The organism is Kitasatospora sp. NPDC048545, from assembly GCF_040651155.1.
Classification (GTDB): Bacteria; Actinomycetota; Actinomycetes; order Streptomycetales; family Streptomycetaceae; genus Kitasatospora.
Genome location: NZ_JBEZIQ010000050.1, coordinates 1 through 57,671 on the forward strand (window position 1 = coordinate 1; position 57,671 = coordinate 57,671).

Consider the following 57,671-nt stretch of genomic DNA (forward strand, 5'->3'; position numbering starts at 1 on the left):
GGACTGCCTTCCAGCAGGCCCTCCGGGCTTCGTTCTTTCGTGTTTCCAGCTTATCAGATGTTTTCCGCTCCGTTTCCGGGGCTTCGTTCATCCAATCGGCTTTTGCCTTTCGGCGCTCCCGAACTCTACCAGAGTTTCTCGGGCCGTTTTCCCCGGTTGTTCTCGAATTCAAATTCGAGGACGTTTCCGAGGGGCCGTCCCGTGGGGCAACCCGGAGAACATTACGCACCGGGCCGCCCCACGTCAAACCGGCCGCAGCCGGGGACGGACGAGCGTCAGAGCTCGAACGGTGGGCGTCAGAGCTCGACGACGACCGGCAGGATCATCGGCCGGCGGCGGTAGTTGTCCGCGACCCACTTGCCGATGGTGCGGCGGACGAGCTGCTGCACCTGACGGGGCTCCAGCACGCCGTCGCTCGCCGAGCGGTCCAGGGCCTCCTGGAGCTTGGCGACGACCGGGACGAACGCGTTGTCGTCGATGCCGGAACCGCGCGCCTGGATGGTCGGGCCACCGATGATCTTGCCGTTGGTCGAGTCGACCGCGACGAAGACCGAGATGAAGCCCTCCTCGCCGAGGATCTTGCGGTCCTTGAGCGAGGCCTCGGTGATGTCGCCGACCGAGGAGCCGTCCACGTAGACGTACCCGGCCTGCACCTTGCCGACGATCTTGGCGACGCCACGCTCCAGGTCGACGCAGACGCCGTCCTCGGCGATGACCACGCGGTTGCGCGGCACGCCGGTGGCGATGCCCAGCTCGGCGGCCGCGCGCAGGTGGCGCCACTCGCCGTGGACCGGCATCAGGTTGCGCGGCTTGCAGATGTTGAAGAAGTAGAGCAGCTCGCCGGCCGAGGCGTGGCCGGAGACGTGCACCTTGGCGTTGCCCTTGTGCACGACCTTGGCGCCCCAGCGGGTCAGGCCGTTGATCACCCGGTAGACGGCGTTCTCGTTGCCCGGGATCAGGGAGGACGCCAGGACGACGGTGTCGCCTTCGACGATGCGGATCTGGTGGTCGCGGTTGGCCATCCGGGACAGCGCGGCCATCGGCTCGCCCTGCGAACCGGTGCAGATCAGCACGACCTCCTTGTCCGGGAGGTCGTCCAGCTGCTTGACGTCCACGACCATGTTGCCGGGGACCTTCAGGTAGCCGAGGTCGCGGGCGATGCCCATGTTGCGGACCATCGAGCGGCCGACGAAGGCGACCTTGCGCTTGTACTCGTGCGCGGCGTCCAGGACCTGCTGGATGCGGTGCACGTGGCTGGCGAAGGAGGCGACGATGATGCGCTTGTCGGCGTTGGCGAAGACGTTTCGCAGCGCCGCCGAGATGTCCCGCTCGTGCGGGATGAAGCCGGGGACCTCGGCGTTGGTGGAGTCCACCAGCAGCAGGTCCATGCCCTCCTCGGCCAGCTTGGCGAAGGTCGGCAGGTCGGTGAGGCGGCCGTCGAGCGGCAGCTGGTCCATCTTGAAGTCACCGGTGGCCACGACCATGCCGGCGGGGGTGCGGACGGCCACGGCGAGGGCGTCCGGGATGGAGTGGTTGACCGCGATGAACTCGCAGTCGAAGGGGCCGATGCGCTCGCGCTCGCCCTCCTTGACCTCCAGCACGTACGGGCGGATCCGGTGCTCGGCGAGCTTGGCCTCGATCAGGGCGAGGGTCAGCTTCGAGCCGATCAGCGGGATGTCCGGGTTCTCCCGCAGGAGGAACGGGACGGCGCCGATGTGGTCCTCGTGCCCGTGGGTGAGGACGATGCCGTCGACCTTGTCGAGGCGGTCCCGGATGTAGCTGAAGTCCGGGAGGATCAGGTCCACGCCGGGCTGCTCGTCCTCGGGGAAGAGGACGCCGCAGTCGATGATCAGGATGCGGTCGCCGTACTCGAGGACCGTCATGTTGCGGCCGATCTCGCCGAGGCCGCCGAGCGGAGTGATGCGGAGGGCGCCCTCCTTCAGGGCCGGGGGCGCGCCGAGTTCGGGGTGCGGGTGGCTCAAAAGACTCTCCTCACGACGCACGCCATATGTCCGGGGTCCTCCCCCTGGAGACATATGGCGTGCGTACTCAGTGTCGTTTTCCTACTGGGTCTGTGCTCTCGCGCCTTCGGTCCGGTCCAGCGGCGGACCCTCGGGAGGTCCGGCGAGCCGGGGCGCGCACGTCTGTGTCTGCTACAGGTGTACCCCGCCGGCGGCGAGATCCTGCTTCAATTTTCCGATCTCCTCGGGCGTCGCACCGATCAGGGGCAACCGGAGCGGACCGGCCGGCAGGCCCTGGAGTTCCAGTGCCGCCTTGGCCAGAATGACGCCCTGCGTGCGGAACATACCGCTGAACACCGGCAGCAGGCGCTGGTGGACGCTGGTGGCCTTGACCACATCGCCCGCCAGGTACGCCTCGATCATCGCGCGCAGGTCGCCGGCCACGACGTGTCCGACGACGCTGACGACGCCGGCGGCTCCGACGGACAGCAGCGGCAGGTTCAGGATGTCGTCGCCGGAGTACCAGGCCAGACCGGAGCGGGCGATCGCCCAGGCCGCCGCGCCGAGGTCGCCCTTGGCGTCCTTGTTGGCGACGATCCGCGGGTGCTCGCCGAGGCGGACCAGCGTCTCGTGGCTCAGTGCCACCCCGCTGCGGCCCGGGATGTCGTACAGCATGACCGGCAGCTCGGTCGCGTCGGCGAGGGCGACGGTGTGCCGGTACAGGCCCTCCTGCGGGGGCTTGCTGTAGTACGGCGTGACGGCCAGCAGGCCGTGCGCTCCGGCGGCCTGCGCCTGCCGGGCCAGCTCGGTGCTGTGGTGGGTGTCGTTGGTGCCGACGCCGGCCACCACGTGGGCGCGATCCCCGACCGCCTCCACCACGGCGCGGACGAGCCGGGCCTTCTCGGCATCGCTGGTGGTCGGTGACTCACCGGTGGTGCCGTTGACGACGAGGCCGTCGTTCCCGGAGTCGACGAGGTGCGTGGCGAGGCGCTGGGCGCCGTCGAGGTCGAGTCCGCCGTCGGCGGTGAACGGGGTGACCATCGCGGTCAGGACCCGGCCGAACGGCGTCTGGGGGGTGGAGATCGGAGCCATGCGTCCAAAGCTACTCGTAGGCGGTGGGGCGGTATCCACACCGGTCCAGGGTTCGGACAGGGGGCGGCGGCGGTGAGCGGTGGAAACAGGCCGTGAGATGGGATCCCGGTGCTGCCCGCTCGGGGGTTCGGGCAGCACCGGGATCCGTGTTCACGAATGTAGGGAGCGGTTAGAAAAGCCGCAATCCAGACATGCCAGACACACTGCCCATATGCCCGTCGTCGCAGGTCAGGGGGCGACCCGGCCGTGCTTCTCGAAGGCCGCATGGGTGAGCGGCATGAGCTGCGCCCACTGCTCCTCCATCTGCTCGGCGACCATCTCGATCTCGCGCTGCGGGAAGGACGGCACCGCCGAGTTGTCCCGCTTGGTCCGCAGGGACAGGAAGTGCATCAGCGAGCGCGAGTTGCAGGTCGCGTACATCGAGGAGAAGAGGCCGACCGGCAGCACCGCGCGGGCCACCTCGCGGGCGACCCCGGCGGCGAGCATCTCCTGGTAGCGCGCGTAGGACTCGCGGTACGCGGCCTCCATCGCCCCGGTGGTGGTCTCGTGCTGCTCGGGCGTGCCGGGGGTGAACTCGTACTTGCCCGGGCGGCCCTGCTGGACCAGCTTGCGGTCCTCCGCCGGGACGTAGAACACCGGGTCCAGCTGGCGGTAGCGGCCGGACTCCTCGTTGTACGACCAGCCGCTGCGGTGCCGGTGGAACTCCCGGAACACGAAGATCGGCGCGCTGATGAAGAAGGTCATCGAGTTGTGCTCGAAGGGCGTGCCGTGACGGTCGCGCATCAGGAAGTTGATCAGGCCCTTGGACTTCTCCGGGTCCTGCGAGAGCGCCTCCAGGGACTGCTCCCCCGCGGTCGAGACCCGGGCCGCCCAGATGACGTCCGAGTCGGCGGCGGCGCTGCGGACCAGCTCCACCGTCACGTCGCTGCGGAAGCTGGGGGCCGTCGGTTCGTCGCTCACGCGTTGCTCCTTGCGGGTTCGGTGCTGTGCAGCTTGATGGCGTGGTGCATGGTCTTGCGGGCTCGCGGGGTGTCACCGGCGTCGGCGTAGGCCACGGCGAGGCGGAACCAGACCCGCCAGTCGCCCGGCGCGGCCTCCGCCTCGCCCTGGCGGCGGGCGAAGACCTCGTCGGCCGAGGCCCGGTCGATCCGCCCCCCGGTGGTGCGCTTCAGCTCGTCCACCGGAAGGCCGCCCTCGGCCTCCAGCTGCCGGGCGAGCAGCTCGCTGTCCCGTCCGAAGCGGACGGTCTGGCGCAGGAACCAGACGCCGATCACCGGGATGACGAAGGCGCACACGCCGATGCCGATGCCGAGCGGCTTTCCGGTGGCGATCAGCTGGACGCCCTCCCCCACGCAGATCAGGGCGACCAGCAGCAGCACGCCGGACAGGACGAAGAAACCGGTACGGGAGGTCATGCCGGGCTCACAGGTCCAGGAAGTGTTCGAGGCCGAGGGTCAGCCCCGGCGTCCCGACGACCTTGCGCACGCCCAGCAGGATGCCCGGCATGAAGCTGCTGTGGTGCAGCGAGTCGTGCCGGATGGTGAGCGTCTCGCCGGTGTCGCCGAACATCACCTGCTGGTGGGCCAGCAGGCCGCGCAGCCGCACGGCGTGCACCGGCACCCCGTCCACGTCGGCGCCGCGCGCCCCGGGCAGGCCGTGGGTGGTCGGGTCCTGCTGCGGCGGGCGGCCGGCCTCGGCGCGGGCGGCCGCGATCAGCTGGGCCGTCCGGGTGGCGGTTCCGCTGGGGGCGTCGGCCTTGCGGTCGTGGTGCAGCTCGACCACCTCGACCGACTCGAAGTACTTCGCCGCGACCTGGGAGAACTTCATGCCGAGGATCGCGCCGATGGAGAAGTTCGGGGCGACCAGCAGGCCGAGCCCGGGGGCCTGGTCCAGCCAGCCTCGGACGGTGGCGAGCCGCTCGTCCGTCCAGCCGGTGGTGCCGGTGACCACGTGGATGCCGTGGTGCAGGCAGTGGTCCAGGTTCCCCATCACCGAGTCCGGGTGGGTCAGCTCGACGACGACCTGCGCTCCGGCGTCGGTCAGCTCCTCCAGCTTCGACCCGCGGCCCAGGGCGGCCACCAGTTCCAGGTCCGGCGCGGCCTCGACGGCCTTGACCGCCTCGGAGCCGATCCGGCCCCGGGCGCCGATCACGGCGACACGCAGCGTCATAGCGAAATGTCCTCTCACACCAGCAGATCGGCGAGCTTGGCGGCCCGCTTGTCGTTGACCGGGCCGATCAGCGCCAGCGACGGCCGGTACGCGCCCAGCACATCACGGGCCACCGCGTGGACGTCCTCCAGGGTCACGGCGGCGATCCGGCCCAGCATGTCGTCCACCGACAGGTGGTGGCCGTAGCTGAGCTCGGCCTTGCCGATCCGGTTCATCAGCGAACCGGTGTCCTCCATGCCGAGCACGGTGGAGCCGGAGATCTGCCCGATCGCGCGCTGCAGCTCCTCCTCGGTGATGCCCTCGGCGACCACCTTGGCCAGCTCGGCGCGGCAGATCCGCAGCACCTCCTCGACCCGCTTGGGCTGGCAGCCGGCGTAGATGCCGAACAGGCCGCTGTCCGCGTAGGACGAGGAGTAGGAGTACACCGAGTACGCCAGGCCGCGCTTCTCGCGGACCTCCTGGAACAGCCGGGAGCTCATCCCGCCGCCGAGGGCCGCGTTGAGCACGCCCATCGCCCAGCGGCGCTCGTCGTGCCGCGGCACGCCCGGCACGCCCAGGACCAGGTGGGCCTGCTCGGTGGACCGGTTGAGCACCTCGACCTTCCCGGCCGTGCGCAGCGCCTTGACGCCGCGGCGGGCCTCGGCGGGCGCCGCGTCGGAGCGGGCCAGCATCGGCGCGAAGGCCTGCTCGACCTGCTTGACGACCTTGCGGTGGTCCAGGTTTCCGGCCGCCGAGACGACCAGGTTCTCGGGCCGGTAGCGGCGGTGGTAGAAGCCGGCGATCTGGTCCCGGGTGAGCGCCTTGATGGTCTCCTGGGTGCCGAGGATCGGGCGGCCGAGCGGGCCGGTGCCGTAGATCACCCGGGCGAACAGGTCGTGCACCACGTCGCCCGGGTCGTCCTCGGCCATCGCCATCTCCTCGAGGATGACGCCGCGCTCGGCGTCGACGTCCTCGGGACGGATCAGCGAGCCGGTGAGCATGTCGCAGACCACGTCGATGGCCAGCGGCAGGTCGGTGTCCAGGACCCGGGCGTAGTAGCAGGTGTTCTCCTTCGCGGTGAAGGCGTTCATCTCCCCGCCGACCGCGTCCAGGGCCGCCGAGATGTCCAGCGCGCTGCGCCGCTCGGTGCCCTTGAAGAGCAGGTGCTCCAGGTAGTGCGTGGCGCCGTTGAGCTGCGGGGTCTCGTCCCGCGAGCCGACGCCGACCCAGATGCCGAAGGTCGCGGACCGCACCGTCGGCAGGGTCTCGGTGACGACCCGCAGGCCGCCGGGGAGGACGGTGCGGCGCACCGTGCCGGCGCCGTCGACGCCCTTGAGCAGGGTCCGGGTGCTGCCGGGACGCTGCTTTACCGCCGGGGCCTGCGCCACGGGGGGTACCTCCAGAGGAAACGCACGCGAGGAAGGCACGTGCGGACGTAAGCGTGTGGACAACGGGGTGCGGCCCGCACGCCGGGAGGCGTACGGGCCGCAAGGGGTCAGCTAGCGGCGCTTCACTCGGAAGCGGCCTCGCCGGCCTCCTCGCCCTCGACGACCGGGATCAGGGAGAGCTTGCCGCGCGGGTCGATCTCAGCGATCTCGACCTGGACCTTGGCGCCGACGCCGAGGACGTCCTCGACGTTCTCGACGCGCTTGCCGCCGGCCAGCTTGCGGATCTGCGAGATGTGCAGCAGGCCGTCCTTGCCCGGCATCAGCGACACGAACGCGCCGAACGTCGTGGTCTTGACCACGGTGCCCAGGTAGCGCTCGCCGACCTCCGGCATGGTCGGGTTGGCGATCTGGTTGATCGTGGTGCGGGCGGCCTCGGCGGCCGGGCCGTCGGCGGCACCGATGTAGATGGTGCCGTCGTCCTCGATCGTGATCTCGGCGCCGGTGTCCTCCTGGATCTGGTTGATCATCTTGCCCTTGGGGCCGATGACCTCACCGATCTTGTCCACCGGGATCTTGATGGTGATGATGCGCGGCGCGTTCGGGGACATCTCGTCCGGGGAGTCGATGGCCTCGTTCATCACGTCGAGGATGTGCAGGCGGGCGTCCTTGGCCTGCTTCAGCGCGGCGGCGAGCACCGACGCCGGGATGCCGTTCAGCTTGGTGTCCAGCTGGAGGGCGGTGATGAAGTTGCGGGTACCGGCGACCTTGAAGTCCATGTCGCCGTACGCGTCCTCGGCGCCGAGGATGTCGGTCAGCGTGACGTAGTGGGTCTCGCCGTCGATCTCCTGGGAGATCAGGCCCATGGCGATGCCGGCCACGGCGGCCTTCAGCGGCACACCGGCGTTCAGCAGCGACATGGTCGAGGCGCAGACCGAGCCCATCGAGGTGGAGCCGTTGGAGCTGAGCGCCTCGGAGACCTGGCGGATGGCGTACGGGAAGTCCTCGCGCGAGGGCAGCACGGGCAGGATGGCCCGCTCGGCCAGCGCGCCGTGGCCGATCTCGCGGCGCTTGGGCGAGCCCACGCGGCCGGTCTCGCCGACGGAGTACGGCGGGAAGTTGTAGTTGTGCATGTAGCGGCGACGCGTCTCCGGGGAGAGCGTGTCCAGCTGCTGCTCCATGCGGAGCATGTTCAGCGTGGTGACACCCAGGATCTGGGTCTCGCCGCGCTCGAACAGGGCCGAGCCGTGCACCCGCGGGATGGCCTCGACCTCGGCGGCCAGGGTGCGGATGTCGGTGACGCCGCGGCCGTCGATGCGGATCTTGTCCGTGATGACGCGCTCGCGGACGATCTTCTTGGTCAGCGCGTTGTAGGCGGCGCTGATCTCCTTCTCACGGCCCTCGAACTCGGGGAGCAGCTTCTCGGCGGCCAGCGCCTTGACGCGGTCCAGCTCGGTGTTGCGCTCCTGCTTGCCCGGGATGGTCAGGGCCTGGGCCAGCTCGTCCTTGACGGCGGCGGTCAGCGCGGCGAGGACGTCGTCCTGGTAGTCCAGGAAGACCGGGAACTCGCCGGTCGGCTTGGCGGCCTGGGCGGCGAGCTGCGACTGCGCGGCGCAGAGGACCTTGATGAACGGCTTGGCGGCGTCGAGGCCGGAGGCAACGATCTCCTCGGTCGGCGCCTCGGCGCCGCCCTCGACCAGCTTGATGGTCTTGTCGGTGGCCTCGGCCTCGACCATCATGATCGCGACGTCGCCGTCCGGCAGGACGCGACCGGCGACGACCATGTCGAAGACGGCCGACTCCAGCTCGCTGTGGGTCGGGAAGGCGACCCACTGGCCGTTGATCAGCGCGACGCGGACGCCACCGATCGGGCCGGAGAACGGCAGGCCCGCCAGCTGGGTGGAGGCGGAGGCGGCGTTGATCGCGACCACGTCGTACAGGTGGTCGGGGTTGAGCGCCATCACGGTGACGACGACCTGGACCTCGTTGCGCAGGCCCTTGACGAAGGACGGGCGCAGCGGGCGGTCGATCAGGCGGCAGGTGAGGATCGCGTCCTCGGAGGGCCGGCCCTCGCGACGGAAGAACGAGCCGGGGATGCGGCCCGCGGCGTACATCCGCTCCTCGACGTCCACGGTCAGCGGGAAGAAGTCGAAGTGCTCCTTCGGCTGCTTGGACGCGCTGGTGGCCGACAGCACCATGGTGTCGTCGTCCAGGTAGGCCACGGCGGAGCCGGCGGCCTGACGGGCCAGGCGGCCGGTCTCGAAGCGGATGGTACGGGTGCCGAAGGAACCGTTGTCGATCACGGCCTCGGCGTAGAACACGTTCTCTTCCACCTGGAAGATCTCCTCTTTCGTACGTCTCCGGGAGAGCGTCCCCGCGCACTTCCTGCCGGTGGCCCTGGGTGCCCCCGTCAGGGAGGGCTGCAGTCGGGCCGGTCTTCGATCGAAGCCTCCGGAGTGCCCCGCTCGGTCTGCGGGGGTTCCGACGGCCACTACCGAGGACCGGCGCCTCACGACTGCCGGGCCGGGGCGGGCGTTCCGCGTCTGGACGCTCTCTCGGATGCGGGCGGCTTCCGTTTGAAGCCTTCGTCCCGCGGGGGGGTTCGGGTCTGTCTGCCCGGGTGGCGCGCTGGTGCGCCATCACCCGGCATGCCCACAACCCTACGGTGCAATCCTCGGCCACCTGGGGAGGTGCGCGCGAGTTGTTATGTCAGGGCGCCGCGGCCCGACGGCCGCGGCATACGCGCGAGGGGCGGCTCCCCGGTGTGGGGAGCCGCCCCGAGCGGCGGTCTTAGCGGGCGCCACCGGCGGCACCGCGACGGATGCCCAGGCGGTCGACGAGCGTACGGAAGCGCTCGATGTCCTTCTTGGCCAGGTACTGCAGCAGGCGGCGGCGCTGGCCGACCAGGATCAGCAGGCCACGACGCGAGTGGTGGTCGTGCTTGTGCAGCTTGAGGTGCTCGGTCAGGTCCGAGATGCGGCGGGAGAGCATGGCCACCTGGACCTCGGGGGAGCCGGTGTCGCCCTCCTTCTGGCCGAACTCGGCGATGATCTGCTTCTTGACGTCAGAGGCGAGAGCCACTGCAACTCCTTCGGGGTCTACCGAGCGGTCCTGGTCGACAGCACAGGACTCATCGAGAACTCGGTGTCGTGAGAGCGGCCGGCGCGCTGCAGCCCACGGAGGGGCGGCGGACACACGGCTGCGCTCGGAGGCCAAGCGTACCAGTGCCGCCCATCCGGTTGTCCGCCACCCCCGAGGGGGGTGGCGGAGCGTTCCCGGGAGGGGCGGCGGGCGGCACCGGCGCGGCGGGCGCGGGTCAGCCGGTGGCCCCGCGGACCAGCCGGTAGATGTCCAGGACGGCGAGCGCCAGCGGGACCAGCGAGATCAGCGTGAGGCTGTCGACCAGGTCCAGGATGCGCCCCCAGAACGGGGAGACGCCGAGCCGGGGCACCACCAGGGCGATCGCGACGAGCAGCGCGGCGCCGAACGCGATGGAGGTGGCCAGCCAGACCGTGCGCAGGTCGAGCTGGGTGGTGGAGCCCGCGACCCGCAGGAAGAACTGCGGGGTGTGAAGGGACAGCCCGACGATCAGCAGGGACAGCCCGAGCAGGCCGGCCACGGTGAGGCTGAGCACCTGTGCGGTGTAGCGGAACAGCCGGGCGCGCAGCATGGTGGCCAGACCCAGGGCGAGCGCGAGCAGCTCGGGGAAGGTCTCGTCGGTGAAGCCGAGGACCGCGCAGGCACCGACCACGACCGCGGCGCAGCCGCCGACCAGGCCGACCAGCACCTCGTGGCCGCGGCGGGCCTGGTGGGCGATCTTCTCGTACTGGACGGCCTCGGCGCGCTCGGCCTCCTCGTCGTAGTCACGGCTGCGGGTGCGGGTCTGGCCGGGGGCGCTGAAGCCGACGGGCAGCCGGGCGAAGCGGGCGGAGAGGCTGGGCAGGAAGCCGACGGCGGCGACGGCGGCGACGCCGGTGACGGCGGCGATGTGCCCGGCCGGGGTCTCCGGCATCAGGACCGCGGCGAAGGTGGCGAGCGCGCCGGCGGTGGCGACCAGGGCGGCGGCGACGAACACCGCGTCCTTCTCCGGCAGCAGGCCGGTCAGCAGCACGGCGACCACCAGGACGGTCACGCAGCCGGCCAGGAACTGGACCCGGCCGGGGCCGTCCCACGGGTGGGCGACCGCGATGAGGCCGCTGCCGCCGATCATGGCGTGCGGCAGCGCGCCGAGGCCGAGGGCGAGGGCGGCATGGGGGTCCTGGTAGACCCGGGCGCGCACGCCGGCCAGTGCGGTGAGCACCACGGCGATCACGCCGGCCAGGACGCCGGGCAGGCCGTGCATGTCGTGGCGCAGGTCGGAGAACCAGAGCGCGAAGCCGAGCAGGGTGAGCAGCACCCCGGCCCCGATCAGGCCGAAGCCGCGCATCAGCTCGGCGGTCCAGAACCGGCGGTCGGCCTCGACGGCGCTGGCGATCGCGTCGGCGACGTCGTCGTAGACCGCCGGCGGGAGGGACTCGGCGAACGGGCGCAGCGCGAGCAGGTCGCCGTCGCGGACCTGCTGGGCGGCCAGCGGCAGGCCGCTGTCGAGGACCGTGCCGTCGCGGCGGACCAGGTGGAAGCCGGTGGGGGTGCCGTCGGGCTGGCTCTGGTTGGCCAGGCGCAGCACCTCGGGGTAGACGTCCGCGAGCGGGACGTCCTCGGGCAGGGCGACGTCGATCCGGCGGTCCGGGGCGACGACCGTCACCCGGCAGTAACCGGTCGCGGCGGCACTGGTCATGCCCCCACCTCGTTCCTTCGACGCACGTGGCGCTCCCCCTTGTTGACGGTGCCGAGGCACGGCGGCGCTCGGTGTGGCTGCGGAACCGGCCCGACCGGGCCGCGAGTTGGCGCGGCGTTACCCTACCCGCTCGGTTGGTGACCGGGGCCTGGCGGGCGGTGCGGGGGCGACCGTTAGGATCGGCGCCTGCGCAAAGGTACGGGGGCCTGCGCTGTGTGGGGCGTCCTCAGCCGCCGGAATCCCGTACGGACCGTACGCAGTCGCGTGAGGGCTGATGCCGAAGTGATCGATCGACGCCACGGGGTGGATGACACATGGGTGTGATCACGGTCAAGCGACCGGCCAGGGCCTATCCGCCCACCGTGCCGGACGAGCCGGTGGAGCTGGTGAGCCCGCCCGAACTGCCCCGGCAGGGCAGCGAGGACTGGCTGATGAGCATCCTGCCGATGCTCGGTATGGGCGGGTCGGCGGTGTTCTTCTTCTCGCCCGGCGCGGCCGCTCCGATGAAGATCATGGGCGGCCTGATGATCGTCTCGACGGTCGGCATGGTGCTGGCCCAGATCGTGCGGGCCCGCAAGGGCGGCTCGACCGCGATGGCGGACGAACGGCGCGACTACCTCAAGTACCTGCAGCAGACCCGCCGTCAGGTGCGCCGCACGGCTGAGCGCCAGCGCGGTGCGCTGCTGTTCCTGAACCCGGCGCCGGACCAGCTGTGGTCGATCGTCGAGGACGGCCGTCGGCTGTGGGAGCGGCGCACCGGGGACGGCGACTTAGCGCAGATCCGGGTCGGCCTCGGACCGGTGCAGCTGTCCACGCCGCTGATGGCGCCGCAGACCGCGCCGATGGACGAGCTGGAGCCGCTGTCGGCGGCCGCCATGCACTCCTTCCTGAAGGCGCACGGCACCCTGCAGGACCTGCCGTTGGCGGTGTCGCTGCGGGCCTTCTACCACATCACGGTGTGCGGCGACCCGGACTCGGTGTACGGCAACGTGCGCGCGATGATCGCCCAGTTGACCACCCTGCACTCGCCGGACGACCTGATGGTGGCGGTCGCGGCGGCGCCCGGCGCGGCCGAGGAGTGGGAGTGGGCCAAGTGGCTCCCGCACAACCAGCACCGCAAGGACGCCGACGGCGCGGGCTCGCGCCGGCTGTTCGCCACCGACCTGGGCGATCTGGAGTACCTGCTGCAGGACGAGCTGGCCGGTCGCCAGCGCTTCGTCCGGGACGCGGCACCCGCCGCGGACCAGCCGCACCTGGTGGTCGTCATGGACGGCGCCGGGGTGCCGCACGACTCGCTGCTGGCGAGCCCCGAGGGCGTGCAGGGCGTGACGGTCATCGAGGTGGTCCCGGGTGAGGTCGACGAGCCGAGCGGGCACCTGATGGTGACGGTCAACGCCGAGGAACTGGTGCTGCGTTCGGCCTCCGGCGCGACGTACACCGGCAAGCCGGACCTGCTCTCGGTGTGGCAGTCCGAGGCGCTGGCCCGGCAGTTGGCCCCGTACCGGGTCTCGGCCGGCGGTGACGACGAACCGCTGCTGTCCAACCTGGACTTCACCGACATGATGAGTTCGGGCGACCCGGGTTCCTTCGACGTGAACCGCAGCTGGCGCCAGCGCGCCCAGCACGAGCGGATGCGGGTGCCGATCGGCGTCGGCGCCAACGGCGAGCACGTCTACCTGGACATCAAGGAGGCCGCGCTGGAGGGCATGGGCCCGCACGGCCTGTGCGTCGGCGCGACCGGTTCCGGCAAGTCGGAGCTGCTGCGCACCCTGGTGCTCGCGCTGGCGATGACGCACTCCTCGGAGATCCTGAACTTCGTCCTCGCCGACTTCAAGGGCGGTGCGACCTTCTCCGGCATGGCCGACATGCCGCACACCTCCGCGGTGATCACCAACCTGGAGGGCGAGCTCACCCTGGTCGACCGCATGCGCGACGCGATCGAGGGCGAGCTGCACCGCCGCCAGGAGCTGCTGCGCTCGGCGGGCAACTACGCCAACATCCACGAGTACGAGCGGGCCCGGGCGGCCGGCGCGGCGCTGGACCCGCTGCCCTCGCTGGTGCTGATCATCGACGAGTTCTCCGAGCTCCTCACCGCCAAGCCGGACTTCATCGAGATGTTCATCCAGATCGGCCGGATCGGCCGGTCGCTGGGCGTACACCTGCTGCTGGCCTCGCAGCGCCTGGAGGAGGGCAAGCTGCGCGGCCTGGACACCTACCTCTCCTACCGGATCGGTCTGCGCACCTTCTCGGCGGCCGAGTCGCGGGCGGCGATCGGCGTGCCGGACGCCTACCACCTGCCGCCGGTGCCGGGCGTCGGCTACCTGAAGTTCGGCGAGGACGTGATGGACCGGTTCAAGGCCGCGTACGTCTCGGGGCCGTACCGGGCGCCGGGGCAGCAGCGGTCGACCGGCGGGCGGCGGGTCGCCGCCCGCCCGGTGGAGTTCACCGCGGCCTTCGTGGACCTGCCGGACCCGGTGGAGGAGGAGGCGCCGCCGGCACCGGAGCAGGACGACGCGCTGGTGGACACCGTGCTGGACGTCTTCGTCCAGCGGATGGCCGGCCAGGGCCCGGCCGCGCACCAGGTGTGGCTGCCGCCGCTGGAGGAGGCGCCGAGCATGGACCACCTGCTGCCGCCTTTGCAGGTCGCGCCGGATCGCGGGCTGACCGCTCCCGGCTACCCGGCGGGGCGCCTGCGGGTGCCGATCGGCATCGTGGACCGGCCGCGCGAGCAGAAGACGGACATCCTGGAGGTCGACTACGCGGGGGCGGCCGGCCACGGCCTGGTCGTGGGCGGTCCGCGCTCGGGCAAGTCGACCGTGGTGCGCACCGAGGTCGCCTCGTTCGCCCTCACCCACACCCCGCTGGAGGTGCAGTTCTACCTGCTGGACTTCGGCGCCGGCAGCTTCCAGTCGCTGGCCGGGCTGCCGCACGTCGGCGGGGTGGCCGGGCGCCTGGACGTGGACAAGGTCCGCCGGATGGTCTCCGAGGTGCACGGGGTGATGAACCGGCGCGAGGAGCTGTTCCGGGCCACCGGGATCGACACCATCGGCACCTACCGGGCCCGCCGGGCGGCCGGGCAGCTACCGGACGAGGCCTTCGGCGACGTCTTCCTGGTGATCGACGGCTGGAACACCTTCAAGCAGGAGTTCGAGGGGCTGGAGCCGGTGATCGGCGACATCGCCCAGCGCGGCCTCGGCTACGGCGTCCACCTGATCATCACCGCGGCCCGCTACGCGGAGGTCCGCCCGGCCCTGAAGGACCTGCTGCAGAACCGCACCGAGTTGAAGCTCGGTGACCCGATGGAGTCCGAGGTGGACCGGCGGTCGGCGCAGAACGTGCCGCCGCAGGCCGGTCGCGGCATCACCCCGGAGCGGCTGCACTTCCTGTCCGGCCTGCCGCGTCTGGACGGCTCCTCCGGCATCGACGACCTGCAGGAGGGCGTGGCCGGGCTGGTCGGCGCGATCGACGGGGCCTGGAGCGGGCCGCGCGCGCCGCAGGTGCGGATGCTGCCGGCCGTGCTGGACGGGCACTCGCTGCCGAAGGGCTTCGAGCACCCGGAGCGCGGCGTGGCCTTCGGCGTGGACGAGGCGGAGCTGGCACCGGCCTTCGTCAACTTCGAGACCGACCCGCTGTTCATCGTCTTCGGCGACACCGAGTCGGGGAAGTCGGCGGTGCTGCGGATGCTGATCAAGCAGATCACCGAGCGTTACACGCCGGACCAGGCGGGCATCGTGGTCGGCGACTACCGGCGCGCGCTGCTGGGGACGGTGCCGCCGGAGTACCTGGTCGAGTACGCGGCGGCCCAGCCCGCCATGTCGGCCGTGGTGGACATGCTGCGCGGGGCCTGCTCCCGCCGTCTCCCCGGCCCGGACGTGACCGCCGACCAGCTGCGCAACCGCAGCTGGTACAGCGGCAAGGACATGTTCGTGGTCGTCGACGACTACGAACTGGTCGCGACGGGCTCGGGCAACCCGCTGGCGCCGCTGGCCGAGTTCCTGCCGTTCGCGCGGGACATCGGCCTGCGGGTGATCGTGGCCCGCAGCGCGGGTGGCGCCGGCCGCTCGCTGTACGAGCCGGTGCTGCAGCGGATGCGCGAGCTGGGCGGCCAGGGCGTGATCCTGTCCGGCAGCCGGGACGAGGGCGCGCTGCTGGGGACGGTCAAGCCGCAGGCGCTGCCGCCGGGCCGCGGGATCTACGTGTCGCGCCGCGTGACCGGCGGGCAGATGGTCCAGACGGGCTGGCTGCCGGTCGCGTAGCCGGGCCGTCCGTCACGGATGGTGATCGAAGGGGTCGGACTCCCGGGAGTCCGACCCCTTCGGCGTCCCAGGTGCTGAAACGTTACCTAGATCTTTCCCGGCGGGTGCTGCGGTTCCCGTACCCGGCCGGGGCGTCCCCGAGGCCTTCGGGGGCGCCTGGGCGTACCGTCGCCCATCCGGACCGAGACCTTCGAATGGCAGCCTTAAACCCTTTATTCACCTTCGATTCAATCGAGATCCAGTTGAGGTAACAAGTCAGACAAACCACACAATGGCCGAACGTGATCATCGGATCGCATGTTTATGCCGTTTGCCGCAACGGATTCCGAAGCAGTTCCGACGTTGACGCAATCAATACGCCCAAGGTTCCATGGCGGCCCGGGAGCGACTGGACCAGAACCCGAGCAACCAGCCCAGCGGAGGCGATACCGCTCCCACCCCAGGACCGCACAGAGCCGATCGGAAGCCACATGACCGACACGCTTCGCCCGCCACAGAACGTGGCCGCCCCGGCGGCCGAGGCGGCCGCACCCCAGCAGCTCAAGCGCTCGATCGGCGTGGTGGGCGGCACCCTGCTCACGCTGTCCTGCGTCACCCCGGCATCGACGCTCTTCGTGATCGTGCCCGAGCTGTTCTCCAGCATCGGCAGCGCCACCGCCCTGGCCATCGCCATCGGCACCGTGCTCTGCGTCGCGGTCGCGTTCTGCTACTCCGAACTCGGCACCCTGATCCCCAGCGCCGGCGGCGAGTACGCCATGGTCGGCACGCTGGCCGGACGGCTGATGGGCTGGCTGGTCTTCGTGCTCTCGCTGATCGTGGTGATGATCGTTCCCTCGGTCATCGCCCTCGGCACCGCCGACTACCTCGCACCCGTGCTGCACGTCGACAAGGCCATGACCGGCGCCGCCGTGATGCTCGCCGCCACCCTGGCCGGCCTGCTCGACCTGCGTGCCAACGCCTGGATCACCGGCATCTTCCTGGTCCTGGAGGTCATCGCGGCCGGCGTCGTCTCGGTGCTCGGCTTCGCCCACGCCAACGGCAACGCCCCCAGCCTGCTGCACGGCGTGGTCGCCGGGGACGGCGGTACCACCACCACGGTGAGCGTCGGCGCCATCGTCGGCGCACTCGGCATCGCCCTGTTCATCACCCAGGGCTTCTCCACCGCCGTCTACCTGTCCGAGGAGCTGGAGAACCCCCGCCGCAACGTCTCCCGCACCGTGCTGTGGACGCTCGGCATCTCCGCCGCCGTCATCCTGATCCCGGTCGTCGCCATCACCATGGGCGCCCCCGACCTGCAGACCCTGACCTCCGGCGACATCTCCGGCATGGTCACCGCTTGGAGCAACTCCGCGGTCGGCACCTTCATCAGCCTCTGCGTCGCGCTGGCCATCATCAACGCCGGCATCGTCATGGTCATCCAGAACTCCCGGGTGCTGTTCGCCTCCGCCCGCGACAAGGCCTGGCCCGAGCCGGTCAACAAGGCCTTCGCCACCCTCGGCCGCTTCGGCTCCCCCTGGATCGCCACCCTGGCCGTCGGCCTGCCCGGCGCCGCGCTCTGCTTCGTCAAGGGCGAACTGCTCAGCAACATCACCGGCGTCGCCGTCACCGGCATGTACCTGCTGGTCGCGATCGCCGCGCTGCTCTCCCGCCGCGCCCACCACAAGCACGCCGCCGCCTGGCGGATGCCGCTGTGGCCCGGCGTCCCGATCGCCCTGGTCGCCGTCCTGCTCTACGTGATGACCAAGCTGGACGCGGAGCCCCTGCTGTGGACCGGCGGCATCACCGCCGTCGCCACCCTGTACTGGCTGTTCTACCTGCGCCCCCGCCAGGAGACCCGCTGGGTGATCAGCCTCCCCGAGGACCAGCAGGGCTGACCCCCCGGTCCCCCACCTCCCCCACACAGCGGTGCCCCGGGCTCCTCCGAGCCCGGGGCACCGCCGCGTTCACACGGCCTTCCTCGCCCGGCCGCGTCCGCCCGGCCGCCGTCCGGACCGTCGCCGCCGGCCTCCGGCTACTTCCTGGCCTTCCACACCGGGCTGACGCCGATCGCCTTCAGCTGCTCCGGAGTGAGCAGCTCCTTGCCGGCCGGGCCCTGCGAGACCGCCACCTCCATGCCGTCCGGGTGCAGGACGTTCACCATCAGCGGCATCTTCTCCTTGGTGTCCGCACCGCCCTTGGTGAGCACCTTGGTCCCGTCGGGCCCGGCGACCGCGTCCTTGAACGCCCCCACCCACGAGTTGTCGTCGGACTTCGACCAGTTCTCCACCCGGAGCACCACCGAGCCGGTCTCCTGCCCCCGGGCCAGCTGGAAGGTGGCCAGCAGCGCGCTGCCGGTGCGGCCGGTCACGGTCACCCCCGGGGGCAGCAGCCCGGCCAGGGCGGCCTCCCGGTCCTCCAGCGACAGGCCCGGGTCGACCGCGTCGGTGTCGACGCCGTCGAACTTGACCGCCGCGACGACCCGGTCCCAGGACTTGTCGGTGACGACCGCCTTCAGCTGCTCCAGGGTGAGCGGCGGGTTGGGCCGGCTGTCGGGCGCGCCCTTCTCCCGGGCCGCGTTCCACTCGCTCACCGTGATCTCCCGGCCGTCCGGACCGGACAGCGTGGCGTCCCATTCCTTGGTGTCGGCCCGGTTGTCCGAGTACTCGTACCCCTGCTGGAGCTGGAGCCGGGAGCCGTCCGGCAGGGTGGTGACGGAGCAGGAGTCGATCCGGGCGAGCTTGAGGTCCGTCGGGCAGGTGCGCGGCTGCCCCTGCTTGGGCCGGTGCTTCTGGATGCCGATCTGGACCAGCGACTTGCCCTGGCCGTCGTCGAAGACCAGGTCCGCGCCGACGAAGGTGCCCTTCGACTGCTCGTCGTCGGTGCCGCGTCCCTTGGCCTCGGTGGTCTCGCCCTTGGGCAGCAGGGCCTGGAAGGTCGCCAGCACCTCGTCGCCGGTGACCACGGTCGGGGCCGAGGAGCGCACCGTGGTCGGGGTGGCCGCGGGGCTGCCGCTGCCGGCGGCCGTCGCCGGGCCGGAGGCCGCGCTCACCGTGCCCGTGTCCTTCGCCGCCGGGGATCCGGCCAGGTACACCGCACCGGTGCCCACCAGGGCCAGCGCGGCCGCGCCGCCCACCACGGCGGCGGTCGAACGGCGGCGCCAGCGGCTGCGGCCGCGCCGGTAGCCACCCGCTACCAGGTCGGCCTGCTCGGTGCGAAAGCCTTCACCCGTGCGGGTGAAGGCGTAGAGAAGATCGTCCTCGAACTTGTCCGGTTCGGACATGGGTGTTCACCGTCTCCTTGCGTCACGGGGTGTGGGACGTGCAGGTCGGTTCGGGAGCCGCCGCCGACCTCGGCCGCCGCCTCGGCTCGGCGTGCGGGACGGGCGGGACGGGCGACGTCGACGGGAGGCCTCAACGCGAGGCGAGCTCGCCCAGCGAGTCACCGAGCAGGGTGCGCAGCCGGGCCAGCGCCCGGGTGGTACGGGTCCGGACGGCACCGGAGGACACCCGCATCACCTCGGCCGTCTCCTCGACGCTGCGGTCCTCCCAGAAGCGCAGTACCAGCACGGCGCGGTCCTTGGGCGGCATCCGGCCGAGCGCGTCGAGCAGGGTCAGCCGCAGGCTGCTGTCGGCGTCCTGCCCCGCCGTCTCCGGGAGGTCGCCGGTCGGGCGCTCACCGCTGGAACGGCGGCGCTTCTGGGCGAGGAAGGTGCGCACCATGACGGTGTGGGTGTAGGCCGCCGGGTTGGCGATCCGCTCCCGTCCGCCGGTGAAGGCGCTGCGCCGCCAGAGCACGTACATCCGGCCGAGGGCCTCCTGCACGAGGTCCTCGGCGTAGTGGGTGTCGCCGCTGGTGAGCAGGCAGGCCGAGCGGTACAGGTGGCCGGTACGACCGGCGACGAGTTCCAGGAACTCGGCGTCCTTGGCCTCTCGGCCCGCCCCGATCCACCCCATGTGCGCTGCCCCCCGCGGTCCGTCCTCCCCGACACTTCATCGATGCGGTGGGCGGGCGGCGGTGTTACAGCCGTTGCGGAGCGATTTTTCGCAACGCCCGGATCGGTCGACGGCCGGGGCTCGACGGAACGGTCGGCGGCGGGGCTCGGCGGAACGGTCGGAGGACCGGCCGGAGCCGTCAGCGGACTTGTCGGCGGACCCGCCGGCGCACCGGCCGGCCGGTCACTCGGCGGACTTGCGCCGGTGGTCGCGCAGCACCACGCCGCCGCCGATCAGCAGGGCGACCAGCAGCGCGCCGACACCGAGGACGTACGTCGCGGTGCGGCCGTCGCGGTCGGCCTGGGTCTCGCCGAGGCCGACCGGCTGCGGCACGATCGGCGCAGAGGCGAGCTGCACCGGGGCGTCCGGGGTGGCGACCGTCGGCGCGACGTCGGGGGCCTTGGTGACGGCCTTGACCGGGTCCACCACGCCCCAGCCGACGAAGACGTCCGGGTCGCGCTGGGTGCGCTGGGCGGTCTGCTCGATCCAGGCCCGCACCTGGGCCGGCTTCCAGTTCGGGTGGGCGCCGACCAGCAGCGCGGCGAGCCCGGAGACGTACGGGGCGGCGAAGCTGGTGCCGTTGTCCACGCACTGGCCGCCCCCGGGCACGGTGGACAGCATGTCGACACCGGGCGCGGCGACCTTCACGAAGGAGCCGTACTGGGAGAACGGGGCGCGCTCGTTGTTGCGGTCGGAGGCGCCGACGGCGAGCACGGTCGGGAAGGCGCCCGGGTAGGTGTCGCCCTCCTTGCCGTCGTTCCCGGTGGAGGCGACCACCACGGCGCCGGCCTGCTCGGCGTCCTCGATCGCGGCCTTGAGTTCCAGGTAGCCGCCGAACCGGGCGTCCCCGGCACCGCGCACGTCCTGGGAGATGTTGATGACCCTGGCCTTGGCGGCGACCGCCTCGCGGATGGCCCTCACCAGCGTGGACACGTCGCCGTTGCCGTCGCTGTCGTTCTGCCGGATCGAGAGGATCTGGGCGTCGGGGGCCAGGCCGACGAAGCCGGTCCGGTCGCTCTTGCGGGCCGCGATGATGCCGGCCACCTTGGTGCCGTGGCCGACCGGGTCCTCGATGGACTTGCCCGGGATCGGTTCCTTGGTGTCCCGGTTGACCAGCAGGTTGGGACCCTCCTGGACCTTGTCGGCCGCCGTCGGGGGGTTCTTGTCGAACGCGGGGTCGGTGGCCGGGACCTGGCCGGCCAGCTGCTGGTTGGTCCGGTCGACCCCGGTGTCGATGACCGCGACCTTCACGCCCTTGCCCGTGGTCCGTCCGCCCTGCCACAGCTCGTCCAGCAGCAGGCGCTGCAGCGACCACGGCACGGTCTGCACGTCGGGCGCGTTCTTGGGGCAGTCGCCCGCGGCGGCCAGTCCGGGCCCCCCGTCGGCGTACGCCGGGGCGGCGAGCGGGCCGCCCAGCACCGCGAGCGCGGCCAGTGCCGCGGCCGTCTTCCGGTACCCGCGTCCGGACACCCTGCCACCCCTCATGTCGTCCACCCCTGCCGCGCGCCGAAGGGCGGGTGCCCGGAGTCCGGGTACCCGCCCCCTGTCGTTCCCGTTCGGGAACGCCCGGTCAGTGCTGCCAGAGCTTGGCGTTGCTGTCCTCGGTGGTCCGGTAGCTCTGCGCGGCGTTCTCCAGCGAGGCGGCGATCTGCATGCAGGCCGTGTGCAGGTCGTTGGCGGACGAGTCCCACTTGGCCTGCTGGATGTTGTAGCCCTCCTGGGCCTTGCCCTGCCAGCTCTGGGCGATGCGGGTGACGTCCGTCTTCAGATCGCTGAGCAGCTGCTCGATGCGGCCGGCCGAGGCCTTGACCTCCTCGGCGGCGTTGTGGACGGTCTCGAAGTTGACGAGGATGTGGTCGGACACGTTGTCTCCCTTGACGAGGGTGCGGAGCGGCCCGCGATCAGTGACGGGCACCCCGCCGAGCGGCGGTTCGGAACAGACCGGTGATCAGCGCGGGTGCGGCGATCAGCCCTGGGTGTCGGCGAACATCGCCTTCTGCTCTTCCTCGGTGCTCGCGTAGTGCTTGGTGGTCTGCTCGATCGCGTGCTTGATCGCGGCCAGCGCTTCCTTGAGCGACGCGATGTCCCCGTTGACCCGGTTCTGCAGGTTCGTGTAGGCGGTCGCCGCCTGCCCCTGCCAGCCGCCGACGATCCCCGTGACCGTGCCGTTCAGCTTGACCTTCTCCGCCTCGATCTTGCCGATGGCCTGCTCGATCTTGTTGGCGAAAGCCAGCATCTCCTGAGCCGTCATCGTGAACTGACCCTGAGCCATGCTCCACCGTCCCCCATGAGACAACATTACGTACACGGAGGGCCCCGGAGGACCCGCCCGCCACATCACCCATGTGATGCCCAGCAGCACTGTAGTCGGCACACGCAGCTCACCCAACACCGAGCACTGAGTAGTTACCAGACCATGACACTGCGGCCAATTCCGTTGCCGCGCTTGACCGATCAGGCGTTCTGCGGCTGCGCGGCGCTCTTCGCGGTCAGCGGCGGGCCGGCCGGGACCAGGTCCGACCACTCGTGCGGAACCGGCAGCGGCTGGATCCCCTGGTAGCCCAACCGCGCCTGGTTGCCGCCGGTTTCGTCCTGCTGCGGCCCCGGCTGCTGACCGGACTGCTGGTCCGGCGCCCCCGGGGTCGGGGTGCCCGGCTGCGGGGTCGGCACCTTCGGGGCGCCGCTCTGGCCGGGCTGCGCGCCCGGTGTCGCAGTGGCGCCGCGGCCGCCGTCGGCATTCGCCGGAACGGCGTAGCGCAGACCGGTCTCGGTGATCAGGAAATCGGTACCCGAGCCGCCGGTGGTGTTGTTCAGCGACCGGTAGAACAGGCCGTGACCCGGGGTCACGTAGGCCGCGCCGGCGCCGTTGTTGTACTGCGCGGGGTACGAAGTCCCGGCCCAGACGCTGCGCCTGGGCGTCCGCCCGTCCTCGGCGACGCCGTCGAAGGTGCTGCACACGACCAGGCGCGCGTCCTGCCGGTCCTGCCAGTTGTTCACCGGCGCGCCGGACTTCACCGGCCAGTCGGCCGCCGTGCCGGGCAGCGGGGTCTCGCTGCGCAGCGAGGAGTGGTCCAGCGGGGTCATCTCGTCGCTGCGCGGGTTCTTGTCCTGGTCGTACTTGTAGAGCATCTGGTTGGCCGGGTTCTGCCGGATCAACTCCGCCTGGAACGGGGTGACCAGGTAGAGCTGGTCCTTGCCGACCACGTAGTGGCGGTCCTGGTAGTGCACCAGCCGGCCGATCCGGCGGTCGGCCGCGTTCCCCAGCGCCACACTGGAGTTGGGGTTCGCGGTGTCGGCCGCCCCCTTGATCTCGGGGAAGGTGACCGGGGTGCCGTTCACCAGGGTGTCCAGCCAGTCGCGCTTCACCCGCTGCGGCACCGCGTTGGGCCCGAAGACCGCGGTGACCAGCGCCTTGCGCTCCTTGTCGTCCGACTGCGGCGAGCCGATCTCGTGCTTGCGGCCCTGCGCGTCGACCAGGTAGACCTTCGCGCCCGAGGCCGCCTGCTGACCCGGCGCCGGGGCTGCGGACACCTGCTGCTCGTCCGCCTGCTGCACCAGCATCAGCTGGTCCGGGCCGAGCATCCGGTCCTTGGCCGTCAGCGCCGCCGCGTCCTGGCCGGACGCCACGAACACCGCCTGGTTGACGGTCTCCTGCTTCTCGTCCGAGCCCGGCCGGTCGCAGACCGCCCACTTCATCGACTGGCTCGCGTTGTCCTTGGTCGGCAACTTGTCCGGCGCGTACGGGATGCCGATGGTCGGGCCGTGGTTGGGGTACCGGTCGAGCACCCCGTCGTCGACCACCACGACCTTGGCCTCGGCCGGCAGCACCAGCCGTGCCGAGGACATGTTGAGCACCTGGTGCAGCCGCTTGGTCTTGCCGTCCGGATCGGTCAGCACCACGTACCGGGTCGTCGACTGCTTGCCCTGGATGATGTTCTTGCCGTCGTCCCACTTCAGCGGGGCACTGGGCTTGAACACCCCCCAGAGCCCGAACCCGGCCACGGCCACCGCGCCGACCAGGATGCTCGGCAACACCGCCTTCACCGGACGCGGCGCGTCCTCGTCGCTCCCGCCGCCGGCGGGCAGCAGGAATGCGCCCACCGTTCGCTTGCGGGCGAAGGTGTACGCGTTCAGCTCGTCCCGGCGCGATGCCATCCTCGTCGTCCCCCTAGTCAGACGTTGTCGGACGTTGTCAGACCGACCTGCCCCGTGGTCCACCCGCCGGGCGCGAACCGGTGCGAACCCTCTACGATGCGGCAGCAGACGGTGAGTACGGTACGGGTACGGTCCGCGAACCAGCCAGCCGGGCCGTGACAACGGATCAGAGAGGGCCACCGGGGGATGCCAAGCCAGACCGCTCCAGGACGCCGCCGCACCGCGGGCGGCGGGAGACCGCGCCGGTCCGGCCGGGCGCAGCAGGGCGGCCCGGCCGCCGAGACGGGACCCGTCCGGTCGCAGCCGGGCCCGGGCGGCGGTGGTTCCGTCCAGGTCCGGGTCAATCCCCGACCGGGCCTGCTCGGCGGCCGGTTGAAGCTCCAGCAGCTCGTCCTGGTCGAGGTCGCGGCGGCGCTGGTCGCGGTCGGCTGGACGATCAGCCGCCCGGTCGCGGCCGGCTTCGGCGCGGTCGCGCTGGTGCTGCTCGTCCTCGCCGCCGTCCCGGTGCGCGGCCGGACCGTCCCGGAGCTGCTGCGGGTGCGATCCGCCCTCAAGTCCCGCCGCAGGCAGGCCCGTACGGTGCTGCCGCCGGCCGGCACCGACCCGGCGCTGGCGCCGGCACTGGAACTCGAACCGGGACTGCGCACCTGCACCCACGCCACCGAGGCCGAGTTCGGTGGCCGCCCGGTGCGCCGGGAGACCGGCATGGTCGGTGACGGCACCTTCCTCAGCTCGGTGCTGCTCGTCCAGGCCAAGGACCAGCCGCTGCGCCCGGTGCGCACCGCGCTGCCGCTGCCGCTGGACGTCGTCTGCTCGGCGCTCACGGTGGACGACATCACGCTGGAGTCGGTGCAACTGGTCCAGCACACCCAGCCCGCCCCGGCCCCGCACCTGCCCGAGCAGTCGCTGGCCGCCCGCGCCTACCGCGAGCTGCCGGACGGTACCTCCACCCCCGGGCTGCGGCTGACCTGGATCGCCCTCAAGCTCGACCCGGAACGCACCGCGACCGCCGTGCGCGCCCGCGGCGGCGGCGAGGAGGGGGCCCGCAAGGCACTGCAGCGGGTCACCGACCAGCTGGCCGGCCGGCTCAACAGCGCCGGCTTCAACGCGACCGTGCTGGACGAGCGGGAGCTGATCGCCGCCCTGTCCATCTCCGCCTGCGCCAACCCGATCGCGGTGGCCGGCCGCCAGGGCACCGGAAGCGGCGGCGGCACCACCCGCCGCACCCAGGAGGGCAACCGGTTCTGGCGGATCGACGACCGCTGGCACACCACCTACTGGATCTCCCGCTGGCCGCAGCTCAGCCGCCCCGGCGGCTCCCCCGGCCGGATCGCCGCGCCGGACCTGGTCAACCTGATCACCGGCTCCCCGGCCCTGGCCAGCACCTTCAGCCTGACCGCGGGTCACGGCACCGGCGGCTCGGTGACCGTCAGCGGACACCTGCGGGTGACCGGACGCAGCGAGAGCGAGGTCGGCCAGGTCGGCCGCCAGGTGGAGACCAGGGCGCAGAGCGCCAGCCTCGGCCTCGTCCGGCTCGACCTGGAGCAGGCCCCCGGCATGCTCGCCACCCTGCCGCTGGGAGGAGCGTCCTGATGGCGTACCAGAGCTACCCGGCCCTCGGCCAGCAGCCCGGCGCCGAGCAGCGCCGGGTCCGGCCGCGGATCCTGCCCGGCTTCGGGCTGCGCGGCCCACGCCGGGAGAAGCACGTGCTCGAACCGGCCGACCTCGGCGCGCTGGCCTTCCCGGTCGGCGACGACGGCGTGGTCATCGGCGTCGACCCGCAGGGGCTGCCCGCCGTGCTCGGCCTCTTCCGCCCCAGCGCGTACGACCTGGTGCTGGTCGGCGGCATGTGGACGGCGCAGGTCATCGCGCTGCGCGCGGCCGCGATCGGCGCCCGGGTCGTGGTGGAGACCGCCCGCGGACAGCTGTGGGGGCCGATGGCGCAGGCCGCCGGCGGCGGCCAGCCGTGCGTGACGGTCCACCAGGTCGGCCGGCTCGGCCCGCAGGGCGCCTCGGTGGCCTCGCCGGTGCTGGTGGTGCGCGACCTCGGTGCCCGTCCGCCGCGCAGCCGGCTCTCCGCCGCGCCCTGGCAGACCACCCTGACGCTGCTGCCGTACCTGGGCCCGAACGCCGCCCGGGTACTCAACGCGGCCGACCTGGTCGGTGTGCAGCGGATCTCCCCGCAGGAGGCGGAGCTGACCGGCCGGGTGCTGTCGCTCCCGCCGGAGGACGTGGCCACGCTGCCCACCCTCGGCGACGACCTCACCCTGTGGGCGACGCGGATGCGGCGTCAGTACGTGCGGGCCGTGGCCGGACAGGCCGAGCAGCAGGTGCTCGGGGGTCCGCGCCGGATGGACTGAGCGGCGGCTCGCCGCACCCGGCGGGCCACCGCGGAACCGAAGCCGCCTTCTACGGAGGTTGCCGTACGGCCTAGTCTTTGATGCGGCAACGGCACCGCTGAGCAAGCGGCGGCGAACACGAGGGAGCCAGAGTGAGCAGCGATCGGGACGGCGTCTACGTCGGCGACAACGCGGCGGAGGACGACGACGACTGGTCGGACGCGCCTGACTACACTCCCCCGTCCTGGTACGTGCAGACGGAGGCCCCGGCGGCTCCGACGGCCCCGGCCGCCGCTGCCCCGGCCGCCGTGCCCGCGCCCGGCCCGGGGACGACGGCGCACCCGACCGCCCCGGTGGCGGAACAGGCTCCGGCCGGGGCTCAGGCCCCGGTCCCTGTCCCGCACCAGGCCCAGGCACCGCTGGCCGCGCCGGCTCCGGCTCCGGCTCCGGCCCCCATGGTGGAGGCCCCGTCGGCCGTGCCGCCCGCCGCCGGGCCAGCCACCGCCCCGGCGCCCGCACCCGTCGCGCCGGTGCCCCCGGCGCCGCCCGTGCAGGCCGAGGCCCGGCACGTCCCGTTCCCGGCGGCCACCCCCGTCCCGGCCCCGGCCCCCGCGCCCGCCCCCGAGCAGCCGCAGGCCGCCGCCCCGGCCTGGCCGACGGCGGAGGCCCTGGCGCAGCAGCCCGCGCCCCAGCCGTACCCGGCACCGGTGGCCCCGGCGCCCGCCGCGACCGCGCAGCCCGTCCCGCCGCAGTCCTACCCGCAGCCCCCCGTGCAGCCGGCCCCGCCGCAGCACCCGCAGCCTCCGCTCGGCCCGCAGGACCAGCAGGCCGCCTGGGACCCGCAGGCCGCATGGGCGGCCCAGCAGGCGGCGGCCCCGGCCCAGCAGGCCCCGGCCGTCCAGCAGCAGCCGCTGCCCGCCCCGCAGCCCGGTCCGGTGGACCCGCGCCAGGGCGGCTGGCCGCAGCCCGCCGCGTACCCGCCGCCGGCCCAGTCGCAGGCGGCCCAGCCCCAGCCCGGTCAACCCCAGCCCGGTCAGCCCGTCCCGCCGCAGCAGGCCCAGCAGCCGGGCCCCGCGCAGCCCTGGCAGCAGCCGCAGGCCCCGCAGCCCGCCGCGTTCCAGCAGGCCGCCGCCCCGCAGCAGACCGCGCACGGCGCACCGCTCGGCTACACCGCCGCCGTCGAGCTGTCCTCGGACCGGCTGCTGCGCAGCCAGCCCAAGCAGCAGCGCCAGCAGCCCCGGTTCCAGTTCGGCGGCAAGGCCGCGGCGGCCGAGAAGTCCCGCAGGCTGGAGATCATCCGCACCCCGGTGATGAGCTGCTACCGGATCGCCGTGATCAGCCTCAAGGGCGGGGTCGGCAAGACCACGACCACCACCGCCCTCGGTGCGACCCTGGCCAGCGAGCGCCAGGACAAGGTGATCGCGATCGACGCCAACCCGGACGCCGGCACCCTGGGCCGCCGGGTGAAGCGCCAGACCGGTGCGACCATCCGCGACCTGGTGACGGCCATCCCGCACCTGCGCAGCTACATGGACATCCGTCAGTTCACCTCGCAGGACCTGAACTCGGGCCTGGAGATCCTGGCGAACGACGTCGACCCGGCGGTCTCCACCACCTTCAACGACTCGGACTACCGCCAGGTCATCGACGTGCTGGGCCGCCAGTACCCGATCATCCTGACCGACTCCGGCACCGGCCTGCTGTACAGCGCGATGCGCGGGGTGCTGGACCTCGCCGACCAGCTGATCATCGTCTCCACCCCCAGCGTGGACGGCGCCTCCAGCGCCTCGACCACCCTGGACTGGCTCTCCGCGCACGGCTACGCGGACCTGGTGCAGCGCAGCATCACGGTGGTCTCCGGGGTGCGCGAGACCAGCAAGATGATCAAGGTCGAGGACATCGTCGCGCACTTCCAGACCCGCTGCCGCGGCGTGGTCGTGGTGCCGTTCGACGAGAGCCTGGCGGCCGGCGCCGAGGTCAACCTCGACATGATGCGGCCCAAGGTCCGCGAGGCCTACTTCGAGCTGGCCACCCTGGTCGGCGAGGACATCGTGCGTGCCCAGCAGGCCGCCGCCCAGCAGTCCGCCTGGCAGCAGCCGCAGGCCCCGCAGCCGCAGCCCCACCAGGGCCAGGCCGCGCCGGCCCCGCAGCCCGCCCCCGGTGCGCCGTGGGCGCCGCAGCCCGGCCAGGCACCGCCGCCCCCGCCCGGGTACGGCTACCCGCAGCAGCCGCAGCCCTGGCCGCCGCAGCAGGGCGCGCCGCAGCCGGGCCCCGGCTACGGCTACCCGTCGGGCCAGCCGCCGGTGCCCGCCCCGCCCGCCGAGCCGGACGGCTACCGGCCCCCGCCGCCGGGCTACGGCTACCCGCCGCAGGCACCCCAGCAGTGACGACACGGGAAGGGCCCGCCGATACGGCGGGCCCTTCCGGCGTCCGTGGGGATCAGGCCCCGTCGGTGAGCTCGCGGGCGCGCTTGACGTCGTCGGCCATCCGGTCGAGCAGCGCCTCGATGGAGTCGAACTTCTCCATCCCGCGCAGGTAGGCCAGGAAGTCCACCGCGACGTGCAGCCCGTACAGGTCCAGGCCGACCCGGTCGATGGCGTACGCCTCGACGGTGCGGGCGGTGCCGTCGAAGGTCGGGTTGGTGCCGACCGAGATCGCCGCCGGCATCCGCTCGCCGTCGGCGGTCAGCCAGCCCGCGTACACGCCGTCGGCCGGGATCGCGCTGTGCGGCACGGTCTCGACGTTGGCGGTCGGGAAGCCCAGCTCGCGGCCGCGCTGCGCGCCGCGCACCACCTCGCCCTCGACCCGGTGCGGGCGGCCCAGCACCTCGCCCGCCCCCGCCATGTCCCCGGACTCGACCAGCCGGCGGGTCAGGCTGGACGAGAACGGCTCGCCGTCCCCGGCCGCGCCGCACACCTGCAGGTCGACCACCTCGACCTCGAAGTCGTCCGCCCCGCCCAGCTCGGTGAGCAGCGCGACGTCCCCGGCGGCCCGGTGCCCGAAGCGGAAGTTGGGGCCCTCGATGACGACCCGCGCGCGCAGCGCGTCCACCAGTACCTGCCGGACGAAGGTCTCCGGGGACTCCTTCGAGAACTCGGTGGTGAACGGCAGCACCAGTACCGCGTCCACGCCGAGCTCCGCGATCAGCTCGGCCCGCCGCGGGTGCGGCGCGAGCAGCGGCGGGTGGCTGCCCGGGCGGATCACCTCGCGCGGGTGCGGGTCGAAGGTCACCACGACCGCGGGGAGGCCGAGTTCGCGGGCGCGCTCGACCGCCTGCCCGATGATCAGCTGATGCCCGCGGTGCACCCCGTCGAACGAGCCGATGGTGACGACGCTGCGTCCCCAGTCACCGGGGATCTCCTCCAGGCCACGCCAGCGCTGCACCTGACCGCTCCTTGTTCCGTACGGCGCGTACCCTCTGTACGCTCAAACGCTCAAAACCCGAACCCCTATAGCGTGCCATGCGCCTGCCCCGGCTCAGGCACCGGAATGCGGGTTGAGCGCACCGGCGACCGCTCGGCCCGCTCGGACGCGGTCCGCTCGGCCTCGGCGGCGGCGTACTGCGGATCCCGCCCGGCCGCCGCCAGGGCCCGCATCCGGGCCAGCCGGGGACCGTCCGGCGCGGCCGGGGCGGCGTCCCGCGGCCACCGGACGAGCAGCCGGGCGAAGGCCGCGGAGCGTCCGGCGCAGCGCACCAGCAGGTCGTCGGCGCCCGGCAGCCCGGGCGTCGTCCTGGCCAGCACCGCGCGGGCCCGGGCGGGATTCTCGGCGGCGCAGTGCTCGGCCAGCCGCTCCACGACGGCGGTCAGCACCGCCGGATCGGCCTCGGTGGCGAGCAGGACGTCCAGCAGCTCGCAGCGCAGCGCGTCCGCCGCCGGGTCGGGCACCGGGACGGACAGCGCCTCGGCGAACGGCCGCCGCACCGCCGCCGTACGGGCGGCCAGCGCGGCCCCGAGCAGCCCCCGCAGCTCCAGCCGGTCGGCCGGGCCGGCGGCCGCGGCCCGCGCCAGGCGGCGGCCGAGGTAGTCGACCGCGACCGGACCGGCCGCCGCCGGGTGCGCCCGCAGCAGCCGGGCGGCCAGTTCGGCACCCCGCCGGACGGCCGCCGGGGCGGTGGCGTCGGCGAGCACCCGCAGCGTCTCGGCGGTGGCCGCCCCGGGCGCCGCCAGCCGGTCGGCGAGCGCGGCCAGGACGGGCTCCGGGTCGCTCTCCAGCGCCGGGGCGAGCGCACTCGGGCCGAGGAACGCGTCACCGCCGGCCCGGTACAGGGCGAGCGCGGCCGGGAGGTGCTCGGCCCGGGTCCGCGGGTCGGCGACCAGCAGGGCCAGCGCCGCGCCGTGCAGGCCGGGCTCGTCCTCGCGGGCGAGCAGGGTCAGCGCGGTGAAGCGCAGCAGGTCGACCCCGGCGCCGGTCGCGTACGGGGCGGTCCGCAGCGCGTGCACGGCGGCCGCGACGTGCCGCTCGGGCCGCCGGTCGTGGCTCCAGCGGTCCACCGCGCGGCAGAGCGCGGACGGCTCCTCGACGGCGAGCACCGTGAGCAGCGCGTCGGCCCTCGGGTGTGCGGCGTCGGCCAGCGCGTCCGCCAACTCGTCGAGGGCGAGCCACCGGTGGGCGCGCAGCAGGTCGTGCGCCAGGTCGGCGACGGTGCGGCAGCCGCCGGGGCCGGGGCGGCCGGGCAGGCCGTGCGGGTCGTCGAACCAGGCGCAGAGCAGCGGGAACACCGCGACCGGATCGCTGCGCAGCCGTTCGACCACCGCGGCGAGGAAGCGCCGGGCGGGGCCGTCGGCGGTCACCAGGCGGCGCAGCAGGGCGAGTTCGTCCTCGATCGGCAGTCCGAGGCCGGTCCAGAACGCCGGTCCGAAACGTTCGAGCCCGGTGCCCGGGAGCGCCGCCTCCCCGCCGGCCGCACCGCCCTCCGCCGCGGCCCGTTCGGCGATCCGACCGGCCAACTGGTGCAGCAGCGCCCGGTGTTCGACCGGGTCGGGGCTGGCCGCCAGCCCCGCGGTGAGCAGCCGGCCCGCCCACCAGGAGGGTTCGCTGCCGGGCGGACGCAGGTCCAGCGCGCGCCAGATCCGGTGCAGCCACGGGTCGAGGGCGGGCGCTCCCCAGGTCTCGGCCACCCGACGCAGCGCGGCGGCGACCGGGCCGATCCGGTGCCGGGGGACGGGTTTCGCCCCGCCGGAACGGCCGGGCCCGGCCGGTGCGTCCACGGGCCCGGGGGGCGTGTCCGCAGCCTCCCCGAGCAGCAGCCGCAGCGCCGCGTCCAGGTCCAGGTGCAGGCCCTGCAGCCAGTCCGCGAACTCCCCGTGGGCGAAGCGGTACCCGGGCCCGGCGGGGACGAACAGGCCCTCGGCGAGCACCGCCCCGGCCCAGCCTCCGTCGACCGGGAACAGCTCCTCGAAGGCGGCCCGGTCCAGCCCGCCCGGCTCGCTGCCGAGCATCCGCCGCGCCGCCTCGTGGACCCGGCCGGCCACCGCCGCCGCCAGGCGGCGCACCCGCCGCCGGCGCGGTCCCCCGGGCCGGGCGGCGCCCCGGCGGTGCGCGCCCGGGCGACGCGGCCGGTCGTCCTCGGTCAGCCGCTGGGCCACGCGCAGGCAGCGCAGGTCCAGGAAGGCGCCGAACAGCTCGCCGCGGCGCACCGGCCCGTCGCGCAGCCCCTCGGCCCACAGCTCCCCGGCCAGCCGTACGGCCAGCGGGTGCCGGGCGTCCTCGGCGGCGGCCGGGTGGCCGGGCGGCAGCCCGTACCGGCGGCGCGCCCGTTCCGCGGCCTCGGCCGGCAACGGGCCGAGCCGGTGCCCGGCCAGGCTCGGCCCGTCCGGGCCGCGGCCGTCCATCCGGACGGTGGGGGCGCTGCTCAGGTCGCCGTCCGGGTGCGGCTGCTCGGGGCGGCCCGCGCCCGCGGTGCCGTTCCCCCACGTCTCGGTCGGCAGCCGCTCCCAGAGCTCCTCGCCGCAGGCGGTCAGCAGCCGCGCCCCGCAGCCGGTCAGCCACTGCCCGGCGCCGTGCAGCCAGTGCGCGTCCAGCCGTGCCGGGGCCTCCTCCGGGCCGTCCAGGACGACCAGCAGCGGCCGCCCCGCGGCCGCGCACAGCGCCGCCACCGGCTCCGGCGCGGGCGCCGGCGTGCCCAGCTCGGCCGCCGCCGCGGCCAGCGCCCGCTCCACCGGTTCGGCGAGCGAGCGGTCCCCGGCGCGCAGGTCGGCGCCGCGCAGCCAGAGGGTGGGCTGCGGGTGGGCGCCGCCGGAGCGGCGCACGGCCAGTGCGGCCAGTTCGGTGGAGCGGCCGCTGCCGGGGGCACCGACCAACGCGGTGACGGTCGCGGCCGGGTCGTCCCCGGTCAGCCCGTCCGGCCGGTCCACCCGGTCGGCGGCCAGCCCGGCCACCCGTCCCGGTCCGGCCCCGGCGGCCGCCAGCTGGGCCGCGGTCAGTCGCAGCACCCCGGCCAGGTTGAGCGCCGGCCCGTACGCGGGCACGGCCGCCGCGTTGCGGGCCAGCAGCCCGGCCAGCGCCTCGGCGACCTCCACCCGGCCTCCGCCGACCCCCACGGCCGGCAGCGCCCCGCCGTGCCGCGGTCCCCGGACGGCGGGGGTGGCCAGCGCGACCACCGCACCGCTGTGGGCGTCCAGCACCGGCGAGCCGGCCGGCACCGTGACGCCGCCGACCACCGGCACGTCCAGCAGCAGCACCCCGCCCAGGCGGTGCCCGCCGTACCCGGCGCCGGTGACCCCGAGCAGTCCGCAGCGCAGCGCGACGGCCCGGCCGTCCTCCCCGGCCAGCGCGGGCAGCAGCACCTCGTGCCCGCCCCCGACGGCGGTCACCGGCAGCGGCGGCACGGGCAGTCCGCCGACCGCGTCGGTGCGCAGCAGCGCCAGCCCGTGCTCGGGCAGCGCCAGGACGGCGTCCGGGCCGAGCACCCGGGTCTGCCCGCCGGGGGTGTGCAGGACGACCCGGTCCAGTCCGGCCACGCTCTCGTGGGCCGTGAGCACCACCCCGCCCTGCGGGTCGGCGACGAACCCTAAGCCGTGCAGCCGCCCGTTGAGATCGCGGATCCGCAGCAGGTACCGCTCCGGATCGCCCTCCGGAAACCCCGACATGACTGCCCCCTCGACCGTCGCTCGCTCACCGTCGGGAGCCTGCCCGCCGGGGCGGCGCCCCGACCGCGCCCACGCCGCTCACCACGGGCGTTCACCTCGTGCGCTCCCTCGTGCGGGTGATCCCCCGCTGCTCGGGTGAAGCGGCCCCGGGAACGGCGGAACCCCCGTCGGGATTCCCGACGGGGGTTCCGGGCAGCCGTGGGAGGCCCGGCGGTGGGAGCCGTCAGCCGACGAAGACCGCGACCGGCTTCGCCTGCCCGGCCTTCTCCTCGACCAGGGCGAGGAAGCGCCCGTCCGGCCCGAAGACCGCGATCGGCCCGTCGACGCCCAGCCCGGGCGCCTTGAGCCGGGAGCCGTGCGACAGCTTCTGCGCCGAGGCCTCGTCCAGGTCCCAGCGCGGGAAGGCGGCCGCCGCGGCCTCCGCGATCGGCAGCACCTGCAGCCCTTCGGCGGGCTCGCCGGTGACCGCCGCCTCCAGCTGCTCCAGGGTGTGCGCCGACTCCACCGAGTACGGCCCGACCTTGGTGCGCCGCAGCGCGGTCAGGTGCCCGCCGACGCCCAGCCCGGCGCCCAGGTCGCGGGCCAGCGCCCGGATGTAGGTGCCGGAGGAGCACTCGACGGTCACGTCCAGGTCGATCACCGGCGTGCCGTCCTCGGCGATCGCCGCGCGCTGCGCGTGCACGGTGAACGAGTGGATGGTGGTCGGCCGCGCCGCGAGCTCGAAGTCCTCGCCCTCGCGCACCCGCGCGTACGAGCGCTTGCCGTCGATCTTGATCGCGCTGACCTTGGACGGCACCTGCATGATCTCGCCGGTGAGCGCCGCGATCCCGGCGTCGATCGCCTCCCGGGTGACGGCGTCGGCCGGGGTCGAGGCGGTGACCTCGCCCTCCCGGTCGTCGGTGACGGTGGTCTGGCCGAGCCGGACGGTCGCCTCGTACGTCTTGGCGGTGAGCATCAGGTGGCCGAGCAGCCGGGTGGCCCGCTCGATCCCGATCACCAGCACGCCGGTGGCCATCGGGTCGAGCGTGCCGGCGTGGCCGACCTTCCGGGTCCCGGCCAGCCACCGCAGTTTGGCGACGACCCCGTGGGAGGTGATGCCCTCGGGCTTGTCGACGATCACCAGGCCGTCGGGGCCGGTGCCTTTGCGCTTCATCGGGTTCTTTCTCTGAAGACGTCGAATGACGTCGGAACAACGTCAGGAGATGATCAACGTACCGGCCGCAGCGCTTCCCGGAACCGTTCGACCACCGCGGCCACGTCCTCCCGGACGCTGAATCCGGCCGCGAAGACGTGGCCCCCGCCGCCCAGTTCGGCGCAGGCCGCGGCGACGTCCACCGCGCCCTTGGAACGCGAGGAGCCGCGCAGCGTGCCGTCCGGGTCCTGCTTGAGCACCAGCGCCACCTCGGCCTCGGCCGGGCGGCGCAGGACGTCGATCAGCCCCTCGATCTCCTCGACCGTGACGCTGAACAGCGCCAGGTCCTGGTACGGCACCCAGGTCCACACCAGGCCGAGGCCGCCGGCCGCCTCCGGCTCGTAGACGGCCCGGTCGAGCGCGCCCGCGAGCACCTTCAGGTAGCCGAAGGAGGAGGTGTCCCAGAGCTGCCGGGAGATCAGGTCGTGCCGGATGCCGGTGGCCAGCAGCCGGCCGGCGAGTTCGTGGGTGGCGGGCGTGGTGGCCCGGTACTTGAACGAGCCGGTGTCGGTCGCGACGCCGGTGTAGAGGCAGGTGGCCAGGTCCCGGTCGAGCTCGACGCCGAGCCGGCGCAGCAGTTCGTCGACCAGCACGGCGGTGGCCGGCGCGGTCGGGTCGATCAGCTGGTGGGTGCCGAAGCCCGGGTTGGAGGCGTGGTGGTCGAAGACCACCAGGACGGGCGCGGCGAAGGCCTTGGCGTGCAGCAGGCCGAGCCGGCTCTCCGCGGCCACGTCGAAGCAGAGCACCAGCTCGGGCACGTCCGGCACCTCGTCGGCCGGCACGATCAGCTCCTGCCCGGGCAGGAAGGCCAGCGACTCGGGCACGATCTGCGGATCGTCGCCGAAGGAGACCCGCACCTGCTTGCCGAGCGCGCGCAGCGCCAGCGCGGCCGCCAGCGAGGAACCCAGTGCGTCGCCGTCCGGGCAGATGTGGCAGATCAGGTCGATCGAACGGGCCCGCCCGATCTCCGCCACCGCCTGCTGCCAGACCAGCTCGAACCCGCTCTCCTCGGCGCGCGGCCCCGGGAGCGCCGCGAGGGCACCCTCCACCGTGCTGGTGGAGGACGCCCCCGTGGTCGTTCCGGCTCGCGAGGCGGCCTGCGCCGGCTCACCCGCCATGACTACTCGTCCTCGTCGTCACGCTCGGACGCCGGGACCCGGTACGGGTCCGCGTCGCCGGCGTAGGTCGCCCCGGCGGCCTGCGTGCGCACCTCGGCGTCGGAGTGCCGGGCCCGGTCGAGCAGGTCGTCGATGTTCCGGGCGTTGTCCGGCAGCGCGTCCGCGACGAAGGTCAGCGTCGGGGTGAAGCGCACCCCGATCTTGCCGACCTCGGAGCGGATCACGCCCTTGGCGCTCTCCAGCGCGGCGGCCGTGGCCTCGCGCTCGGTCTCGTCACCGAAGACGGTGTAGAAGACGGTGGCCTCGCGCAGGTCGCCGGTCACCCGGGTGTCGGTGATGGTCACGAACCCCAGTCGCGGGTCCTTGATCCGCCGTTCCAGGGTCTGGGCGACGACCACCTGGATGCGGTCGGCGAGCTTGCGCGCCCTTGCGGTGTCGGTCACGTTGCCTCCTCGTGCAATGGGCCCGGTACCCGGGTGAGCTGCGCACCCGTCGGGGCCCACGCCCCAAAGTACCGGCCCGCGCCCGGCCTTGCGGGCGCTCTCGGTCCTGATCCGTGTGAGAACGGCGACTTCCGTCGACCGACTCCACGGCTCTCATTCGTCGTCGTCGTTGTGGTACCGCCGCCTCGCGGAGAGGAGCTGTACCTCGGGGCGGCCGGCGACCAACCGCTCACAGCTGTCCAGGACCTCGGTGATGTACCCGGCCTCGCCGGACACCACCGCCAGACCGATCTCGGCCCGGCGGTGCAGGTCCTGGTTCCCGGTCTCGGCAGCGCACACGCTGTACTTGCGCTGCAGTTCGGCCACGATGGGCCGCACGACCGACCGTTTCTCCTTGAGCGAGTGGACGTCGCCCAGGAGCAGGTCGAAGGTGAGTGTTCCCACGAACATGTATGACAGGTCTCGCCGACCTGGAAGGCCTCGGGGGGCAGCCCGCAACCGGACTGACGCCGCTGCATCTGACTACCCCGGACCCTACACAGCGAGACCGGGGCCGGTCGACGGAAATACCACCCGTCGACCGGCCCCGGACACCACCCGCTTACGCGCGCGGCTTCTCGCGCATCTCGTAGGTCTCGATGACGTCGTCGACCTTGATGTCGTTGAACGACCCGAGCGTGACACCGGCCTCGAAGCCCTCGCGGACCTCGGTCGCGTCGTCCTTGAAGCGGCGCAGACCCTCGATGGTGAGGCTCTCCGCCACGACCTTGCCGTCGCGGATGAGGCGGGCCTTGGCGTTGCGGCGCAGCAGGCCCTCGCGGACCAGCACACCGGCGATGTTGCCGAACTTGGAGGAGCGGAACACCTCGCGGATCTCCGCGGAGCCGAGGCGAACCTCCTCGTACTCCGGCTTGAGCATGCCCTTGAGGGCGTTCTCGATCTCCTCGATCGCCTGGTAGATGACCGAGTAGTACCGGACGTCCACGCCTTCCTTGTCGGCCGCGGCGCGCGCACGACCCTCCGCGCGCACGTTGAAGCCGATGATGATGGCGTCCGAGCCCATCGCCAGGTCCACGTCGGACTCGGTGATGGCACCCACACCGCGGTGCAGGACCCGGAGCTCGACCTCCTCGCCCACGTCCAGCTTGACGAGGGCGTCCTCGAGGGCCTCGACCGAACCGGAGACGTCACCCTTGATGATGAGGTTGAGCTGCTCGATGGAGCCGGCGGCGATGGCCTTGTCCAGGTCCTCCAGGGACACCCGGACCCGACGCTGCGCGAAGGCGGCGTTGCGGTCGCGGGCCGAGCGCTTCTCGGCGATCTGACGGGCGGTGCGGTCCTCGTCGACGACGATGAAGCTGTCGCCGGCGCGGGGCACCGAGGTCAGACCGAGCAGCAGCACCGGGCGGGACGGGCCGGCCTCGGCGAGGCTGTTGCCGTTCTCGTCCAGCATCGCGCGGACACGGCCGTAGGCGTCGCCCACGACGATCGAGTCGCCGACGCGGAGGGTACCGCGCTGCACGAGCACGGTCGCCATGGCACCGCGGCCCTTGTCCAGGTGCGCCTCGATGGCGATACCCTGCGCGTCCTGCTCGGGGTTGGCCCGCAGGTCGAGCGAGGCATCCGCGGTCAGGACCACGGCCTCCAGCAGCTGGTCGATGTTGAGACCCTGGCGCGCGGAGATGTCGACGAACATGGTGTCGCCGCCGTACTCCTCGGCCACCAGACCGAACTCGGTCAGCTGACCGCGGACCTTCGTCGGGTCGGCGCCCTCGACGTCGATCTTGTTGACGGCGACCACGATCGGCACACCCGCGGCCTTGGCGTGGTTCAGCGCCTCGACCGTCTGCGGCATGACACCGTCGTTGGCCGCGACCACCAGGATCGCGATGTCGGTGGACTTGGCACCACGGGCACGCATGGCGGAGAACGCCTCGTGACCCGGGGTGTCGAGGAAGGTGATCGGGCGCTCTTCGCCGTTCACCATCGTCGCCACCTGGTAGGCACCGATGTGCTGGGTGATGCCACCGGCCTCGCCGGCCACCACGTTGGACTTGCGGATGGCGTCCAGCAGGCGGGTCTTACCGTGGTCGACGTGACCCATGACGGTGACGACCGGCGGGCGCGGGGCCAGCTGGTCCTCGTCGCCCTCGTTGGCACCGAAGTCGATGTCGAACGACTCCAGCAGCTCGCGGTCCTCGTCGTCCCGGCTCACGATCTCCAGGACGAAGCCCATCTCGTCCGCCAGCAGCTGCAGCGTGGCGTCGGAGACCGACTGGGTCGCGGTGACCATCTCACCGAGGTTGAACATGACGGAGACGAGCGCGGCCGGGTTGGCGTTGATCTTCTCCGCGAAGTCCATCAGCGAGGCGCCGCTCGACAGGCGAACGGTCTGGCCGTTGCCGCGAGGGAGCATCACACCGCCGACGGACGGGGCCTGCATGGCCTCGTACTCCTGGCGCTTCGCCCGCTTCGACTTGCGACCGCGCGCCGGGCGACCGCCCGGGCCACGACCGAAGGCGCCCTGCGTGCCACCACGGGCACCCGGACCACCGGGACGACCGCCGAAGCCACCGGGACGGGGACCGAAGCCGCCGCCGCCACCCGGGGCACCGCCACCGGGACGCGGACCGCCGAAGCCGCCGCCACCCGCCGGGCGCGAGCCCGGACCGGCCGGACGACCCTGGAAGCCCGGACGGGCGCCACCGGCACCCGGACCACCCGGACGGCCACCGGGGCCACCGGGACCACGGCCACCCGGACCCGGACGCGGGCCGGCCGGACGCTGCGGCATCATGCCCGGGTTCGGACGCGGCATGCCGGACGGGGTCGGCCCGCCGGGACGCGGCGCAGCCGGACGCGGCATGCCGTCGGGACGCGGGGCGCCACCCGGACGGGGGGCACCGGCACCCGGCGCACCACCCGGACGCGGACGGTCGCCACCGGGACGCGGCGCACCGGCACCCGGCGCACCACCCGGACGCGGACGGTCGCCACCGGGACGCGGCGCACCGGCACCCGGCGCACCAGCCGGACGCGGACGGTCGCCACCGGGACGCGGCGCACCGGCACCCGGCGCACCACCCGGACGCGGACGGTCGCCACCCGGGGCGCCCTGGCGGCGGTCGCCGGGGCGACCCATGCCGGTGGCGCTGCCCGAGGTGAAGGGGTTGTTACCCGGACGCGGGCCGGCCGGACGCGGGCCCGGACGGGCGCCGCCGGAGGCCTGGCCGCTCGGCCGCGGGGCCTGGGCGGCCGGACGCGGGGCGTCGGCACCGGCCGGAGCCGGCGAGGAGAACTCGGCCGCGGGCGCGGCCGGGGCCGCCGCAGCGGCGGGACGCGCTGCCGGGCGCGGGCCCGGAGTCGGCGCACCCGGACGCGGAGCGGCGGGGGCGGCCGGAGCAGCGGCGGCCGGGGCGGCCGGAGCCGATCCGGCGGCCTGGCTCGCGGCCGGGGTGGGACGGGGACCAGGGGTCGCGCCAGGGCGCGGACCCGGGGTCGGGGCACCCGGCTTCGGGGCACCCGAGCCGGAGGGGGAGGGCGCCGCGGTCTTCCGCGGTCCCGGCTTGGCAGCGGAACCACCACCGGTGGGGGCCACACCAAGCGCGTCAGTCAACTTGCGCACGACCGGCGCCTCGATCGTCGAGGACGCCGAACGGACGAACTCCCCGAGCTCGGTGAGCTTGGCCATGACGGCCTTGCTCTCCAAGCCGAGCTCCTTGGCGAGTTCATAAACCCGGACCTTAGCCACTTCACTCCTGTCTATGAGTCCGGGGGTCTCGTCCGCCGGACTGTCGCTACTTCATGGGCGTACCCATCGCGTACTCATCGCGTACTCATCGAGTGCTCATCGCAATCTCGACCTACTTCCACATCGCGAGGTACCTGACTGGTGGCACGGCGCGCGGCTGCCCGCCCGCCGTGCTTGTTGCGGTGGTTCTCCGCCGCGTGGAGCGGCGGCCGTCGCGGGAGGCGGCCCGTCTAGCAGGCTCCGCCCGTCCGCTCCCCGATGAACCCGCGGAGCCGCTCCGTGTCGAGCATGCCCTGGAGCCGGAAGGCCCGGGGGAACGCTCGACGGCGGACCGCGAGGTCGAGGCAGGCCGGATCGGGGTGCAGGTGAGCGCCCCGGCCCGGCAGTGCGCCACGGGGATCAGGGACGCACTCGCCCTCGACCGCCGTGACACGCAACAGCTGGTGCTTGGCCGCGCGCTTGCGGCAGCCCACGCAGGTGCGTTCCGGGCGTGCTCGGACGTGCGTCCGGCCAGACGAAGGCAAGTCTACCCCTCCGAAGCGACATGGCGCCGCCCCGCAGATCCCGGGGGACCCGCGGGGACGGCTACGACAACACCGACCAGTGGCCGTCCGCCACCCATTTTCCTCCCGGGGGCGGCCGTTTCCCTCCTACTGGGGGCGGCCGTCGTCTTCCGGCTGACCCTCGGTGTCCGGGCGGATGTCGATCCGCCAGCCGGTCAGACGGGCGGCCAGACGGGCGTTCTGCCCCTCCTTGCCGATCGCCAGCGACAGCTGGTAGTCCGGCACGATCACCCGGGCGGAGCGCTGGACGGCGTCCACGATCTCCACGCTGGTCACCCGCGCGGGGGACAGCGCCGCGGCGACCATCTCCCGGGGGTCCTCCGACCAGTCGACGATGTCGATCTTCTCGCCGTGCAGCTCGCCCATCACGGCGCGCACCCGGGAGCCCATCGGACCGATGCAGGCGCCCTTGGCGTTCAGCCCGGCCCGGCGCGACCAGACCGCAATCTTGGTGCGGTGGCCGGCCTCGCGGGCGATGGCGGCGATCTCCACGCTGCCGTCCGCGATCTCCGGGACCTCCAGCGCGAAGAGCTTCCTGACCAGGTTCGGGTGGGTGCGCGACAGCGTCACCGAGGCCCCGCGGACCCCGCGGCGGACCGCCACCACGTAGCACTTCAGACGGGTGCCGTGCCGGTAGTCCTCGCCCGGGACCTGCTCCTGCGGCGGCAGGATGGCCTCCAGCTTGCCGATGTCGACCAGCACGCTCTTCGGGTCGTTGCCCTGCTGGACGACACCGGTGACGATGTCGCCCTCCTTGCCCGCGTACTCGCCGAAGGTCTGGTCGTCGGCGGCGTCGCGCAGGCGCTGCATCATCACCTGGATGCCGATGCTGGACGCGATCCGGCCGAAGCCGTTCGGGGTGTCGTCGAACTCCTTCGGCTCGACGCCCTCGTCCAGCTCCGTCGGGTCCTCCGTGGCCCACACGGTGACGTGGCCGCTCTTGCGGTCCAGGTGCACCCGGGCACGGCGGCGCGAGCCCTCGGTGCGGTGGTACGCGGTGAGGAGGGCTGACTCGATGGACTCGACCAGCAGGTCGAAGGGGATGTTCTTCTCGTTGACCAGCGTGCGCAGGGCACTCATGTCGATGTCCACGGCTACGCCTCCTCGTCTTTCGTCACGTTCGTCATGGTCGTACGGCGCCCGGGTCACTCGGCGCCGTCGTCCCCCTCGTCGAAGTCGGCGGCCTCGTCCAGGAGCTTCTCGTCGTCCTTGCGGTTGAACTCGACCTGGACCCGTGCCCGGGCCACCTCGGCGAACTCCAGGCGGCGCTCCTTCGGACGGCCGCGCCCCTTCACCGGCTGCACCTCGACCAGCGCGCCGTCCTCGTCGGCCTCCAGCACCCGGGCGACGATCTCCCCGCCGTCCACCAGGTGGATCTTGGCCAGCCGACCCTCGGCCCGCTGCCAGTGCCGCGGGAGCGCCAGCGGACGCTCGGCACCCGGCGAACCGACCTCCAGCAGGTAGGCCTCGTCGCCCATCAGGTCCGACTCGTCCAGGGCCTCGCCGACCACCCGGCTGAACTCGGCGATGGTGTCCATGTCCACGCCGCCGTCGGTGTCGACGTCGATCTGCACCTGCCGGCGGCTGCCCGCCTTGGTGACCCTGACGTCCTCCAGGTCCAGTCCGGCCTGCACGGCCAGCGGCTCCAGCAACTCGCGCAGCCGGTCGGTGTGGGTGGTGCTCATCCGGGTGGACTCCTCGGCCGCGTCTGCTGTTGTCAGAAGGTCGCCCCGCGCCTCCCGGTGCCACACCGGGTCACGGCAGCTCGGCCCAAAGCCTATCCGGTGAAGCCCCCAACCACCGATTCCGGACCACCCCCGGCCGCTCGCACGCCACCCACTGCGAGCAAGCTCACACCAGCCCGGCCTGGCACCCGTACGTCCGAACCCGGCCCGGGAACGTGGGGATTCTGTCATCATTCACGCCAACGAGGGCAGGCCTGGAGGCCGTCCTCCCGTACACGCCCCGGAGTGACCCCGATGCAGCCGCCCAGCCGACGGACCCTCCTGTCCCTCGGACTGTTCACCCTCACCGCCTGCACCGTCGCCGCCTGCACCACCGACCGCACCGGCCCCGCCCCCGGCGCCACCGGGCCCCGCCCCGACCCGGACGCCCCCGTCCGCCTGCGCGCGGTCGCCGCCACCGACGCCCTCCTCACCGGGTACGACACCCTGCCCGCGCCCCCCGGCGTCGACGGCGCCGGGCTCCGCGCCGAGACCGCCCGGCACCGCGCCGCCCTCGCCGAGGGCCTGCCCGCCACGGCCGTCCCGTCACCCCCCGTGACCACCGGCCCGACCGCCGGCGCCCCGCCCACCACCGCCGGACCGGCCACGGCCGCCGCACCGACCCCCGCCACCGACGGCCTGGCCGCGCTGGAACTCCGGACCGCCGAGTCCCACCTCGCCGACCTCGACGCCGCCGGGCCCTCGCTCGCCCGGCTGCTCGCCTCCCTCGCCGCCGCCCACACGCTCCACGCCGCGGCGCTGGGCGCCCCCGCCCCTCCCCTCGCCGCTCCGCCGACCGCCTCCGCCTCGGCGACCCCCGCCGCCACCCCCGGCGAGGCCCCTGGCGTCGGCGCCGCCGCCGTCACCGCCCTCCAGAACGCGCTCGGCGCCGAACACGCCGCCGTCTACGGCTACGGCGTCGTCGGTGCCCGGCTCCCCGACGACCCCGCGCGTACCGACGCCCGCACCGCCTACGCCGCCCACCAGGCCCGGCGCGACACCTGGCAGCGCCTGATCACCTCCCTCGGCGCCGCCCCCGCCCCGGCCGCCGGCGGCTACCAGCTGCCCTTCCCGGTCGCCTCGGCCGCGGACGCCACCCGGCTCGCCGCCCACCTGGAAACCCGGCTGACCGGCGTCTACGCCGACCTGGTCGCCGCCGTCCCCGCCCCGCACCGCCTCACCGCCGCCCTCGCTTTGCGCGACTGCGCCCTGCGGGCCCGCCGTTGGGGCGCCCCCGACCAGCCCTTCCCGGGCGTCCCCGACCCGGCCGCCACCCCCGCGGCCACCACCGGCTGAGAACACCCGCCCCGCAACCCGGCCGGGCGAGCGGGCCGCGCCGCCCGCGAACACCGACAATGGACCCATGTCGGGAGCCGCACCCACCATCACCGTCCCCACCTGGCTGACGCACAGCGTCACCGCCGCCCACGGCGACGCCGGCCGGCAATGGCTCGCCGCCCTCCCCACCAGGGCGGCCGCCCACCTGTCCGGCTGGCACCTCACCCTGGAACGCGTCCTCGACCCCGGCGGCAGCCTCAGCCTGATCGCGTACGTCCACCGCGACGACCTCTCCCCCGCCGTCCTCAAGACCGGCCTGCTGACCCCGGAGACCGCCCACGAGCACGCCGCCCTCACCCACTGGGCGGGCCGGGGAGCCGTCCTCCTCCTGGACGCCGACCCCGCCGAGGGCGTCCTCCTCCTGGAACGCCTCCACGGCGAGATCCCGCTGCGCTCCCTCGCCGAGCCCAAGGCCATGCTGGAGGCCACCAGCCTGCTGCACCGCCTCTGGGCCGAACTGCCCGGGGACCACCCCTTCCCCGCTCTCGCCGAGCGGGTCGCCGCCACCGCCGACCGCGTCGAGGAGCACCGCTCCCACCCCGCCGCCGCCGCGGCGCAGGCACTGGTCACCGAGGCCCTGGACACCGCCCGGAGCCTGGCCGACTCGGCCGACGAGTCCTTCCTGCTCCACGGCGACTTCCACCACGGCAACGTCCTCGCCGCCGACCGCGCCCCCTGGCTGGCCATCGACCCGCGCCCCGTCGCCGGCGAGCGCGCCTACGACCTGGCCCGCCTCGTCCTGGACCGGGCCGACACCCTGCTCGGCTCGCCCGGTGTACCCGCCGCCGTCCGCCGACGCCTCCACCAGCTCTCGGACGCCCTCGACGTGGACCGGGACCGCCTGCGCGGCTGGGCCCTCTTCCGCTCCGTCGACCTGGCGCTCCGCGCCGTCACCGCGGACCGCCACGAGGACGCCGAGCTCTACTTCGAACTCGCCGGTTCCCTCTGAGCCTTCCGCTCTGAGCCGGCCGCTCGGAGCACCGGCCGCTCGGAGCACCGGCCGCTGGGCACATCGGCCGCTCCCGGCGCCGGCGCCTCCGAGCGGTCTAGAGGCCCTGGACCGCCGACCGCCGCAGCGGCAACCGGGCGCCCATCACCGCGTACAACCGGTCCGTCGCCGGGAAGCGCACCGCCCGCGCCAGGTCCTGGTACCCCAGCGCCCGGTACAGCCGCCGCGCCGGCGTCTCCGCGTCGATCGCCGAGAGGATGCTGCGGTCCAGCCCCGAGCGCTCGCACAGGGTCCGGATCAGCTGCGAGCCGACGCCCTGCCCCTGGAACTCCGGCAGCACGTGCAGTTCGGTGACGGCGAACACCCCGTCCAGCCAGTCCCCGTACCCCCGGGTGGTCAGGTAGGGCTCGATCACCGAGCTCCACCAGTGCTCCCGCTGGTTGGGCATCCCGTACCCGAACCCGACCAGCCGCCCCCCGCTCATCGCGCCGTACGCGATCACCCCCGGCTGCTGGGCGTGCCGCCCGACGATGTGCAGCCGTACCGCGACCTCCTCGGGCGTCAGCCCGAACGCCACCGCCTGGACCTCCAGCGCCTGCGGCGCCCAGGCCGCAAGGTCGATGGCCCCGATCGTCACCCCGGTCAGCTGATCCATGCTCCGGACGTTACTACCAGCGGACCCCCGACGCGGCCGAAGATCCGAACCCGGGCTTCCCACGGGGACGGCACCGTCAGAACAGCACGCTCATGAAGGCTCCGACCTCCCGGAACCCCACCCGTCGATAGGCCGCCCGGGCCCGCAGGTTGAAGTCGTTGACGTAGAGCGACACCACCGGCGCCACCTCGCGCAGCGCGATCTCCAGGACCGCCGCCATCCCCGTCTCGGACAGCCCGCGCCCGCGGTGCTCCGGCGCGACCCAGACCCCCTGGATCTGGCAGGCTCCCTCGGTCACGGCCCCGACCTCGGCCTTGAAGACGACCTCGCCGTCGGCCCCGAACCGCGCGAACGACCTTCCGGTGGAGACGAGTTCGGCCACCCGGGCCTGGTAGAGGAGTCCCCCGTCGCCCGCCAGCGGCGACACCCCGACCTCCTCGGTGAACATCGCCACGCACGCGGGCATCAGCGCCTCGACCTCGCCGCGCCGCACCCGCCGCACCAGCGGGTCCGGCGCGATCTCCGCCGAGGGCTCCGAGGTGGCCAACAGCGGCTGGTGGCCCCGGACTTCGCGGGCCGGCCCCCAGCTCCGCTCCAGCAGCGCCCAGAACATCGCGGTGGCCTCGGCCGGCCCGACGATCGAGGAGCAGCGCCTCCCCTGCCGGCGGGCCCGCTCGGCGAAGGCCGCGACCGCGTCCGGTCCGGCGTTCACCAGGACCAGGTTCGCGCCGGCGTAGCAGAGCGCGTCCAGGACACCGTCCCCGTCGTGCCAGCCCCACAACTCCCCGCCGAGCCGCCACGGGTCGAGCCCGACCGCTTCGACCCGGGTCGCGACGAAGGCGTTGGCGACCGGGTCGCGGTGGAGGATCTCCAGGGCGTCCGCGAGGTCGGGCGGCTCCAGCACGCGGGTGGTGGCCAGGGCCCGGGCGGCCTGGAAGGAGCTCGGGAGCATCACACCTCGATCGAGCATCGAGACAGCACCTCACTGAGACGACTCTGGCCGCACCCTACTCCGTGGCCCCACCCGGCTACGGCTGCGGGGCCGTCCACGAACGGACGGCCCCGCTTCCGGAATACTTCACGCGGGCATCCCCGCACCATCAGGACGAGCTACGGGGTGCTCACTCCCCCGCGACGACGGTCGGCGACCCCGACCCGACGCCGGCCGCCTGCATCTGCTCGGCGAGCTTGAGCGCCTCCTCGATCAGGGTCTCGACGATCTTCGACTCGGGAACGGTCTTGATGACCTCGCCCTTGACGAAGATCTGGCCCTTGCCGTTGCCGGAGGCGACGCCCAGGTCGGCCTCGCGCGCCTCGCCCGGCCCGTTCACGACGCAGCCCATGACGGCCACCCGCAGCGGCACCTCCATGCCCTCCAGGCCGGCGGTGACCTCCTCGGCGAGCTTGTAGACGTCCACCTGGGCGCGTCCGCAGGACGGGCAGGAGACGATCTCCAGGCCGCGCTCGCGCAGCCCGAGCGACTCCAGGATCTGGTTGCCGACCTTGATCTCCTCGGCCGGCGGGGCGGAGAGCGAGACCCGGATGGTGTCGCCGATGCCCTCGGCCAGCAGCGCGCCGAAGGCGACCGCCGACTTGATGGTGCCCTGGAAGGCCGGACCGGCCTCGGTCACACCGAGGTGCAGCGGGTAGTCGCAGGCGGCGGCGAGCTGGCGGTAGGCGTTGATCATCACGACCGGGTCGTTGTGCTTGACCGAGATCTTGATGTCGCGGAAGTCGTGCTCCTCGAACAGCGAGCACTCCCACAGCGCGGACTCGACCAGCGCCTCCGGGGTGGCCCGGCCGTACTTCTCCAGCAGGCGCTTGTCGAGCGAGCCGGCGTTGACGCCGATCCGGATCGGCACGCCCGCGCCCTTGGCCGCCTTGGCGATCTCGCCGACCTTGTCGTCGAAGGCCTTGATGTTGCCCGGGTTCACGCGCACCGCCGCACAGCCGGCGTCGATCGCGGCGAAGACGTACTTCGGCTGGAAGTGGATGTCCGCGATGACCGGGATCTTCGACTTCTTCGCGATGATCGGCAGCGCGTCGGCGTCGTCCTGCGACGGGCAGGCGACCCGGACGATCTGGCAGCCGGACGCGGTCAGCTCCGCGATCTGCTGCAGCGTGGCGTTGATGTCCGCGGTCACGGTGGTGGTCATCGACTGCACCGAGACCGGGGCGTCGCCGCCGACCGGCACGTTGCCGACCATGATCTGCCGGGAGTACCGGCGCTTGGCCAGCGGCTTGAGCGGCAGGGACGGAATACCGAGCGAGATCGCGGTCATGTGCGCAGGGTTCCCCGGGGTTGAGGTGTGATCGACCGCCCGGCCGTTGAAACGACCGGGGCCGGGCGCGCTGAGGTCGCGCACCCGGCCTCCACGGTACGGCACGGCGACGGGCCCCAGCACACCCGCCGTACCCGAACGCCCTAGCTGATCTTCACCGGGTTCACCAGGTCGGCGACCATCACGAGCAGCGTGAAGCCGATGAAGATGCTGGCCACGACGTACGCCACCGGCATCAGCTTGGCGACGTCGAACGGTCCCGGGTCGGGCCGGCGGAACACCTGTGCGAGGCGGCGCCGGACCGCCTCCCAGACCGCGCCCGCGATGTGGCCGCCGTCCAGCGGGAGCAGCGGCAGCATGTTGAAGAGGAAGAGCGACAGGTTGATGCCGGCCAGCAGGTTCACGAAGAACGCGATCCGCTGGGTGCCGGGGATGTCGAGCGAGAAGACCTCGCCGCTCACCCGGGCGGCGCCGACCATGCCGATCGGCGAGTCCGGGTCGCGCGGGGCGTCACCGACGACGGCGTTCCACAGCCCGGGGATCTTGCCGGGCAGGGCGACCAGCGACTTCACCCCGTTCTCGGTCATGTCGTACATCCGGTCGAGCGACTGCCCGAATCCCAGCCGGACGACACCACTCGCGGGAGTGAAGCCGAGGAACCCGGCCTGGACGGTCTGGCCCTTGATCGGGACGTTGTTCCCGTCGTACTTCTGGACGTCGTTGACGGCGATGGTCGGCGTGAGCGTGAGCTGTTGCCCGTCCCTCTCGACCACGACCGGCACGGTCCTCCCGGACGACCTGCGGATGTCCGTCTGGAGCTGGTCGTAGGTCCGGATCCGGTCACCGTCGAAGGAGACGATCCTGTCCCCGGCCTTCAGCCCGGCCTGGGCGGCCGGGGTCTGCGGGGCGCCCGCCGGGCAGTTGTCGGTCGGCTGACCCGCCTTGACCACGCACTGGGCGACGGTGCTGACCGTCGGCACGTTCATGGAGACGCCGAAGCCCATCATCACCGTCAGGAAGAGCCCGAACGCCAGCACCAGGTTCATGAACGGCCCGGCGAACATGACGATGACGCGCTTCCACGGCTTGCGGGTGTAGAACAGTCGCTGCTCGTCACCCTCCTGGAGCTCCTCATAGGAGGCCTCGCGGGCGTCCTCGATCATGGTCCGCCAAGGCGAGCTGCTGCGCTTGGTGATCCGCCCGTCCTCGCCCGGCGGGAACATCCCGATCATCCGGATGTACCCGCCGAACGGGATCGCCTTGATGCCGTACTCGGTCTCGCCCTTGCGGCGCGACCACAGGGTCGGGCCGAAGCCGACCATGTACTGCGGCACCCGGATGCCGAACAGCTTGGCCGTGGAGAGGTGGCCGAGTTCGTGCCAGGCGATCGAGACGAGCAACCCGATGACGAAGACCAGGATGCCGACCACCGTCAAAACCGTTGCCACCGCTGGTCCTCCGTCATGCCGCTCCGCTCATCGTCTCGTCCTACCGCAATCCTGGTCGTCAGCCCGCCGCCAGCTCGCGAGCCCGGGCACGCGCCCAGTCCTCCGCGTGCAGGACGTCCTCCACCGTCAGAGAAGTTCCCGCCACCGGCGTGCCGTGCTCGGCGACGACCTTGGCAACAGTGTCCACGATTCCGGTGAAGGCGAGGCGCCCCTTCAGGAATGCCTCCACACATTCCTCGTTGGCCGCGTTGAACACCGCCGGGGCGGTACCGCCCAGGGTGCCGACCTCGCGGGCCAGCTCGACCGCCGGGAACGCCTCGTCGTCCAGCGGGAAGAACTCCCAGGTGGCGGCCTTCGTCCAGTCGCAGGCCGGGGCCGAATCCGGCACCCGGTCCGGCCAGCCCATGCCCAGCGCGATCGGCATCCGCATGTCCGGCGGGCTGGCCTGCGCCAGCGTCGAACCGTCCGTGAACTCCACCATCGAGTGCACCACCGACTGCGGGTGGACCACGACCTCGATCCGGTCGAACGGCACGTCGTACAGCAGGTGCGCCTCGATCACCTCCAAGCCCTTGTTCACCAGGGTCGCCGAGTTGATCGTCACGACCGGGCCCATCGCCCAGGTCGGGTGCGCCAGCGCGTCCTGCGGGGTCACCCCCGCCAACTGCTCGCGGGTGCGGTTGCGGAACGGGCCGCCACTGGCGGTGACCACCAGCTTGCGCACCTCGGCACGGGTCCCGCCCGCCAGCGCCTGGAACAGCGCGGCGTGCTCCGAGTCCACCGGCACGATCTGGCCCGGCTTCGCCACCGCCTTCACCAGCGGGCCGCCGACGATCAGCGACTCCTTGTTGGCCAGCACCAGCACCCGGCCGGCCGCCAGCGCGGCCAGCGTCGGCCGCAGCCCGATCGACCCGGTGATGCCGTTCAGCACCGAGTGGCACTCCACGGCGGCCAGCTCGGTCGCCGCGTCCGGACCCACCAGCACCGCCGGCAGCGGACGGCCCGCCGCCTTCGCGGCCAGGGCCTCGCGCAGCGCCGGCTCGGCCGCCGGATCGGCCACCGCCACGGTGTGCACGCCCAGCCGCAGCGCCTGGTCGGCCAGCAGCTCCACCCGGCCGCCGGCGGCCGACAGGGCGACCACGCGGAAGCGGTCCGGGTTGCGGAGCACCACGTCGATGGCCTGGGTTCCGATCGAACCGGTGGAACCGAGGATCACCAGCTCCCGGGGGCCGGAGGGGTCCGCCACGGTGGGCGTGAAGCGCAGCTGCGGGTGGGCGAGCGAAGTCATGCGCCCATTGTGTCCTGTCCGCGACCACGCCACTCCCGAGGCTTCCCCAGGACGACCCGGCACCCCCGGGCTACCGTCGGAGCCATGCGCACCGTCATCGCCGGGGGCCACGGACAGATCGCGATGGAACTGGAACGGCTGCTCGCCGCACGCGGCGAGCGCCCCGCCGGGATCATCCGCCGCCCCGAACAAGCCCAGGACCTGATCGACGCCGGAGCCGAGCCGCTGCTGCTCGACCTGGAGGCCACCACCGCCCCGCAGCTCGCCGACCTGCTCGCCGGCGCCGACGCGGTAGTCTTCGCCGCCGGAGCCGGACCGGGCAGCGGCGCCGCCCGCAAGAACACCGTCGACCGCGACGCCGCCGTCCTGCTCGCCGACGCCGCCGAACTCGCCGGCGTCCGCCGGTACCTGATCGTCTCCTCGATGGGCGCCGACGCCGACGCCCGCCACCCCGCCGACGAGGTCTTCGAGACCTACCTGCGCGCCAAGGGCTCCGCCGACGACGCGGTCCGGGCCCGGACCGCCCTGGACTGGACCGTGCTGCGCCCCGGACGGCTCACCGACGGCCCCGGCACCGGACTGGTCCGGCTGGCCCCCACGGTCGCGCGCGGCGCGGTGGACCGGGCCGACGTGGCCGCCGTCCTGGCCGCCCTGCTGCGCGAACCCGGCACCGCCGGACTGACCCTGGAACTGGTCGCCGGGAACGCCACCGTCGAGGAGTCGGTCGCCGCCGCGGCCGGGCACGACCGCTGAACGCGCGCGGGGCCCGGTTCGACGAACCGGGCCCCGCGGCGACACGTCGACGCGTCTGTCAGAGGTCGAGGCCGGTCAGGACCAGGACCTTCTCGACCGTGTAGTCGTCCATCGCGTACTTGACGCCCTCGCGGCCGACGCCGGAGTCCTTCACACCGCCGTACGGCATCTGGTCGGCACGGTAGGACGGCGCGTCGCCGATGATCACACCGCCGACCTCCAGCTCCCGGTGCGCGCGGAAGGCGGTCTGCAGGTCGTGCGTGAACACACCCGCCTGCAGGCCGAACAGCGAGTCGTTGACGGCCGCGAAGGCCTCGTCCACGCCGTCCACCCTGTGCAGCGACAGGACCGGGCCGAACACCTCGGCCTTGGCCAGGATCGCGTCCCCGGGCAGCTCCGCCAGCACGGTCGGGGCGTAGGTCGCCCCCTCCCGGGCACCGCCGGTCAGCACCTTGGCGCCCTTGGCGACCGCGTCCTCCACCCAGGACTCCACCCGCTTCGCGGCGTTCTCGTCGACCAGCGGGCCGACGTCCGTCGCCGAGTCGTTCGGGTCACCGGTGACCTGCGCCTTGACCTTGGCCACGACCTTCTCCACCAGCGCGTCGTACACCGACGCGTCGGCGATCACCCGCTGCACCGAGATGCAGGACTGGCCGCCCTGGTAGTTCGCGAACATCGCGATCCGGGTCGCCGCCCAGTCCAGGTCGGCCTCCGAGGACCAGTCGGCGAGGACCACGGCCGCGGCGTTGCCACCCAGCTCCAGGGTGCAGTGCTTGCGCGGCACCGAGTCCATGATCTGGTAGCCGACCTTGTCCGAACCGGTGAACGAGATCACCGGCAGGCGGTCGTCCTGCACCAGCGCCGGCATCCGGTCGTTCGGCACGGTCAGGATCGACCAGGAACCGGCCGGCAGGTCCGTCTCGGCCAGGATCTCGCCCAGCACCATCGCCGACAGCGGGGTCGCCGGAGCCGGCTTCAGGATGATCGGGGCACCGACCGCGATCGCCGGGGCGACCTTGTGGGCGACCAGGTTCAGCGGGAAGTTGAACGGGGCGATGCCCAGCACCACACCGCGCGGGAAACGGCGCACCACCGCGAACCGGCCCACGCCGCCCGGGTCGGTGTCCAGCCGCATCGTCTCGCCGTTGGTGCGGCGCGCCTCCTCGGCGGCCCAGCGGAAGACCGACACCGCACGGCCGACCTCACCGCGGGCCCACTTGATCGGCTTGCCGTTCTCGGCCGTGATCAGCTGGGCGAGCTCCTCGGTGCGCTCGGCCAGCCGCTTGGCCACGTGGTCCAGGGCAGCGGCACGCTGGTGCGCCGGAGTCGCGGCGAACACCGGCAGCGCGGCGACGGCCGCGTCCAGCGCCTCCTCGACCTGGGCCTCGGTCGGGATGCTCACCCTGCCGACCAGACGGCCGTCCCAGCTGTTGTGCACCTCGAAGTCGGCGTCACCGCTCGCCCGGCGGCCGGCGAGCCAGAAATCGTACGTGGTGGTCACCGTGGTACCGGCCCTCTCCTCGTCTCGTACGGCCCGCACGGACGTGGGACCGGAATCCGAGGGTAGGGGCGTCGGCGCGCTGACCGGATTGGCCGACTAGGAGCGTTCGACTCCGGGGCCACTCCACCACGTCCAGCCGGGTCCTACTCCTCCCCGGAACGCAGCGCCAGCCACAACTCCATACGCACGTCCGTGTCGTCCAGCGAACGGCCCAGCAGTTCCTCGACCCGCCGCATCCGGTAGCGCAGCGTGTGCCGGTGCACACCCAGGTCCGCCGCCGCCGCGTCCCACTGGCCGTGCCTGGACAGCCACGCCCGCAACGACGCCACCAGGTCACCGCGCGCCGTCCGGTCGTGCTCGCGCAACGGCCGCAACAACCCCTCCGCGAACGCCGTCACCGCGTCCTCCCCGAGCAGCGGCAACAGCGAACCCGCACCGACCTCCTCGTGGTCCACCGACCGGCGACCACCCCGCAACGCCACCGCCAGCGCCCGCTCGGCCTGCGCGTTCGCCGTCCCGGCCTCCTCCAACGCGGCCGGCGCCGAAACGCCCAGCGACAAGCCCTCGTGCTCCTCCACCGCACCCAGGCACGCCCGGTGCACCGCGCCGTTGTCCAACGCCAGCACCATCAACCGCGGCCCGTGCGCGCCGTCCTCCCGCGCCACCAACAGCTTCTCGCCCACCCGGGAACCCGCCTGCTCGGCCCGGTCCCCCAACTCCCCCAACGCCTCCGCGGCATCCGCGCTAGCCGCCCCTGCACCGGCCACCAGAACCCGTATCGTCCCCTCCGGCAGTCCGCCGAACAGCCCCACCGCCACCTGCCGGGCCGTCGCCACCTCACCGGCCAGCACCATCCGCAGCAGCGCCGCGCCCATCCGCTCCTCCGCCTGCCGCAGCTCCCGCGAGCGCTCCAGGGTGAGGGTCAGCAGCGCCACCGCCGCGTTCAGCACGTACCGCTCGGTCGGCGTGATCCGGTCCTCGGTCCCGACCGCCAGGAAACCCCGGGCCCGCCGGTCCGCCCCCAACGACTGGACCACCACGTAGTCCTCGTCCGCCGTGTCTATCCCCGGCGCCCGCCCCTGCAACGCGGCACTCGACGGCGCCGGCCGCCGACGAAGCCGATCCACCTCGGCCGCCAGCCGCCCCGCCCGGCGAGCCGCCCAGTCCGGCGCCACCACCGACAGCGCACCCGACCCGTCGTACAGCGCCGCCCAGCCCCCCAGCCGCGCCGCCAGCCGACGCACCACCGCCGTCGTGCCGTCCTTGCCCAGCGCCGCCCGGGTCAGCTCCTCCTGCGCCTCGAAACTCGTCGTCACCGCCTCGTACTGCTCCGCGGCCAGCGCCGCCGACACCACCTTGCTGATCGCGATGAACGGCGTCGGCTCCGGCACCCGCAACAACGGCAACCCGCGCTGCGCCGCCGCGTCCACCAGCGGCTGCGGCACCTCGGTGTGCGACAACCCGACCCCGAGCCCCAGCCCCACCACCCCGGCATCGGCCAGCCGGTGCACGTACGCCTGCAACTGCGCCGCCGTACGGCCCAGCTTGATACCGGTGGTGAGCAGCAGCTCGCCACCCTCCAGGAACGGCGTCGGGTCGTCCAGCTCACTGGTGTGCACCCAGCGGACCGGCCGCTCCAGGTGATCCGCGCCGGAAAGAACCGTCAGGTGGAGCGAACTGTTGCGGACGACGGAGGCGAGTGTGGGGGGCATGGCACCTTCGGGGGATCGACCTGACCGCGCCATTGCGGCCGGGCGAGGAGAGGGACGTGGGACTGGTGAGGGTCTCTCCCCTTCATTATGGACGCCCCGGACAACCGGCACTGCCGAATCCACCTCGAAGGCGACTTCCACCCCGCCCCGGCCGCGCCCCCTGCCCCGCCCCGTTCCACACCCCGTTCCACACCCCCGGACGGCCCCGCCTCACCCCCGCAGATCCACCAGCAGCGGCGGAACCTGCTCCCCCGACACCGCCGTCAACGACACCACCGCGTGCCCCGCCGGCAACGCGTGCGCCAGGTCCGACGGCGACCACCGCAACCGCTCCACGTCCCGCGTCGTCACCGACTCCGTCTGCGCCGTCGTCCCCGACAACGCCTTCCGCCCCACCCGCCCGGCCCGCCGTATCACCCCACCCGAAGTGTCGGGGGTGTGGGTGACCGCCGTCTCCTGCACCAGGTGCGTCCCCCAGGCCTCCGAGAACAGCCGCCCGTCCCAGGGCGCGATCCCCGGGAACGCCATCCGGCAGCCCACCGCGCCGAACAGCGGCGCCCGCAGCGCCTCGGGCAGGTCCACCAGGGTCCGCAGCAACAGCACCGCGCCGGCGTTCGCACCCCGCATCCGCTGCAGGCCGCGCACCGCGGTGGCGTCCAGCGCCGCCGAGGCGTCGTCCACCACCAGGCCCGCGAACAGCGAGCGGTCCACACGAGCCCCGGCCGCCTGCACGAACTGCCCCACCACCAGCCGGGACAACATCCGGGCCGCCTCCGGATGGCTGCGCTCCGGCAGCTTCACCCGCACCCGCAGCGGGTGGTCCAGCACCCGCATCGCGAACGCGGGACGGCCGGTGCCGTCGGTCGCGAAAGCACCCTCGAAAGCGGGCCGGTCCAACAGCGCCAGCCGGTCCGCCAACAGCGCGCCGGGATCGTCCGCGCGGTCACGCTGACGCTCCCGGTACTCCAGGTCCCGCTCGTGGAGGGCCAGCCGGCCCGCCGTCCCCAGCACCTTCACCAGGGCCGCCAACGCGTCCGGATCACCGCCGAGCAGCGACCGCAGCTCCCGCACCCCCGGGTAGCGGCCGTACGCGGCGTGGAACGGGCCCACCACCTGCTGCAGCGCGGTGCGGGCGTTCTCCGCACGGGCGGTCAACTCGTCCGGCAGCAACGCCTCGGCCAGCCGGGCGGCCGCCTCGTCCGGATCCCCCGCGGCGCCGTACAGGTCCAGCCCGTACACCGAGGACGGGTCACCGGGCGCGATCACCACGTCGTACCAGGCATCCGGGCCCAGATCGGCGTCGTCCGCCCCGACCACCACCGCGCAGGCGGTACCGGACAGCGCCTGCAGGCACAACGCCTCCGCCACCGGCCGCGCCAGCCGGGTGGTCTTCCCCGTCCCGGCCGGGCCCACCGCCAGCACCGAGGTACCCAACAGGGCCGGGTCCAGCGCGAAACCGGCCGCCCGGTGACTCAACGGGTTCTTCGGCACGTCCTGCGCGGTGCCGAGCCGGACCTGACCGAGCAGCAGGTCGTGCTGCTCGGCGCGACCGGGCAGCTCGCGCGTCTCGGAAGGGTGCGCGAACGCCGACGCCCCCCGGGCGGCCACCTGCTCGCTGAAGGCCGGCACGAACACCGGGTCCGCCTGCGCGGACTCCCAGGCACGCCGGATCCGCACGTAGTCGACGTCCCCCACGGCCTCCCTGTCGAGCCGCGCCGCCGCCACCGCCGCCCCGCCCTGCCGCAGCCCGTCCCACGGGTCCTGCCGCCGCACCGCCTCGGCCACCGCCGGGGCGTTCTCCTCGGCACGCACCTCGTGCGTCACCGTCCGCGACAGCAACGGCGACACGTACCGGCGCCACACCTCGGGCCAGCGGCCCATCCGGCCGAAGACCGTAATGACAGCCGCGGCCACCGCAAGGTTGACCGACAGACCGACAACGGTGACCAAGGTCTCGGTGGGGTGTTCAACCCAGACGGTGATCACGATCAGGTGGAGCACCAGCTGGGTGCCGTAGACGAAGGCCAGCCAGGCCACCACCGCGTTGAGCCCCGCCCTGAGCAGCAACGGCCAGGTCGCGACCTTGGCCGCTTCCGCCCGTTCGGGGTCGAGCCGGCGGTAGCCGAGCCGGTAGACGCCGGGTTCGGCTTCGGGGCGCGGGGCGCAGGCCCACGCGGGGAGGTCGAAGGAGCCGTCCGCGGCCGCGCCGGGCCGCTGGTGGGGAAGGGGGGTGGGGGGTCTGGTGGTGGTGCGCTCGCCGTGGTGGTGTGACCCGTCCTGTGCCATGTACGGCCCCGCTCCCTCGCCCGCCCGGCCCGACCGCCGTCGGTGCCGCCATACCCATGCCGCCGTACCGGCGACACGCCCGCGCTCAGGGTAGTGGTTCGGGGCCTGCGGGTAGTCGTGTCGCCCGTGCTGGCCGTGCAGGACAAGTCGGACGGCGCACTGCTACCGAGTGGCGCATGCCCGGGTGGAGAGGGCGGCCGTAGCCTGCGAAGCACCGAGTCGAGAAGTCTGGAGATACCCCATGAGCGCCGCAACGCCGCTCCCGCAGGAGCGCCGCCTGGTCACCGCGATCCCCGGTCCGAAGTCGCAGGAGCTGCAGGCCCGCAAGCTGGGTGCGGTGGCGGCCGGCGTCGGCACCACCCTGCCGGTGTACGTGTCCCGTGCCAACGGCGGTGTGCTGGAGGACGTGGACGGCAACTCGCTGATCGACTTCGGCTCCGGCATCGCCGTGACCAATGTCGGCAACAGTGCCGAGGCCGTGGTGGCCAAGGCGAGCGAGCAGCTGGCCGCCTTCACCCACACGTGTTTCATGGTGACCCCGTACGAGGGTTACGTGGCCGTCGCCGAGCAGCTGAACGAGCTGACCCCGGGTGACCACGACAAGCGCACTGCGCTGTTCAACTCGGGCGCCGAGGCGGTCGAGAACGCGGTGAAGATCGCCCGCGCCTACACCAAGCGCACCGCCGTCGTGGTGTTCGACCACGGTTACCACGGCCGCACGAACCTCACCATGGGCCTGACGGCGAAGAACATGCCGTACAAGCAGGGCTTCGGTCCGTTCGCCCCGGAGATCTACCGGGTGCCGGTGGCCTACCCGTACCGCTGGCTGACCGGTGCGGAGAACTGTGCCGCCGAGGCCGCCGCGCAGGCGATCGACATCATCAACAAGCAGATCGGCGCCGAGAACGTCGCCGCGATCATCATCGAGCCGATCCAGGGCGAGGGCGGCTTCATCGAGCCGGCCAAGGGTTTCCTGCCGGCGATCGTGGAGTACGCGAAGGCGAATGGCATCGTTTTCGTGGCGGACGAGATCCAGACCGGTTTCTGCCGCACCGGCGAGTGGTTCGCCTGTGACGACGAGGGTGTCGTCCCGGACCTGATCACCACTGCCAAGGGCATCGCCGGCGGTCTGCCACTGGCCGCGGTGACCGGTCGCGCCGAGATCATGGACGCCGCGCACGCGGGTGGCCTGGGCGGCACCTACGGCGGCAACCCGGTGGCTTGCGCGGCCGCGCTGGGTGCCATCGAGACCATGAAGGAGCAGGACCTCAACGGCAAGGCGCAGCGGATCGGCGAGGTCATGCTGGGCCGCCTGCGGGCGATGCAGGAGAAGTACGACATCATCGGCGAGGTCCGTGGCCGCGGCGCGATGATCGCCGTCGAGCTGGTGAAGCCGGGTGGCAAGGAGCCGAACGCGGAGGTCACTGCGGCCATCGCGAAGGCCTGCCACGCCGAGGGCCTGGTGGTGCTGACCGCCGGCACGTACGGCAACG

42 protein-coding genes (1 of these 42 running past the window's edge) are annotated in these 57,671 nt (G+C 73.1%); 9 read left to right on the top strand and 33 right to left on the bottom strand.

Going from position 1 to position 57,671, the window contains the following annotated elements:
- Nucleotides 1-296 precede the first annotated feature (296 nt).
- The 9 genes from AB0D10_RS34635 to eccD all read right to left on the bottom strand — a co-directional run bounded on the left by AB0D10_RS34635 (nucleotide 297) and on the right by eccD (nucleotide 11,363).
- Nucleotides 297-1,982: a ribonuclease J gene (locus AB0D10_RS34635; RefSeq protein WP_360263235.1), complete on the bottom strand. Its 1,686-nt coding sequence runs from the start codon at nucleotides 1,980-1,982 to the stop codon at nucleotides 297-299.
- A 171-nt stretch (nucleotides 1,983-2,153) separates the two neighbouring features.
- Entirely contained in the window at nucleotides 2,154-3,053 is a 900-nt protein-coding gene (gene dapA, locus AB0D10_RS34640; protein ID WP_360263238.1) for a 4-hydroxy-tetrahydrodipicolinate synthase, read from the bottom strand.
- Between the two features lie 228 nt (nucleotides 3,054-3,281).
- On the bottom strand, nucleotides 3,282-4,013 hold the full coding sequence (thyX, locus tag AB0D10_RS34645) for an FAD-dependent thymidylate synthase (RefSeq protein WP_360263241.1): 732 nt from the start codon (nucleotides 4,011-4,013) through the stop codon (nucleotides 3,282-3,284).
- Entirely contained in the window at nucleotides 4,010-4,468 is a 459-nt protein-coding gene (locus AB0D10_RS34650) for a hypothetical protein (RefSeq protein WP_360263244.1), read from the bottom strand. Before AB0D10_RS34650 ends, thyX begins: the two co-directional genes overlap by 4 nt.
- Before the next feature lie 7 nt (nucleotides 4,469-4,475).
- Nucleotides 4,476-5,222: a 4-hydroxy-tetrahydrodipicolinate reductase gene (gene dapB, locus AB0D10_RS34655; RefSeq protein ID WP_360263247.1), complete on the bottom strand. Its 747-nt coding sequence runs from the start codon at nucleotides 5,220-5,222 to the stop codon at nucleotides 4,476-4,478.
- Nucleotides 5,223-5,236: 14 nt separating this feature from the next.
- Nucleotides 5,237-6,589 carry a pitrilysin family protein gene (locus tag AB0D10_RS34660; protein ID WP_360263249.1) on the bottom strand — a complete coding sequence of 451 codons (1,353 nt, stop codon included), beginning with the start codon at nucleotides 6,587-6,589 and terminating at the stop codon, nucleotides 5,237-5,239.
- Between the two features lie 122 nt (nucleotides 6,590-6,711).
- Nucleotides 6,712-8,919 carry a polyribonucleotide nucleotidyltransferase gene (locus tag AB0D10_RS34665; RefSeq protein ID WP_360263252.1) on the bottom strand — a complete coding sequence of 736 codons (2,208 nt, stop codon included), beginning with the start codon at nucleotides 8,917-8,919 and terminating at the stop codon, nucleotides 6,712-6,714.
- Between the two features lie 457 nt (nucleotides 8,920-9,376).
- Nucleotides 9,377-9,667 (bottom strand): 30S ribosomal protein S15, encoded by a 291-nt coding sequence (gene rpsO / locus AB0D10_RS34670; protein WP_030245440.1) that lies wholly within the window; start codon nucleotides 9,665-9,667, stop codon nucleotides 9,377-9,379.
- Between the two features lie 235 nt (nucleotides 9,668-9,902).
- Nucleotides 9,903-11,363 (bottom strand): type VII secretion integral membrane protein EccD, encoded by a 1,461-nt coding sequence (gene eccD / locus AB0D10_RS34675; protein WP_360263256.1) that lies wholly within the window; start codon nucleotides 11,361-11,363, stop codon nucleotides 9,903-9,905.
- 314 nt (nucleotides 11,364-11,677) lie between these two features.
- On the opposite strand from eccD, the gene eccCa reads away from it, so the two are divergent.
- Nucleotides 11,678-15,619 (top strand): type VII secretion protein EccCa, encoded by a 3,942-nt coding sequence (eccCa, locus tag AB0D10_RS34680; protein ID WP_360263259.1) that lies wholly within the window; start codon nucleotides 11,678-11,680, stop codon nucleotides 15,617-15,619.
- 470 nt (nucleotides 15,620-16,089) lie between these two features.
- Nucleotides 16,090-17,493: an APC family permease gene (locus AB0D10_RS34685; protein WP_360263262.1), complete on the top strand. Its 1,404-nt coding sequence runs from the start codon at nucleotides 16,090-16,092 to the stop codon at nucleotides 17,491-17,493.
- Between the two features lie 137 nt (nucleotides 17,494-17,630).
- Here AB0D10_RS34685 and AB0D10_RS34690 read toward each other — a convergent pair whose 3' ends face one another.
- From AB0D10_RS34690 to eccB, 6 genes are all read right to left on the bottom strand, one after another.
- Nucleotides 17,631-18,878 (bottom strand): hypothetical protein, encoded by a 1,248-nt coding sequence (locus tag AB0D10_RS34690; RefSeq protein ID WP_360263265.1) that lies wholly within the window; start codon nucleotides 18,876-18,878, stop codon nucleotides 17,631-17,633.
- A 130-nt stretch (nucleotides 18,879-19,008) separates the two neighbouring features.
- A complete protein-coding gene (locus AB0D10_RS34695) occupies nucleotides 19,009-19,551 on the bottom strand; it encodes a SigE family RNA polymerase sigma factor (RefSeq protein WP_360263268.1) in 543 nt (180 codons plus the stop codon).
- Between the two features lie 222 nt (nucleotides 19,552-19,773).
- Complete coding sequence (locus AB0D10_RS34700) at nucleotides 19,774-21,060, bottom strand: S8 family serine peptidase (RefSeq protein ID WP_360263271.1); 1,287 nt, start codon at nucleotides 21,058-21,060, stop codon at nucleotides 19,774-19,776.
- A gap of 100 nt (nucleotides 21,061-21,160) precedes the next feature.
- Nucleotides 21,161-21,454, bottom strand: a complete 294-nt coding sequence (locus tag AB0D10_RS34705; protein WP_360263274.1) for a WXG100 family type VII secretion target — start codon at nucleotides 21,452-21,454, stop codon at nucleotides 21,161-21,163.
- Nucleotides 21,455-21,556: 102 nt separating this feature from the next.
- Complete coding sequence (locus AB0D10_RS34710) at nucleotides 21,557-21,862, bottom strand: WXG100 family type VII secretion target (RefSeq protein ID WP_360263277.1); 306 nt, start codon at nucleotides 21,860-21,862, stop codon at nucleotides 21,557-21,559.
- Nucleotides 21,863-22,044: 182 nt separating this feature from the next.
- Nucleotides 22,045-23,745, bottom strand: a complete 1,701-nt coding sequence (gene eccB / locus AB0D10_RS34715) for a type VII secretion protein EccB (protein ID WP_360263279.1) — start codon at nucleotides 23,743-23,745, stop codon at nucleotides 22,045-22,047.
- A gap of 186 nt (nucleotides 23,746-23,931) precedes the next feature.
- Here eccB and eccE point away from each other — a divergent pair, with 186 nt between their 5' ends.
- The 3 genes from eccE (at nucleotide 23,932) to AB0D10_RS34730 (ending at nucleotide 28,471) form a co-directional block, all read left to right on the top strand.
- A complete protein-coding gene (gene eccE / locus AB0D10_RS34720; RefSeq protein ID WP_360263282.1) occupies nucleotides 23,932-25,338 on the top strand; it encodes a type VII secretion protein EccE in 1,407 nt (468 codons plus the stop codon).
- Nucleotides 25,338-26,105 (top strand): hypothetical protein, encoded by a 768-nt coding sequence (locus tag AB0D10_RS34725; RefSeq protein WP_360263285.1) that lies wholly within the window; start codon nucleotides 25,338-25,340, stop codon nucleotides 26,103-26,105. The genes eccE and AB0D10_RS34725 overlap by 1 nt, the downstream gene beginning before the upstream one ends.
- Nucleotides 26,106-26,236: 131 nt before the next feature.
- The gene (locus tag AB0D10_RS34730) at nucleotides 26,237-28,471 is read left to right on the top strand and encodes a MinD/ParA family protein (RefSeq protein ID WP_360263287.1); all 2,235 of its coding nucleotides are present in this window, start codon (nucleotides 26,237-26,239) and stop codon (nucleotides 28,469-28,471) included.
- Nucleotides 28,472-28,523: 52 nt separating this feature from the next.
- On the opposite strand, the gene AB0D10_RS34735 is transcribed toward AB0D10_RS34730, so the two are convergent.
- The 10 genes from AB0D10_RS34735 to rimP all read right to left on the bottom strand — a co-directional run bounded on the left by AB0D10_RS34735 (nucleotide 28,524) and on the right by rimP (nucleotide 41,927).
- The gene (locus AB0D10_RS34735) at nucleotides 28,524-29,468 is read right to left on the bottom strand and encodes a bifunctional riboflavin kinase/FAD synthetase (RefSeq protein WP_360263290.1); all 945 of its coding nucleotides are present in this window, start codon (nucleotides 29,466-29,468) and stop codon (nucleotides 28,524-28,526) included.
- A 65-nt stretch (nucleotides 29,469-29,533) separates the two neighbouring features.
- Entirely contained in the window at nucleotides 29,534-33,175 is a 3,642-nt protein-coding gene (locus tag AB0D10_RS34740) for a serine protease (protein ID WP_360263292.1), read from the bottom strand.
- Nucleotides 33,176-33,398: 223 nt separating this feature from the next.
- Entirely contained in the window at nucleotides 33,399-34,328 is a 930-nt protein-coding gene (gene truB / locus AB0D10_RS34745; protein WP_360263295.1) for a tRNA pseudouridine(55) synthase TruB, read from the bottom strand.
- A 53-nt stretch (nucleotides 34,329-34,381) separates the two neighbouring features.
- A complete protein-coding gene (locus AB0D10_RS34750) occupies nucleotides 34,382-35,485 on the bottom strand; it encodes a bifunctional oligoribonuclease/PAP phosphatase NrnA (protein ID WP_360263297.1) in 1,104 nt (367 codons plus the stop codon).
- A gap of 2 nt (nucleotides 35,486-35,487) precedes the next feature.
- The gene (rbfA, locus tag AB0D10_RS34755; protein ID WP_360263300.1) at nucleotides 35,488-35,928 is read right to left on the bottom strand and encodes a 30S ribosome-binding factor RbfA; all 441 of its coding nucleotides are present in this window, start codon (nucleotides 35,926-35,928) and stop codon (nucleotides 35,488-35,490) included.
- Between the two features lie 153 nt (nucleotides 35,929-36,081).
- The gene (locus AB0D10_RS34760; protein WP_360263303.1) at nucleotides 36,082-36,378 is read right to left on the bottom strand and encodes a DUF503 domain-containing protein; all 297 of its coding nucleotides are present in this window, start codon (nucleotides 36,376-36,378) and stop codon (nucleotides 36,082-36,084) included.
- Between the two features lie 151 nt (nucleotides 36,379-36,529).
- The gene (gene infB / locus AB0D10_RS34765; RefSeq protein ID WP_360263306.1) at nucleotides 36,530-39,679 is read right to left on the bottom strand and encodes a translation initiation factor IF-2; all 3,150 of its coding nucleotides are present in this window, start codon (nucleotides 39,677-39,679) and stop codon (nucleotides 36,530-36,532) included.
- A gap of 230 nt (nucleotides 39,680-39,909) precedes the next feature.
- Nucleotides 39,910-40,203 carry a YlxR family protein gene (locus AB0D10_RS34770; protein WP_360263309.1) on the bottom strand — a complete coding sequence of 98 codons (294 nt, stop codon included), beginning with the start codon at nucleotides 40,201-40,203 and terminating at the stop codon, nucleotides 39,910-39,912.
- 126 nt (nucleotides 40,204-40,329) lie between these two features.
- Nucleotides 40,330-41,334, bottom strand: coding sequence for a transcription termination factor NusA (gene nusA / locus AB0D10_RS34775; protein ID WP_360263312.1), 1,005 nt, complete (start codon nucleotides 41,332-41,334; stop codon nucleotides 40,330-40,332).
- A gap of 53 nt (nucleotides 41,335-41,387) precedes the next feature.
- On the bottom strand, nucleotides 41,388-41,927 hold the full coding sequence (gene rimP, locus AB0D10_RS34780) for a ribosome maturation factor RimP (RefSeq protein ID WP_360263314.1): 540 nt from the start codon (nucleotides 41,925-41,927) through the stop codon (nucleotides 41,388-41,390).
- A 294-nt stretch (nucleotides 41,928-42,221) separates the two neighbouring features.
- On the opposite strand from rimP, the gene AB0D10_RS34785 reads away from it, so the two are divergent.
- Entirely contained in the window at nucleotides 42,222-43,262 is a 1,041-nt protein-coding gene (locus AB0D10_RS34785; RefSeq protein ID WP_360263382.1) for a ferritin-like domain-containing protein, read from the top strand.
- Nucleotides 43,263-43,329: 67 nt separating this feature from the next.
- Nucleotides 43,330-44,253, top strand: coding sequence for an aminoglycoside phosphotransferase family protein (locus AB0D10_RS34790; RefSeq protein ID WP_360263316.1), 924 nt, complete (start codon nucleotides 43,330-43,332; stop codon nucleotides 44,251-44,253).
- Nucleotides 44,254-44,350: 97 nt separating this feature from the next.
- Here the strand turns inward: AB0D10_RS34790 and AB0D10_RS34795 are convergent, their stop codons facing one another.
- The 5 genes from AB0D10_RS34795 to dxr all read right to left on the bottom strand — a co-directional run bounded on the left by AB0D10_RS34795 (nucleotide 44,351) and on the right by dxr (nucleotide 49,926).
- Nucleotides 44,351-44,908, bottom strand: coding sequence for a GNAT family N-acetyltransferase (locus tag AB0D10_RS34795; RefSeq protein ID WP_360263319.1), 558 nt, complete (start codon nucleotides 44,906-44,908; stop codon nucleotides 44,351-44,353).
- Between the two features lie 76 nt (nucleotides 44,909-44,984).
- Nucleotides 44,985-45,860: a GNAT family N-acetyltransferase gene (locus tag AB0D10_RS34800; protein ID WP_360263384.1), complete on the bottom strand. Its 876-nt coding sequence runs from the start codon at nucleotides 45,858-45,860 to the stop codon at nucleotides 44,985-44,987.
- A 169-nt stretch (nucleotides 45,861-46,029) separates the two neighbouring features.
- On the bottom strand, nucleotides 46,030-47,190 hold the full coding sequence (ispG, locus tag AB0D10_RS34805; RefSeq protein ID WP_360263322.1) for a flavodoxin-dependent (E)-4-hydroxy-3-methylbut-2-enyl-diphosphate synthase: 1,161 nt from the start codon (nucleotides 47,188-47,190) through the stop codon (nucleotides 46,030-46,032).
- A 143-nt stretch (nucleotides 47,191-47,333) separates the two neighbouring features.
- Nucleotides 47,334-48,638 (bottom strand): M50 family metallopeptidase, encoded by a 1,305-nt coding sequence (locus tag AB0D10_RS34810; protein WP_360263324.1) that lies wholly within the window; start codon nucleotides 48,636-48,638, stop codon nucleotides 47,334-47,336.
- Nucleotides 48,639-48,696: 58 nt separating this feature from the next.
- Nucleotides 48,697-49,926 (bottom strand): 1-deoxy-D-xylulose-5-phosphate reductoisomerase, encoded by a 1,230-nt coding sequence (gene dxr / locus AB0D10_RS34815; protein WP_360263326.1) that lies wholly within the window; start codon nucleotides 49,924-49,926, stop codon nucleotides 48,697-48,699.
- A gap of 84 nt (nucleotides 49,927-50,010) precedes the next feature.
- Between dxr and AB0D10_RS34820 the strand changes: the two genes are divergently transcribed.
- Nucleotides 50,011-50,679, top strand: coding sequence for an NAD(P)-binding oxidoreductase (locus AB0D10_RS34820; protein WP_360263328.1), 669 nt, complete (start codon nucleotides 50,011-50,013; stop codon nucleotides 50,677-50,679).
- Nucleotides 50,680-50,737: 58 nt separating this feature from the next.
- On the opposite strand, the gene AB0D10_RS34825 is transcribed toward AB0D10_RS34820, so the two are convergent.
- The 3 genes from AB0D10_RS34825 to AB0D10_RS34835 form a co-directional block, all read right to left on the bottom strand.
- The gene (locus AB0D10_RS34825) at nucleotides 50,738-52,180 is read right to left on the bottom strand and encodes an aldehyde dehydrogenase family protein (RefSeq protein WP_360263331.1); all 1,443 of its coding nucleotides are present in this window, start codon (nucleotides 52,178-52,180) and stop codon (nucleotides 50,738-50,740) included.
- A 143-nt stretch (nucleotides 52,181-52,323) separates the two neighbouring features.
- Nucleotides 52,324-53,892: a PucR family transcriptional regulator gene (locus AB0D10_RS34830; protein WP_360263333.1), complete on the bottom strand. Its 1,569-nt coding sequence runs from the start codon at nucleotides 53,890-53,892 to the stop codon at nucleotides 52,324-52,326.
- 210 nt (nucleotides 53,893-54,102) lie between these two features.
- On the bottom strand, nucleotides 54,103-56,178 hold the full coding sequence (locus tag AB0D10_RS34835) for an ATP-binding protein (RefSeq protein WP_360263336.1): 2,076 nt from the start codon (nucleotides 56,176-56,178) through the stop codon (nucleotides 54,103-54,105).
- Nucleotides 56,179-56,419: 241 nt separating this feature from the next.
- On the opposite strand from AB0D10_RS34835, the gene gabT reads away from it, so the two are divergent.
- A protein-coding gene (gene gabT / locus AB0D10_RS34840; RefSeq protein WP_360263339.1) for a 4-aminobutyrate--2-oxoglutarate transaminase crosses the window boundary here: on the top strand, nucleotides 56,420-57,671 show its 5' portion. 89 nt of this gene lie beyond the right edge of the window; the window shows 1,252 of its 1,341 coding nt (coding positions 1-1,252); the start codon lies at nucleotides 56,420-56,422; the stop codon falls past the right edge of the window.

Coding starts and splice junctions, on each gene's coding strand:
- dapA (WP_360263238.1), bottom strand. CDS start 3,053: ATGGCTCCGATCTCCACCCCCCAGACGCCGTTCGGCCGGGTCCTGACC.
- AB0D10_RS34650 (WP_360263244.1), bottom strand. CDS start 4,468: ATGACCTCCCGTACCGGTTTCTTCGTCCTGTCCGGCGTGCTGCTGCTG.
- dapB (WP_360263247.1), bottom strand. CDS start 5,222: ATGACGCTGCGTGTCGCCGTGATCGGCGCCCGGGGCCGGATCGGCTCC.
- eccD (WP_360263256.1), bottom strand. CDS start 11,363: ATGACCAGTGCCGCCGCGACCGGTTACTGCCGGGTGACGGTCGTCGCC.
- eccCa (WP_360263259.1), top strand. CDS start 11,678: ATGGGTGTGATCACGGTCAAGCGACCGGCCAGGGCCTATCCGCCCACC.
- AB0D10_RS34685 (WP_360263262.1), top strand. CDS start 16,090: ATGACCGACACGCTTCGCCCGCCACAGAACGTGGCCGCCCCGGCGGCC.
- AB0D10_RS34690 (WP_360263265.1), bottom strand. CDS start 18,878: ATGTCCGAACCGGACAAGTTCGAGGACGATCTTCTCTACGCCTTCACC.
- AB0D10_RS34695 (WP_360263268.1), bottom strand. CDS start 19,551: ATGGGGTGGATCGGGGCGGGCCGAGAGGCCAAGGACGCCGAGTTCCTG.
- AB0D10_RS34710 (WP_360263277.1), bottom strand. CDS start 21,862: ATGGCTCAGGGTCAGTTCACGATGACGGCTCAGGAGATGCTGGCTTTC.
- eccB (WP_360263279.1), bottom strand. CDS start 23,745: ATGGCATCGCGCCGGGACGAGCTGAACGCGTACACCTTCGCCCGCAAG.
- eccE (WP_360263282.1), top strand. CDS start 23,932: ATGCCAAGCCAGACCGCTCCAGGACGCCGCCGCACCGCGGGCGGCGGG.
- AB0D10_RS34725 (WP_360263285.1), top strand. CDS start 25,338: ATGGCGTACCAGAGCTACCCGGCCCTCGGCCAGCAGCCCGGCGCCGAG.
- AB0D10_RS34740 (WP_360263292.1), bottom strand. CDS start 33,175: ATGTCGGGGTTTCCGGAGGGCGATCCGGAGCGGTACCTGCTGCGGATC.
- truB (WP_360263295.1), bottom strand. CDS start 34,328: ATGAAGCGCAAAGGCACCGGCCCCGACGGCCTGGTGATCGTCGACAAG.
- AB0D10_RS34750 (WP_360263297.1), bottom strand. CDS start 35,485: ATGGCGGGTGAGCCGGCGCAGGCCGCCTCGCGAGCCGGAACGACCACG.
- AB0D10_RS34760 (WP_360263303.1), bottom strand. CDS start 36,378: ATGTTCGTGGGAACACTCACCTTCGACCTGCTCCTGGGCGACGTCCAC.
- rimP (WP_360263314.1), bottom strand. CDS start 41,927: ATGAGCACCACCCACACCGACCGGCTGCGCGAGTTGCTGGAGCCGCTG.
- AB0D10_RS34785 (WP_360263382.1), top strand. CDS start 42,222: ATGCAGCCGCCCAGCCGACGGACCCTCCTGTCCCTCGGACTGTTCACC.
- AB0D10_RS34790 (WP_360263316.1), top strand. CDS start 43,330: ATGTCGGGAGCCGCACCCACCATCACCGTCCCCACCTGGCTGACGCAC.
- AB0D10_RS34795 (WP_360263319.1), bottom strand. CDS start 44,908: ATGGATCAGCTGACCGGGGTGACGATCGGGGCCATCGACCTTGCGGCC.
- AB0D10_RS34800 (WP_360263384.1), bottom strand. CDS start 45,860: ATGCTCCCGAGCTCCTTCCAGGCCGCCCGGGCCCTGGCCACCACCCGC.
- ispG (WP_360263322.1), bottom strand. CDS start 47,190: ATGACCGCGATCTCGCTCGGTATTCCGTCCCTGCCGCTCAAGCCGCTG.
- dxr (WP_360263326.1), bottom strand. CDS start 49,926: ATGACTTCGCTCGCCCACCCGCAGCTGCGCTTCACGCCCACCGTGGCG.
- AB0D10_RS34820 (WP_360263328.1), top strand. CDS start 50,011: ATGCGCACCGTCATCGCCGGGGGCCACGGACAGATCGCGATGGAACTG.
- AB0D10_RS34830 (WP_360263333.1), bottom strand. CDS start 53,892: ATGCCCCCCACACTCGCCTCCGTCGTCCGCAACAGTTCGCTCCACCTG.
- AB0D10_RS34835 (WP_360263336.1), bottom strand. CDS start 56,178: ATGGCACAGGACGGGTCACACCACCACGGCGAGCGCACCACCACCAGA.